Annotated in this window: 59 protein-coding genes and 1 pseudogene (1 of these 60 cut by a window edge); 30 read left to right on the forward strand and 30 right to left on the reverse strand. The window is 73.9% G+C overall.

Features of this window, described 5'->3' with window-relative positions; all coding sequences use genetic code 11:
• Positions 1–133 carry the final stretch of a S9 family peptidase gene (locus tag ACH4C6_RS10110; RefSeq protein ID WP_398108088.1) on the forward strand. The gene continues 2,225 nt to the left of window position 1, outside the view, so the window shows 133 of its 2,358 coding nt (coding positions 2,226–2,358); its start codon lies off the left edge, out of view; the stop codon is at positions 131–133.
• Between the two features lie 115 nt (positions 134–248).
• Positions 249–581: a hypothetical protein gene (locus ACH4C6_RS10115; protein WP_398108089.1), complete on the forward strand. Its 333-nt coding sequence runs from the start codon at positions 249–251 to the stop codon at positions 579–581.
• Between the two features lie 49 nt (positions 582–630).
• Here the strand turns inward: ACH4C6_RS10115 and ACH4C6_RS10120 are convergent, their stop codons facing one another.
• Positions 631–1,008 (reverse strand): nuclear transport factor 2 family protein, encoded by a 378-nt coding sequence (locus ACH4C6_RS10120; protein ID WP_398108090.1) that lies wholly within the window; start codon positions 1,006–1,008, stop codon positions 631–633.
• Positions 1,009–1,138: 130 nt separating this feature from the next.
• On the opposite strand from ACH4C6_RS10120, the gene ACH4C6_RS10125 reads away from it, so the two are divergent.
• On the forward strand, positions 1,139–1,594 hold the full coding sequence (locus tag ACH4C6_RS10125) for a tellurite resistance TerB family protein (protein WP_398108091.1): 456 nt from the start codon (positions 1,139–1,141) through the stop codon (positions 1,592–1,594).
• A gap of 135 nt (positions 1,595–1,729) precedes the next feature.
• Positions 1,730–2,236: a carboxymuconolactone decarboxylase family protein gene (locus tag ACH4C6_RS10130; protein ID WP_398108092.1), complete on the forward strand. Its 507-nt coding sequence runs from the start codon at positions 1,730–1,732 to the stop codon at positions 2,234–2,236.
• A 57-nt stretch (positions 2,237–2,293) separates the two neighbouring features.
• On the opposite strand, the gene ACH4C6_RS10135 is transcribed toward ACH4C6_RS10130, so the two are convergent.
• Positions 2,294–3,214 (reverse strand): NADP-dependent oxidoreductase, encoded by a 921-nt coding sequence (locus ACH4C6_RS10135; protein WP_398108093.1) that lies wholly within the window; start codon positions 3,212–3,214, stop codon positions 2,294–2,296.
• 43 nt (positions 3,215–3,257) lie between these two features.
• Positions 3,258–3,896: an HD domain-containing protein gene (locus ACH4C6_RS10140; protein ID WP_398108094.1), complete on the reverse strand. Its 639-nt coding sequence runs from the start codon at positions 3,894–3,896 to the stop codon at positions 3,258–3,260.
• A gap of 181 nt (positions 3,897–4,077) precedes the next feature.
• Here ACH4C6_RS10140 and ACH4C6_RS10145 point away from each other — a divergent pair, with 181 nt between their 5' ends.
• The 3 genes from ACH4C6_RS10145 to ACH4C6_RS10155 all read left to right on the forward strand — a co-directional run bounded on the left by ACH4C6_RS10145 (position 4,078) and on the right by ACH4C6_RS10155 (position 6,225).
• On the forward strand, positions 4,078–4,470 hold the full coding sequence (locus ACH4C6_RS10145; RefSeq protein ID WP_398108095.1) for a hypothetical protein: 393 nt from the start codon (positions 4,078–4,080) through the stop codon (positions 4,468–4,470).
• Positions 4,467–5,456 carry a GlxA family transcriptional regulator gene (locus tag ACH4C6_RS10150; protein ID WP_398108096.1) on the forward strand — a complete coding sequence of 330 codons (990 nt, stop codon included), beginning with the start codon at positions 4,467–4,469 and terminating at the stop codon, positions 5,454–5,456. Before ACH4C6_RS10145 ends, ACH4C6_RS10150 begins: the two co-directional genes overlap by 4 nt.
• A gap of 133 nt (positions 5,457–5,589) precedes the next feature.
• Positions 5,590–6,225 carry an HD domain-containing protein gene (locus ACH4C6_RS10155; RefSeq protein WP_398108097.1) on the forward strand — a complete coding sequence of 212 codons (636 nt, stop codon included), beginning with the start codon at positions 5,590–5,592 and terminating at the stop codon, positions 6,223–6,225.
• Between the two features lie 27 nt (positions 6,226–6,252).
• Here the strand turns inward: ACH4C6_RS10155 and ACH4C6_RS10160 are convergent, their stop codons facing one another.
• Positions 6,253–6,852 (reverse strand): TetR/AcrR family transcriptional regulator, encoded by a 600-nt coding sequence (locus ACH4C6_RS10160; RefSeq protein ID WP_398108098.1) that lies wholly within the window; start codon positions 6,850–6,852, stop codon positions 6,253–6,255.
• A gap of 154 nt (positions 6,853–7,006) precedes the next feature.
• On the opposite strand from ACH4C6_RS10160, the gene ACH4C6_RS10165 reads away from it, so the two are divergent.
• Complete coding sequence (locus ACH4C6_RS10165; RefSeq protein WP_398108099.1) at positions 7,007–7,888, forward strand: NAD(P)-dependent oxidoreductase; 882 nt, start codon at positions 7,007–7,009, stop codon at positions 7,886–7,888.
• A 708-nt stretch (positions 7,889–8,596) separates the two neighbouring features.
• Here ACH4C6_RS10165 and ACH4C6_RS10170 read toward each other — a convergent pair.
• The 3 genes from ACH4C6_RS10170 to ACH4C6_RS10180 form a co-directional block, all read right to left on the reverse strand.
• Positions 8,597–9,214: a TOPRIM nucleotidyl transferase/hydrolase domain-containing protein gene (locus ACH4C6_RS10170; RefSeq protein ID WP_398108100.1), complete on the reverse strand. Its 618-nt coding sequence runs from the start codon at positions 9,212–9,214 to the stop codon at positions 8,597–8,599.
• A gap of 89 nt (positions 9,215–9,303) precedes the next feature.
• Positions 9,304–10,158 (reverse strand): endonuclease/exonuclease/phosphatase family protein, encoded by an 855-nt coding sequence (locus ACH4C6_RS10175; protein ID WP_398108101.1) that lies wholly within the window; start codon positions 10,156–10,158, stop codon positions 9,304–9,306.
• 103 nt (positions 10,159–10,261) lie between these two features.
• Positions 10,262–10,906, reverse strand: a complete 645-nt coding sequence (locus ACH4C6_RS10180) for a TetR/AcrR family transcriptional regulator (RefSeq protein WP_398108102.1) — start codon at positions 10,904–10,906, stop codon at positions 10,262–10,264.
• 67 nt (positions 10,907–10,973) lie between these two features.
• Here ACH4C6_RS10180 and ACH4C6_RS10185 point away from each other — a divergent pair, with 67 nt between their 5' ends.
• Together ACH4C6_RS10185 and ACH4C6_RS10190 are read left to right on the forward strand one after the other, a co-directional pair.
• Positions 10,974–12,593, forward strand: coding sequence for an FAD-binding oxidoreductase (locus tag ACH4C6_RS10185; RefSeq protein WP_398108103.1), 1,620 nt, complete (start codon positions 10,974–10,976; stop codon positions 12,591–12,593).
• A 178-nt stretch (positions 12,594–12,771) separates the two neighbouring features.
• Positions 12,772–14,934: an FUSC family protein gene (locus tag ACH4C6_RS10190; protein WP_398108104.1), complete on the forward strand. Its 2,163-nt coding sequence runs from the start codon at positions 12,772–12,774 to the stop codon at positions 14,932–14,934.
• A 21-nt stretch (positions 14,935–14,955) separates the two neighbouring features.
• On the opposite strand, the gene ACH4C6_RS10195 is transcribed toward ACH4C6_RS10190, so the two are convergent.
• The 7 genes from ACH4C6_RS10195 to ACH4C6_RS10225 form a co-directional block, all read right to left on the reverse strand.
• Positions 14,956–15,612: a TetR/AcrR family transcriptional regulator C-terminal ligand-binding domain-containing protein gene (locus ACH4C6_RS10195; RefSeq protein ID WP_398108105.1), complete on the reverse strand. Its 657-nt coding sequence runs from the start codon at positions 15,610–15,612 to the stop codon at positions 14,956–14,958.
• Between the two features lie 112 nt (positions 15,613–15,724).
• On the reverse strand, positions 15,725–16,471 hold the full coding sequence (locus ACH4C6_RS10200) for an SDR family oxidoreductase (RefSeq protein ID WP_398108106.1): 747 nt from the start codon (positions 16,469–16,471) through the stop codon (positions 15,725–15,727).
• Between the two features lie 232 nt (positions 16,472–16,703).
• Positions 16,704–17,174, reverse strand: a complete 471-nt coding sequence (locus ACH4C6_RS10205) for a hypothetical protein (RefSeq protein WP_398108107.1) — start codon at positions 17,172–17,174, stop codon at positions 16,704–16,706.
• A gap of 124 nt (positions 17,175–17,298) precedes the next feature.
• Positions 17,299–19,404 (reverse strand): discoidin domain-containing protein, encoded by a 2,106-nt coding sequence (locus ACH4C6_RS10210; protein ID WP_398108108.1) that lies wholly within the window; start codon positions 19,402–19,404, stop codon positions 17,299–17,301.
• A gap of 292 nt (positions 19,405–19,696) precedes the next feature.
• A complete protein-coding gene (locus tag ACH4C6_RS10215) occupies positions 19,697–20,260 on the reverse strand; it encodes a snapalysin family zinc-dependent metalloprotease (RefSeq protein ID WP_398108109.1) in 564 nt (187 codons plus the stop codon).
• 273 nt (positions 20,261–20,533) lie between these two features.
• Positions 20,534–20,827, reverse strand: a complete 294-nt coding sequence (locus ACH4C6_RS10220; protein ID WP_398108110.1) for a hypothetical protein — start codon at positions 20,825–20,827, stop codon at positions 20,534–20,536.
• Between the two features lie 212 nt (positions 20,828–21,039).
• Positions 21,040–21,801 carry a ZIP family metal transporter gene (locus ACH4C6_RS10225; RefSeq protein WP_398108111.1) on the reverse strand — a complete coding sequence of 254 codons (762 nt, stop codon included), beginning with the start codon at positions 21,799–21,801 and terminating at the stop codon, positions 21,040–21,042.
• Positions 21,802–21,943: 142 nt separating this feature from the next.
• On the opposite strand from ACH4C6_RS10225, the gene ACH4C6_RS10230 reads away from it, so the two are divergent.
• From ACH4C6_RS10230 to ACH4C6_RS10240, 3 genes are all read left to right on the forward strand, one after another.
• Complete coding sequence (locus tag ACH4C6_RS10230; RefSeq protein WP_398108112.1) at positions 21,944–22,333, forward strand: cupin domain-containing protein; 390 nt, start codon at positions 21,944–21,946, stop codon at positions 22,331–22,333.
• A 51-nt stretch (positions 22,334–22,384) separates the two neighbouring features.
• The gene (locus ACH4C6_RS10235; RefSeq protein WP_398108113.1) at positions 22,385–22,930 is read left to right on the forward strand and encodes a DinB family protein; all 546 of its coding nucleotides are present in this window, start codon (positions 22,385–22,387) and stop codon (positions 22,928–22,930) included.
• A gap of 414 nt (positions 22,931–23,344) precedes the next feature.
• Positions 23,345–24,730 carry a hypothetical protein gene (locus ACH4C6_RS10240; RefSeq protein ID WP_398108698.1) on the forward strand — a complete coding sequence of 462 codons (1,386 nt, stop codon included), beginning with the start codon at positions 23,345–23,347 and terminating at the stop codon, positions 24,728–24,730.
• A 41-nt stretch (positions 24,731–24,771) separates the two neighbouring features.
• Here the strand turns inward: ACH4C6_RS10240 and ACH4C6_RS10245 are convergent, their stop codons facing one another.
• On the reverse strand, positions 24,772–25,140 hold the full coding sequence (locus ACH4C6_RS10245; protein ID WP_398108114.1) for an ArsR/SmtB family transcription factor: 369 nt from the start codon (positions 25,138–25,140) through the stop codon (positions 24,772–24,774).
• On the reverse strand, positions 25,137–25,583 hold the full coding sequence (locus ACH4C6_RS10250; protein ID WP_398108115.1) for an SRPBCC domain-containing protein: 447 nt from the start codon (positions 25,581–25,583) through the stop codon (positions 25,137–25,139). The genes ACH4C6_RS10245 and ACH4C6_RS10250 overlap by 4 nt, the downstream gene beginning before the upstream one ends.
• Before the next feature lie 311 nt (positions 25,584–25,894).
• Here ACH4C6_RS10250 and ACH4C6_RS10255 point away from each other — a divergent pair, with 311 nt between their 5' ends.
• The 5 genes from ACH4C6_RS10255 (at position 25,895) to ACH4C6_RS10275 (ending at position 29,998) form a co-directional block, all read left to right on the forward strand.
• A complete protein-coding gene (locus ACH4C6_RS10255; protein WP_398108116.1) occupies positions 25,895–26,422 on the forward strand; it encodes a DUF4232 domain-containing protein in 528 nt (175 codons plus the stop codon).
• A gap of 123 nt (positions 26,423–26,545) precedes the next feature.
• Entirely contained in the window at positions 26,546–27,463 is a 918-nt protein-coding gene (locus ACH4C6_RS10260; protein WP_398108117.1) for a LysR family transcriptional regulator, read from the forward strand.
• Between the two features lie 4 nt (positions 27,464–27,467).
• Positions 27,468–28,190, forward strand: a complete 723-nt coding sequence (locus tag ACH4C6_RS10265; protein ID WP_398108118.1) for an SDR family oxidoreductase — start codon at positions 27,468–27,470, stop codon at positions 28,188–28,190.
• A 54-nt stretch (positions 28,191–28,244) separates the two neighbouring features.
• Entirely contained in the window at positions 28,245–29,009 is a 765-nt protein-coding gene (locus ACH4C6_RS10270; RefSeq protein WP_398108119.1) for an alpha/beta fold hydrolase, read from the forward strand.
• A 194-nt stretch (positions 29,010–29,203) separates the two neighbouring features.
• Positions 29,204–29,998 carry a GAF and ANTAR domain-containing protein gene (locus tag ACH4C6_RS10275; protein ID WP_398108120.1) on the forward strand — a complete coding sequence of 265 codons (795 nt, stop codon included), beginning with the start codon at positions 29,204–29,206 and terminating at the stop codon, positions 29,996–29,998.
• A gap of 21 nt (positions 29,999–30,019) precedes the next feature.
• Here the strand turns inward: ACH4C6_RS10275 and ACH4C6_RS10280 are convergent, their stop codons facing one another.
• Positions 30,020–30,430 (reverse strand): STAS domain-containing protein, encoded by a 411-nt coding sequence (locus ACH4C6_RS10280; RefSeq protein ID WP_398108121.1) that lies wholly within the window; start codon positions 30,428–30,430, stop codon positions 30,020–30,022.
• A 108-nt stretch (positions 30,431–30,538) separates the two neighbouring features.
• Between ACH4C6_RS10280 and ACH4C6_RS10285 the strand changes: the two genes are divergently transcribed.
• The gene (locus tag ACH4C6_RS10285) at positions 30,539–30,886 is read left to right on the forward strand and encodes a helix-turn-helix transcriptional regulator (RefSeq protein WP_398108122.1); all 348 of its coding nucleotides are present in this window, start codon (positions 30,539–30,541) and stop codon (positions 30,884–30,886) included.
• Between the two features lie 32 nt (positions 30,887–30,918).
• Here ACH4C6_RS10285 and secD read toward each other — a convergent pair whose 3' ends face one another.
• From secD to ACH4C6_RS10305, 4 genes are all read right to left on the reverse strand, one after another.
• Positions 30,919–33,171 (reverse strand): protein translocase subunit SecD, encoded by a 2,253-nt coding sequence (gene secD, locus ACH4C6_RS10290; RefSeq protein WP_398108123.1) that lies wholly within the window; start codon positions 33,169–33,171, stop codon positions 30,919–30,921.
• A gap of 73 nt (positions 33,172–33,244) precedes the next feature.
• Positions 33,245–33,763, reverse strand: coding sequence for a hypothetical protein (locus ACH4C6_RS10295; protein WP_398108124.1), 519 nt, complete (start codon positions 33,761–33,763; stop codon positions 33,245–33,247).
• On the reverse strand, positions 33,760–34,413 hold the full coding sequence (locus tag ACH4C6_RS10300) for a response regulator (RefSeq protein ID WP_398108125.1): 654 nt from the start codon (positions 34,411–34,413) through the stop codon (positions 33,760–33,762). Before ACH4C6_RS10300 ends, ACH4C6_RS10295 begins: the two co-directional genes overlap by 4 nt.
• A complete protein-coding gene (locus ACH4C6_RS10305; protein ID WP_398108126.1) occupies positions 34,410–35,369 on the reverse strand; it encodes a HAMP domain-containing sensor histidine kinase in 960 nt (319 codons plus the stop codon). Before ACH4C6_RS10305 ends, ACH4C6_RS10300 begins: the two co-directional genes overlap by 4 nt.
• A 501-nt stretch (positions 35,370–35,870) precedes the next feature.
• On the opposite strand from ACH4C6_RS10305, the gene ACH4C6_RS10310 reads away from it, so the two are divergent.
• From ACH4C6_RS10310 to ACH4C6_RS10335, 6 genes are all read left to right on the forward strand, one after another.
• Positions 35,871–36,200, forward strand: a complete 330-nt coding sequence (locus ACH4C6_RS10310) for a TraR/DksA family transcriptional regulator (RefSeq protein ID WP_398108127.1) — start codon at positions 35,871–35,873, stop codon at positions 36,198–36,200.
• Positions 36,201–36,251: 51 nt separating this feature from the next.
• On the forward strand, positions 36,252–36,626 hold the full coding sequence (locus ACH4C6_RS10315; RefSeq protein WP_398108128.1) for a TraR/DksA family transcriptional regulator: 375 nt from the start codon (positions 36,252–36,254) through the stop codon (positions 36,624–36,626).
• Positions 36,623–37,417 (forward strand): rod shape-determining protein, encoded by a 795-nt coding sequence (locus ACH4C6_RS10320; RefSeq protein WP_398108129.1) that lies wholly within the window; start codon positions 36,623–36,625, stop codon positions 37,415–37,417. The genes ACH4C6_RS10315 and ACH4C6_RS10320 overlap by 4 nt, the downstream gene beginning before the upstream one ends.
• Positions 37,418–37,628: 211 nt before the next feature.
• Positions 37,629–38,252, forward strand: a complete 624-nt coding sequence (locus tag ACH4C6_RS10325; RefSeq protein ID WP_398108130.1) for a hypothetical protein — start codon at positions 37,629–37,631, stop codon at positions 38,250–38,252.
• Between the two features lie 189 nt (positions 38,253–38,441).
• Complete coding sequence (fxsT, locus tag ACH4C6_RS10330; protein ID WP_398108131.1) at positions 38,442–40,466, forward strand: FxSxx-COOH system tetratricopeptide repeat protein; 2,025 nt, start codon at positions 38,442–38,444, stop codon at positions 40,464–40,466.
• Positions 40,467–40,631: 165 nt separating this feature from the next.
• A complete protein-coding gene (locus ACH4C6_RS10335) occupies positions 40,632–41,597 on the forward strand; it encodes a YihY/virulence factor BrkB family protein (protein ID WP_398108132.1) in 966 nt (321 codons plus the stop codon).
• Between the two features lie 51 nt (positions 41,598–41,648).
• Here the strand turns inward: ACH4C6_RS10335 and ACH4C6_RS10340 are convergent, their stop codons facing one another.
• The 4 genes and pseudogenes from ACH4C6_RS10340 to ACH4C6_RS10355 all read right to left on the reverse strand — a co-directional run.
• Complete coding sequence (locus tag ACH4C6_RS10340; protein ID WP_398108133.1) at positions 41,649–42,074, reverse strand: DUF6003 family protein; 426 nt, start codon at positions 42,072–42,074, stop codon at positions 41,649–41,651.
• 242 nt (positions 42,075–42,316) lie between these two features.
• Entirely contained in the window at positions 42,317–43,102 is a 786-nt protein-coding gene (locus ACH4C6_RS10345; RefSeq protein ID WP_398108134.1) for an SDR family NAD(P)-dependent oxidoreductase, read from the reverse strand.
• 167 nt (positions 43,103–43,269) lie between these two features.
• Positions 43,270–44,292, reverse strand: a complete 1,023-nt coding sequence (locus tag ACH4C6_RS10350) for a trypsin-like serine peptidase (RefSeq protein WP_398108135.1) — start codon at positions 44,290–44,292, stop codon at positions 43,270–43,272.
• 412 nt (positions 44,293–44,704) lie between these two features.
• Positions 44,705–45,172 (reverse strand): annotated as a pseudogene (locus tag ACH4C6_RS10355) (SRPBCC family protein); the annotation flags it as partial.
• Between the two features lie 197 nt (positions 45,173–45,369).
• Here ACH4C6_RS10355 and ACH4C6_RS10360 point away from each other — a divergent pair.
• Entirely contained in the window at positions 45,370–45,771 is a 402-nt protein-coding gene (locus ACH4C6_RS10360) for a hypothetical protein (RefSeq protein WP_398108699.1), read from the forward strand.
• A gap of 120 nt (positions 45,772–45,891) precedes the next feature.
• Here ACH4C6_RS10360 and ACH4C6_RS10365 read toward each other — a convergent pair whose 3' ends face one another.
• Both ACH4C6_RS10365 and ACH4C6_RS10370 read right to left on the reverse strand, forming a co-directional pair.
• Positions 45,892–46,521 (reverse strand): flavin reductase family protein, encoded by a 630-nt coding sequence (locus ACH4C6_RS10365; protein ID WP_398108136.1) that lies wholly within the window; start codon positions 46,519–46,521, stop codon positions 45,892–45,894.
• Positions 46,522–46,677: 156 nt separating this feature from the next.
• Complete coding sequence (locus ACH4C6_RS10370) at positions 46,678–46,965, reverse strand: zinc-ribbon domain-containing protein (RefSeq protein ID WP_369194286.1); 288 nt, start codon at positions 46,963–46,965, stop codon at positions 46,678–46,680.
• 152 nt (positions 46,966–47,117) lie between these two features.
• Between ACH4C6_RS10370 and ACH4C6_RS10375 the strand changes: the two genes are divergently transcribed.
• Positions 47,118–47,609: a DUF5949 family protein gene (locus ACH4C6_RS10375; protein ID WP_398108137.1), complete on the forward strand. Its 492-nt coding sequence runs from the start codon at positions 47,118–47,120 to the stop codon at positions 47,607–47,609.
• Positions 47,610–47,703: 94 nt separating this feature from the next.
• Here the strand turns inward: ACH4C6_RS10375 and pgm are convergent, their stop codons facing one another.
• Positions 47,704–49,344, reverse strand: coding sequence for a phosphoglucomutase (alpha-D-glucose-1,6-bisphosphate-dependent) (gene pgm, locus ACH4C6_RS10380; protein ID WP_398108138.1), 1,641 nt, complete (start codon positions 49,342–49,344; stop codon positions 47,704–47,706).
• Between the two features lie 278 nt (positions 49,345–49,622).
• A complete protein-coding gene (locus ACH4C6_RS10385; RefSeq protein ID WP_398108139.1) occupies positions 49,623–50,051 on the reverse strand; it encodes a hypothetical protein in 429 nt (142 codons plus the stop codon).
• A gap of 191 nt (positions 50,052–50,242) precedes the next feature.
• Between ACH4C6_RS10385 and ACH4C6_RS10390 the strand changes: the two genes are divergently transcribed.
• The 3 genes from ACH4C6_RS10390 (at position 50,243) to ACH4C6_RS10400 (ending at position 51,808) form a co-directional block, all read left to right on the forward strand.
• Entirely contained in the window at positions 50,243–50,392 is a 150-nt protein-coding gene (locus ACH4C6_RS10390; RefSeq protein ID WP_398108140.1) for a hypothetical protein, read from the forward strand.
• A gap of 107 nt (positions 50,393–50,499) precedes the next feature.
• A complete protein-coding gene (locus ACH4C6_RS10395) occupies positions 50,500–51,378 on the forward strand; it encodes a hypothetical protein (protein WP_398108141.1) in 879 nt (292 codons plus the stop codon).
• Positions 51,379–51,481: 103 nt separating this feature from the next.
• Positions 51,482–51,808, forward strand: coding sequence for an antibiotic biosynthesis monooxygenase family protein (locus tag ACH4C6_RS10400; protein WP_398108142.1), 327 nt, complete (start codon positions 51,482–51,484; stop codon positions 51,806–51,808).
• A gap of 546 nt (positions 51,809–52,354) precedes the next feature.
• Here the strand turns inward: ACH4C6_RS10400 and ACH4C6_RS10405 are convergent.
• Positions 52,355–53,707: a diacylglycerol/lipid kinase family protein gene (locus ACH4C6_RS10405; protein WP_398108143.1), complete on the reverse strand. Its 1,353-nt coding sequence runs from the start codon at positions 53,705–53,707 to the stop codon at positions 52,355–52,357.
• Positions 53,708–53,750 lie beyond the last annotated feature (43 nt).

The following is a 53,750-nucleotide window of genomic DNA, read 5'->3' on the forward strand; positions in this document are numbered from 1 at the left end:
GGCCCGGGACCGCGGGGTGGAGGCGGAACTGGTCGTCCTCCAGCACGAGGGGCACGACTTCCGCCGCGCCGACAACCGCCGCCTGTTCCGCCGCACCGCGGCGGACTGGATCCAGCGCCACCTGTCGGGTTGACCGGCGGCGCCATGAACTCCTGGCGGATCTCCTGCTGGACGCCGTCCTGACCGAGGGCGCCGACGAGAGCGCCGCTCAGGCCGCGGTGCGTTCCGCCGGGCAGCGGGGGCGGCGGATGGGCGAGGCCGCCCGGGACGAGACCCGCCCGGGGCGACTGGGCCCCGAACGCGGTCTGACCGCCTGCGAAAGCCTGCTGGAGCGGTACGGCTACGAGCCCGTGCGGGAGACCCCCACGGAACTGCGGCTACGGAACTGCCCCTTCCACCCGCTGGCCGCCAAGGCGCCGGGCCTGGTGTGCGGCATGAACCACGCCTTCCTCGGCGGCTACCTCGACGGCCTGCGGGTCAGCGGTGTGCGTGCGGTCCTGGCCCCTCGGCCGGGCGAGTGCTGCGTGCGCCTGGGCCCGGACGACGGCGGGCCGGGTGACCCGACGGACCGGGACGGGTGACCCGACGGACCAGGACGGGTGACGACGGCCCGGGCGCGCCGGCGGCGGCTCAGTGCGGGGACGGCTCGATCTCGCCCGCGAAGACGATGATCTGGTCGATGAGACTTCGGCGCAGATGGACGACGTCGGTTCCCCCGAGGCGGGGGCCTCCGTCCGGCGTGGTGAACACCCACTGGTAGCGGGCCCACTCGTCGGGCATGTCGACGGCCGAGCAGCGCACCATCGTGCCGGCACCCGCCGGGTGACGCCTGATGTCCAGCACGAACCGCTCGACCGCCTCGATGCCCTCGCTGCGCCCCAGCGGCCCCCAGAAGACCACGTCCGAGGTCAGCGCCTGGGACAGCAGCCCCGTCACATAGCCGTCGTTCGAGGCGTTGAAGGCCGAGATGAACGTGTCGATCGCGGACTGCGCGGTCTCTTCATGCATGCCCCAGTAATACCAGCCGCCCCGGCCCCGGTCCCGGACGAACTCCTCCCCCCGTGGTCCCACCACGCCCCTCACCCTGGTAACTTCTACATCACTGTAGAAGTAACCGACGCGCTTACGGAGTTCACCCATGGCACTGTGGGACCGCCTCAAGGAATCCGCCTCGACGATGCAGACCCAGCTCGTCGCGAAGAAGAACGACCTCAAGAGTGGCGCGTTCCGCGACGCGAGCATGGCCATGTGCGCCCTGGTCGCCGCGGCCGACGGCTCCGTGGACCCGTCCGAGCGGCGGCGCGTGGCCCAGCTCATCGGAACCAACGAGGTGCTCCAGAACTTCTCCGCGGACGACCTGCGCCGCCGGTTCGAGGAGAACCTCGACAAGCTCGCCGCCGACTTCGACTTCGGCAAAGTGAGCGTCATGCAGGAGATCGCCAAGGCGAAGAAGAAGCCGGCCGAGGCACGGGCCGTCGTCCAGATCGGCATCGTCATCGGCGGTGCCGACGGCGACTTCGACAAGGACGAGCAGGCGGTGGTCCGCGAGGCGTGCTACGCGCTCGACCTGCCCCCGCACGAGTTCGACCTCTGACCGGCAGCCGCGCACGACACGGGCGCGGCTCCCGCCGGGTGCCGCTGCACGAGACGGGATCGTGCGCCTCGGTCACACTTCCGCGCCGCGATCCGTCACAGAGGTGACAGCGACCAGGAGACCGAGGAGACAGTGATGGAAACACGTGCGATCACGGCCGAGATCCCGATGGCCCCGCGGATGCCCGAGGACCCGGCGGAACTCGTCCCCGAACTGGCCGACGTGTCGGCGGCGTTGTTCCGGGTCACCGGAAACGGGTCGGTGCCGCGCTCCACGATCGGCCTGGTGCAGCTGCGCGCCGGGCAGATCGTCGGCAGCACCTATCTGACCGTTCTGCACACGGGCTTCCTGCGCAAGGCCGGGGAGCAGGAGGAGCGGATCACCTCGGTGGCCTCCTGGCAGGACTCGCCGTACTTCTCCGCTGCCGAGCGGGCCGCGCTGGCACTGGTGGAGGCCGTCCTGCAACCGTCCACCGACGGCGAGCGGGTGCGGGACGAGCTGTACGCGCAGGCGGCCGGGCACTACGAGGCCAAGGCGCTGGCCACGCTGATGTTCGTGATCGGCCAGGTCAACTTCTTCATCCCGGTGGCGCTGATCGCCAAGCCCGTGCCCGGGCGGGCGTTCTCGGCGCCGTGGAAGTGACGCGGTGAACCCTGCCACTGCGGCGGGCCGCCGGTTCGCCGGCCCGCCGCGTCGGCCTCAGTCCTCCGCCACCCGGATGATCGTCTTGCCCGGAGCGCGCTTGCCGGGGGCGAAGGCGTCGGGCGCCTCGGACAGGGGGCGTACGTCTCCGACGAGGGGCCGCAGCCGTCCGTCCCGTACACGCCGGACCAGGTCGGAGAGACGGGCGCGGTCGGGTTCCACGACGAAGAACACGGCTCGGCCGTTCTCCGGCCGGACGCGGGGCGGTTCGGCGATGGTGACCACGGTGCCGCCGGCGCGCACCAGCGCGGTCGAACGGTCGAGGATCTCTCCGCCGAGCACGTCGAGGACGAGGTCGACCTCGCCGATGTCCTCCAGCCGGTCGCCGTGCAGGTCCACGAAGGCGTCCGCGCCCAGCCCCAGCACCGTCTCACGGGAGTGGGCCCTGCCGGTGCCGATGACGCGGGCCCCGGCGTCGTGGGCGAGCTGCACGGCGAGCGACCCGACCCCGCCCGCGGCGCCGTGGATCAGCACGGTCCGGCCGGTGGTGAGGTGCCCGTGGTCGAACAGGCCCTGCCAGGCGGTGAGTCCGGAGATCGGCAGGGCCGCCGCGACCGTGGGGTCGACGTCCGCCGGGAGGGGGGCGAGGTTGCGCGCCTCGACCGCCGTGTACTCGGCGAGCGAGCCGTCGCGCGCCCAGTCGCCGAGGCCGAAGACCCGCTGTCCCACAGTCAGTCCGGTGGTGCCGTAGCCGAGTTGGACGACGACGCCGGACAGCTCGTGGCCGGGGACGCTCGGGGTGCGGTCCCGGCCGGCCCGGTCGGTCCAGGTCGCCGGCCAGTCCAGCTCACCGGGGGTGAAGCCGGCGGCGTGCACGCGCACGACGACGTCGTTCTCGGCGGCGTGCGGGTGCTCCAGCTCCGTCAGGGACAGTCCGGCGATCCCGGCGGAGCGGTCCCGTACGGTGACGGCTCGCATGGCGTTTCCTTTCGGTGGTCACAAGGAGTCGAAGTTGCGGTGCTCACCGCGGCCAGGCCGAGCCGGTGACGCGCTCGACCATGCTGGTGGGCCGGAAATCGGGCACGAAATGCTGGAGGACGTCGGAATTCACGGTGCCGTACGTCGTCTCCGGGCGGTTCTTGAGCCCGTCGACGAATTCCTGCAGGAACTCCTTCTTGAAGTCGCCGCGCGGATGGACGGCGGTGACGGCCTCCACCGCACCGGCGTCCAGCTCGTCCAGTCCCCAGCCGATGGCGTCGGTCAGCACACCGACGTGGGTGGCGGCGATCTCCGGACCCATCCGGCCGGGGATGCCGGGCGTCGAGTGCAGGGCCACCGCCTGCCAGACGACGTCCGCGGTACCGCTGGAGAACCCCTGGTCGAGCAGGAACTTCCGGGCGTGGTCCGCACCGTCGAGCTCGAACCGCTGGACGGTGTCGGAGAACGGCGTCAGCAGGCCCGTGTCGTGGAACATGGCGGCCAGGTAGAGCAGCTCGGGGTCCGGCCGCAGCCCGAGCGCCCGGGCGTGCAGGGAGCCGAAGAGGAACACCCGCCGGGAATGGTGGAAGACCAGTGGGCTTACCATTTCCCGGACGCGTCGGGTGGCTTCGTCGGTCGCCGCGGTCCGGGGGAATGCGATTCCAGCGACTGTGTCGGTCATGACGTCGTTCTCTTTCCATACGGGGGTCACCGGCGTTTCACCGGGTGTCACCGGCGGAGTGCTTTTGGAGTGCCTTTCCGCCGGTGCGGGTGTCCTTTCCTCCACCGTGCCGCCGCGGCTGCTCCGGCGCCGCCTCGGTCCGGCCAGGAACCACCCGAATCAGGACAGGCAGGAAGACCCCGTGCATCCCACCGCTCACCACATCGCGATCCTCGTCCACGACGGGGTGAAGCTGCTGGACCTCCCCGGTCCCACCGAGGTGTTCGAGGAGGCGAACCGGCTCGGCGCCGACTACCGGATCCGGCCGCTGTCACCCACGGGCGAGCAGGTCACCTCGCCGATCGGCATCCGGGTCGCGGTCGTGCTCGCCCCCCCGGGGCGGCACTCGCTCACCGAGCTCGCCGGGCACCTGAACACGAGACCGCGCCACCTCACCCGGCTCTTCCGCGACGAACTGTCCACCACACCCGCCCGGTACGTCGAGTCCATCCGGTTCGATCTGCCGAAGTCGCTGCTGGACCAGGGGCACACGGCGACGCGGACGGCCCGGAAGCCGAGCGGGGGACGACGATGAAGCCGAGCGAGCACAGCATCGGTGTGCTCGTGTTCGACGGTATGAAGATGCTGGACCTGTCCGGGCCCGCCGAGGTCTTCAGCGAGGCCAATCGGTTCGGGGCGCACTACCGGCTGGCCCTCGTGTCGGTCGACGGCGGCCCGGTCGCCTCCTCGATCGGCGTGCGGGTGCCGGTCGACACCGACGCCGGCGCGGCCCCCGCCTTCGACACCCTGCTGGTGGTCGGGGGCGACCGGGTGCCTCAGGGGCATGTGGAACCGGACCTCGCCGCCGCCGCGCGCGAGCTGGCCTCCCGGGCCGGTCGCGTCGCGTCGATCTGCACCGGCGCGTTCATCCTCGGCGCGGCGGGCCTGCTCGACGGCAGGCGGGCGACGACGCACTGGCAGCACACGGAGCTGCTGGCCAGGCGCTGCCCCACGGCCCGCGTCGAGCCCGACGCGCTCTTCGTCCGGGACGGGGACCTCTACACCTCGGCGGGGGTGACGGCGGGCATCGACCTGGCGCTCGCCCTGGTGGAGCAGGAGCACGGCGCGGACCTGGCCCGCAGTGTCGCGCGGTCCCTCGTGGTGTACATGCAGCGGTCGGGCGGCCAGTCCCAGTTCTCGGCGTCGCTGCGGGGGCCGGCCCCGCAGACGCCGGTGCTGCGCCGGGTCCAGGACGCCGTCCAGGCCGATCCGACCGCTGATCACAGCCTGGAGGCCCTGGCCGCGCGGGTGCGGGTCAGTCCCCGGCATCTGACGCGCATGTTCCGCTCGGAGCTGGACACCACGCCCATGAGGTACGTGGAGCTGATCCGCTTCGACATGGCGAAGGCCCTGCTGGACTCGGGGCACAACGCGACGGAGGCGGCCGCCCGTTCGGGTTTCCCCAGTTACGAGAGTCTGCGCCGGGCGTTCGCGCGCCATCTGGGCGTCTCCCCGACCAGGTATCAGCGCCGCTTCACGACGACGGGCTCGGGGTCGCGCGCCGCGCCCGGTTCCCGATGAGCCGCGGGCCCGTCGGCCGCTGTGCGGGGGTGGCCGTTCGCGAGGGGTTGTGGGCCGTCCGGGAGGGGACGCGGCACCCCCGGCGGACGGAGGGTGGAGGGACCGACCACCCCCGCACCGAGGAGAGCCCCTCATGAGTGAGAAGATCGCCGGCGTCGTCGTCCCCGACAGCGCGCTCGTCCGCGAGGCCACGGATCTCATCCGCAGCACCACCCCGCCGCTGATCTACCACCACTCCCGGCGGGTGTACCTCTTCGGCAGCCTCCAGGCGGCGCGGGGCCTCGCCCCCGATCCCGAGATGCTGTACGTGGCGGCGCTCTTCCACGACACCGGGCTGGTCGAGCCCTACCGCAGTGCGGACCAGCGCTTCGAGATGGACGGCGCCGACCAGGCCCGCGCGTTCGCGCTGGCCCACGGGATGTCCGCGGCCGACGCCGAGACCGTCTGGACGGCCGTCGCCCTGCACACCACGCCCGAGGTGCCCTACAAACTCGCGCCGGAGATCGCGGCGACCACCGCCGGGGTGGAGACGGACGTGCTCGGCCTGAACCTGGGGAATCTCACCCGGGCCCAGATCGAGGAGGTCACCGCGGCCCACCCCCGCCCGGACTTCAAGCGCCGGATCCTCCAGGCGTTCACGGACGGGTTCCGGCACCGCCCGGTGACCACCTTCGGCACGGTGAACGCGGACGTGCTGGCCCACTTCGTGCCCGGCTTCCGCCGCGTCGACTTCGTGGACGTCGTCAACGGCTCCGACTGGCCCGAGTGAGCGACGCGGCCGACCCGCCCGCGTGCGTCAGTCGCCCTTCGTCCGGGCCGCGGCGTCCAGGACGGGACCCAGCTCCCGGACCACGGTCGTGAGGGGGCGGACGTCCCGCTCGGCCCGGGCGAGGAGGATGGCCCCCTCGAGGCTGCTGATCATGAGGGTGGCGAGCGCGCCGGCCCGCTCCCCCGGCACGCCCATCCCGGTCAGGGCGTCGGCCACCGCGGAGGTCCACCTGCCGAAGGCAGCGGACGCCGCCCGGCGGGTGGAGTCGGCGGACTCCGCGCAGTCGACCGTGGCGGCGGCGACCGGGCAGCCGCCGGAGAAGCCGGCCGTCTCGTACTCGTCGGTCCACTGACGCACCATCGCGGCGAACAGCGCGCCGGGCGTCGGCTCGGGCAGGTCGGCCAGGAACCGGGCGACCCGCCGGGCCGCGTAGCCCCCCGCCCAGTCCACCGCCTCGTCGACCAGCTGCGTCTTCCCGCCGGGGAAGTAGTGCTGGAGCGAACCGCGCGGCGCGCCGGCGTCGACGGCGACCTCGCGCATGCCGGTGGAGACGACTCCCTCACGGCGGATGAGCTGGGCGGCGCTGAAGACCATCCGCTCGCGCGGTGTCCGTTCCCGCTCCGCCATCGAGCCCTCCGTCGTGCCGCACGTGATTCCGTCTGCGCTCACCCTATGACCGCTGTCATGGCGGCGGCTACTATGACGGCTGTCATAGTCGAGGGGCTCGTCGTCGGCCCGGCGATCGGGCGGGCGGAGAGGCGGGCGGAGAGGGCGGTGCGTCATGGACGTCGGTTTCATCGGCCTGGGGGTCATGGGACAGCCCATGGCACGGAACATGGCCCGCGCCGGGACGCGGCTCGTGGTGTGGAACCGCACGCCCGGGCGATGCGAGCCGCTGCGGGCCGCCGGCGCCGACGTGGCGGCGGACGCCGAGGAGGTGTTCCACCGGGCGGGCACGGTGTTCCTGATGCTGGCCGACGAGGCCGCCGTCGACACCGTGCTCGGGCGGGGCACCCCGGACTTCGGCCGGCGCGTCGCCGGCCGCACGGTCGTCCACATGGGCACGACCTCGGCGGAGTACTCCCGGGCCCTGGAGGGCGAGATCCGGGGCGCCGGCGGACGGTACGTCGAGGCCCCGGTCTCCGGGAGCCGCGTGCCCGCCGATCGGGGCGAGCTGGTGGGGATGCTGGCCGGAGACGAGGACGCGGTGGCGGCTGTGCGGCCGCTGCTCGCGCCGGTGTGCAAGGAGACTTTCGGGTGCGGGCCCGTGCCGGGGGCGCTGCTGATGAAGTTCTCCGTGAACCTGTTCCTGATCACCGTGGTCACCGGGCTCGCGGAGTCCTTCCACTTCGCCGGCCGGCACGGGCTGGACCAGGGGCTGCTGCGGAACGTCCTGGACGCGGGCCCGATGGCCAGTGCCGTCTCCCGCATGAAGGGGCCGAAGCTGCTGGAGCGCGACTTCTCGGTCCAGGCCGCGGCGGCGGACGTGCTGAAGAACAACCGCCTGATCGCGGAGGCCGCCCGCAAGGCCGACGTGGCGTCCCCGCTCCTCGACGTCTGCCACGCCCTCTACGAGGAGACGGTGCGGCGGGGCCACGGCGGCGACGACATGGTCGCGGTGCTCCGCGCGATCGAGGCCCGCACGGCGGAGGCGGGGGCGTAACCGACGGGGGCCGGCCCCGCGACGGCGGGGACGGGGACGGCGGGTCCGGCGACGGTGGGTGCGGCAACGGCCGGAGCGGGGACGGCGCGGCGACGGCCGGACGCAGGCGGCGCGACGACGGTTGGGGCGGGGATGGCGTGACGCGGCCAGGCGCGGGCGGCGCGACGGCATGTCCGACGGTGGCCGGAGCGCGGGCGGCGCGGCGACGGCCACGCGCGGGGGGCGCGACGGCGCGTCCGGCGATGGCCAGGCGCGGGAGGCGGGACGGCGGCCAGCCCGGGAACCGCGCGACGACAACCAGACGCAGGCGGCGCTACGACGACCAGGCGCGGGCGGCGCGACGGCGTGTCCAGGTGTTGCCGGGGCACGGGCGACACGGCGACGGCCGGGGCAGGAACAGGCACGGCGACGGCCAGACGCAGGCGACACGGCGACGGCCAGCTCGAGAACGACGCGGCCACAGCCGGGACGGAACGGCGCGACAACGGCCGGGGCGCGGACAGCGCGACGGCGGCCAGACGCAGGCGGCGCGACGGTGGTCGGCTGCGGGCGGCGCGACGGTGGCCAGGCACGGGCGGCGCGGCCGCAGCCGGGGCGGGAACGGCGCGGCGACGGTCAGACGCGGGCGGCACAGCGGCGGCCCGGCTCAGACGGCCCGGGGGCAGCCAAGGTGCAGGCGGCCCGGCGGCCCAGGCGCGGGCGGCGTGCTCACAGCACCGTGAACAGACCGTCCAGCGGCTGTGGCACCTGGTCCGGTGTGAGCGCCTCGACCAGGACGCGGCCGTAGTGGATTTTGCGGCCCTTCTTCGTCCCGAGGAACCGGCGCAACTGCTGCTGCGGGGCCCGGCCTTGCTGGGCGGGCTGGCGCAGGAAGGTCTGGAGGGGCCGGCCGTCCCCTTCCTCCCGGACGAGTTCCTCCACGCGCGCCACGCCCAGGGCGCGGACGAGTTCCTCCTCCAGGTCCGCCACGCAGACGAAGAAGTCGTCCCGTTCCGCACCGGCGTTCGCGAAACCCCGGGCGTAGTAGTCGCGTTCCCCCTCGTCGCACAGCCCCGTGAGGCGCAGGCCCAGCCCGGGTGGGCCCAGCAGCCGGGCGTAGCGCCCCACGCTCATCGCTCCGCCGATCGAGAGGACGCAGATCCCTTCGGCCGCCAGGTCCCGGCCCCGTCGGGCCGCCAGGGCGTCGACCGCGGCCACGTCGCTCCGCCCTTCGAGCAGGACGGCGGCCCGTACCCGCAGCAGCGACGCCAGTTCGCGCGCGGGGCCGCCGGAGCCGCCGACCGCCCACGCCGTCACCGCGTCCTCGAACGCCCCCATGTCCCTCATGGGGCACGAGTCTCTGCCCCGCGAGCCCCGGGCGCGAGCGCTTTTCCCCGAGGGGTCCGGCGCGAACCCGGCCGCCGTCCCTCACCCGTTCAGGACCGACGCGCCGGCCCGGGCATATCCAGGTCGGCGTACACCACGTGGTGGTCGGAGGCGGGGCTCGGGTGGACGCGGTGGTCGCGAGGGGCGATGCCGCGCAGGAAGACGTAGTCGAACTTGCTCTGCCAGTCGGTGGTCGGCCGGCAGGTGCCGCTGGGTGCGGGACGGCACTGGGGGTCGGTGTCCGTCGCCAGGGTCCACATCCCGGTGAGTTCGGGTGCCTCCGGCACGGCGTTGAAGTCGCCGAGGACGATCGCCCGGTCGTGCCGCGCCACTTCTTCGGTGAGGACCCCGACCTGGCCGGCGCGGACCTCCTCCTGGCGCCGCTGCGCGAGGTGCGTGTTGAAGACCCTGACCGGACGGTCGCCCACGGTGGTCGTGACCGCCATGTACCCGCGGTCCTCGGACCCGCCGTCGGGGTACTCGGCGGTGACCAGGCCGGTCATGGGGGCCGCCGAGAGGATCGCCTGGCCGAAGCCCCCCGGGTTCCACGGCAGCCCTCCGCAGCGTCCCCAACTCCGCAGGACGGAGCCGTACTCGACGTGGTAGACCAGCCCGTGCAGGTGCTCCAGGTAGTCGCGGATCCGCTCGACGTCCCGGACGCACGCCTCCTGCATGCCGACGACCTGCGGAGCGTACTCGGCGATCTCCGCCGCCCGTTCGGCGTCGCCGACCTCGCAGGGATTGCACAGGTTCCACGTCATGACCCGGTTCGGCACGACGTCCCTGGCGGCTTCGACGGGTGCGGAACCGCCGACGAGGGCGCCGCTCGGCGCACTGGGGCCGATGAGCAGCAGACAGACCGCGGCCAGGGCGCCGGCGAGCAACCGCGGGCCTCTTCCGAGCACCGGGACCTCCTTGAGGGACGTACGACCTCTCACGCACGAGGTTATGGGATGGGCGCGGGGACGGTCCGCGGCGCCCGGGCAACTCCCGGTGGCCGGGCCGCCGTCACGGGCCCGTGCCCTCCTCGTCCGCGGCGAGGATGCGACGCCCCGCCGTGAACAGGCGTGCGCAGCGTTCCGTCATGGCCTGCGCCGTCTGCTCCGGGTGCGTCACCCACCAGCGCACCAGGGCGGTGCACAGGCCGCGCCAGGCGTACGTGAGGGCGTCGGCGTCCAGCGGATCGGCGGAACCCGCGCTGCGCAGCAGGTCGGCGGTGCCGACGGCGGCCAGGTCGTCGAGGGCGTCCCGGTAGTGCGCGGCACGCAGGGCGGCGTCGCTGCCGGGCGGCAGGGTGGCGTCGTAGAGGACGGACCAGGCCGCGCGCTGCCCGTCCAGCGCGGTGAACAGGGCGCTCAGCACGCGCAGGGGCGTGGGCGGCGCGCCCGGGCCTGGTTCGGCCATGGCGCTGCGGACCGCGTCCAGCAGACGGCGGCCGACCGGGTCGAGACAGGCCAGGTAGAGGTCCTGCTTGCTGCCGAAGTACTGGTGGAGCAGGGGTTTGGTGACGCCCACCCGGGCGGCGACGGCGGCCATGGTGGTGGCCTCGTAGCCGCGGCGGCCGAACTCCTCGGTGGCGGCGGCGAGCATCTGTCGTTCGCGTGCGGCCCTGGGCACTCCCTTGGTGCCGGCCCGCGCAGGCGGCGTTGGCATGACCCCGATATTACCCTAGGGTAATTTTCCGTCGGGTAACTTCCTGCGTCTCGTCGGGAGCACACGCATGTCCTCGTCCTCCGCGCCGTCCGGCACCGGTCCGGCCCGCACCCGCTCGTGGTGGGGCTGGGGCTACACCGACGCCCAGCCCAGTGACGCCGAGTGCGTCGCCCTGGGCTCCCTCCTGCCGGGCACGCGGGCCCGCCCCCTGCCCCCGCCGCGGATCGCCGACCTGCGGATCGGCCGCCCCGGCGCGGTACCGCCCGCCGCGCTGGCCCCTCTGATCAGTGCCGAGCCCGACGTACGCGCCGCCCACGCCATGGGCAAGGCCTACCGTGACATCGCCCGGGCCCTGCACGGCCGGCCGGGCCGGATCCCCGACCTCGTCGCCCGACCGCGCCGCGACCAGGACGTGGCCGACCTGCTGGAGTGGGCCGGCGACCGGGGCGCGGCCGTCATCCCGTTCGGCGGCGGCACCTCGGTGGTGGGCGGGGTCGAGTACCGGGGGGACGCCCACCGCGCGGTGCTGTCGCTGGACCTGACCGCGATGGGCCGGGTCCTGGAGATCGACGCGGCCGGCCGCGCGGCCCGAATCCAGGCGGGCGCGCTCGGGCCCGCGCTGGAACGGCGGTTGCGGCCCCACGGACTCACCCTGCGCCACTTCCCGCAGAGCTTCGAGTTCTCCACCCTGGGCGGCTGGCTGGCCACCCGCGCCGGGGGCCACTACGCCACCGAGCGCACCCACATCGACGACTTCGTGCAGGGCATGACCGTGGTGACACCCGCGGGCTCCGGCACGTCCTGGCGTCTGCCCGCGTCCGGTGCCGGACCGTCGCCCGACCGGTTCTTCCTCGGCTCCGAGGGGGCGTTCGGCGTCATCACCGAAGCGTGGATGCGCCTGCGGGAACGTCCCCGCTTCAAGGCTTCGGCGTCCGTCGCCTTCACCGGCTTCCACCAAGGGCTCGACGCGGTGCGGGCCCTCGCCCAGTCTGACCTCGCCCCGGCCAACTGCCGCCTGCTCGACCCCGGGGAGGCGCTGCTGTCCGGGGCCGCACGGGACGGTTCCTCCGTCCTCGTGCTGGGCTTCGAGTCCGCCACCGCGCCCGTCGACGACCGCCTCGCCGCGGCTGTGGAACTGGCCCGCGCGCACGGTGGCCGGGCCGCTGCCGGCGGCGCACCGTCGGCCGGGCCGGACGCCCCGGCCGACGCGGCGGTCGGCGCGTGGCGCTCGGCGTTCCTGCGGATGCCGTACCTGCGGGACGGCCTGGCCCGGATGGGTGCCGTCGTGGAGACCTTCGAGACGGCCACCACCTGGGACCGCCTCCCCGCCCTCGTCGACACCGTACGGACCGAGGTCGGCGCCGCCGCGCGGAAGGCCACCGGGCACCCGGCCACGGTCAACTGCCGTCTGACGCACGTGTACCCGGACGGCGCGGCCCCCTACTTCACCGTCGCCGTCGCCGCGCGCCCCGGTGACGAGGTCGCCGTGTGGGACGAGGTGAAGGCCGCCGCCTGCGAGGTGCTCCACCGGCACCGCGCGACCATCACCCACCACCATGCCGTCGGCCGCGACCACCGTCCCGGCTACGACCTCCAGCGTCCGGGGCCCTTCGCGGCCGCGCTGCGCGCCGCCAAGGACGCCCTGGACCCCCGGCGCGTCCTCAACCCGGGCGTCCTGGTCGACTGAGGCGGCGGCCGCGGCGCTCGTCGGGCCCGGACGGCCGGCGGCACGGCCGTGCGACGCGTGCCGCCTCGTGCCGCCGCGTGCCGCCGTGTGCCGCCGCGTGAGCGTCGGAGCCGGGTGACACTGGTGGGACAGGAGTGTCCAGGACCGGCTCCGGACGCGGTGCGCGTGGAGGTCGCCCATGGCGAAACGGCCGTCGCTCTCCGCATCCCTCCGGGCCGGTCGGCGGGCCCTGCGCGTGACGGCCGCCTCGGCCGTCGGCTTCTACCCCGCCCTGCACCTGTGGGACCAGCCCGTCGCCGCGATCTACGCCTTGTTCGCCCCGATCGCGTTCGGTGTGCTGTCCCCGAATCCCGGGTCCGGCCGCAGACGCGCCGGCACCGTCCTGCGGGTCCTGCCGGCCGCCGCCGCTCTGGTGGCCCTGGGCACCGTCCTCGCCGTGTCGACCTGGTCGGCCGTGGCGGGCATGCTCGTCGTGGGGTTCGTGCTCACGTTCGGCACGACGTTCGGTCCCCGGCCGGCCGGAACCGCGCCCGGCCTGGAGTTGTTCTACATCCTGGCCTGCTTCCCGCCGTACGCCCCAGGCACCCTGCCGCAGCGCCTGGCCGGTCTGGCCGTCGGCATGGTGCTGCTGGCGCTGGGCGAACTGCTCCTGCTGCCGGACCCCGCGGAGACCTCGTACCGGGAGCGGGTCGCCGACGCCCTGGCCTACGCGGCCCGCACGGCCGGGCACCTCGTCGGCGGCGCCACCGAGCCCGTCGGGGCCGCGGGGTTGCGGCAGGCCGGCCGGGACCTGCGCCTGTCCCGGCTGCCGCCCGCCACCCGCCCCACCGGGTCCGCGCGCAAGGACCGTGCGCTGGCCCACGCGGGCGCCGCGACGCGCCGGTTGCTGGACCAGCTCGCCACGCTCAGCGGCCTGCCCTCCACCGGAGCCGATCCGGCCTCGGACGCCCTTCTGCGCGGTGTCGCGGCCGGCTGCCTGGAGACGGCGCAGGCCCTGCGCCGGGTCCGGCCCGCCTCCGGTCCCGAGCGGCTCGAGGAGATGATCGCCCACTTCCTGGCCGTGCGCGGCGCTCCGCCCGAGGTGCGGACCCCGTCCGCGCACGCCCTGCTGCGGCGGCAGTCGACGGTGCTGACGATCGCGGTGTCGGCCGTGACCGCGCGCACGGCGGTGGCCCTGGCGGCCGACGGCCGCACCCCGGTGCAGGGGCTGCCCCGCGAGCAGTTCTGGTACGCCCGCACGGGCGCCGTCCGGTTGTGGCTGATCCGGGCCACGGGTCATCTCACCCGGCGCTCCGTCGTCTTCCAGAACGCCTGGCGCGTCGCCCTCGGGCTCGCGCTGGCCCGGCTGGTGGCGGGCTCGCTCGACCTCCCGCACGGCTTCTGGGTGCTGCTGTCGGTGCTGACCCTGGGGCGCACCACGGCCGTGGCGACCTGGTCGGTCGCGCGGTCGGCGGCGGTGGGCACGCTGGTGGGCGCGTTCGCCGCCGGGTGGCTCGTCGTCGGAGTGGGCGGATCGGACGAGGTGTACGCGTACCTGCTGGTGCCGATGATGCTGGTGGCCTTCACGGTCGGGCCGGTGGAGGGCCCTGCCTGGGCCCAGGGACTGTTCACCCTGGTCGTCGCCACGGCGTTCGCGCAGCTCGCCCCCGTGACGTGGCGGCTCGCGGAAGCGCGTCTGGTGGACGTGCTCACCGGCAGTGCGATCGGTCTGCTGTGCGGTCTCCTCGCCTGGCCGGCCGGGGCACGCGCCGAGGTGCGGCACAGCGTCGGCGTCCTGCTGCGGACCACGGCTCCCCTGGTCGGCGCGACCGCCGGGGCGGCCACCACGGGGCCGGACCCCGGGGCGGCGCGGGAGCTCGCGGACGCGGCCCTGCGGCTGACCCGGCACCGGCTCCGCATCGCGGAGGGTGCCTACGCCCAGTACCGCACCGAGCCGCCCCCGCGCGCCCAAACCGACGGACCCGACTGGCTCGCCGCGCTCAACTACGGCGCGCGCGTCCTGGTCGGTGCCTACTGGCTGCCTCGGACGGGTGAGGGGGGCCGTCTGCCGCCCGCGGCCCGGGACTGGGTCACACGTGCGTGCGGCGAGGTGGAGGCGGCCGCCCGGCAGGTGGCGGACTTCCCACCACAGCCGGAGGAGGTCCGGTTCACCGCGCTGCCGTCCGAGGTGGCCACCGCGGTGCCGCCGCGGCTGCTGCCGCCCCTCATCGACGTGGAGGTCTGGCTGAGCGCTCTCGCCGCCGACCTCCGCGCGGCCACCGGCCACCACCGGAGCGCACCGGGCGCCCCGGACGGCCGGGCCGCGGCCGGTCCGGCCGGGCGCCGACGGTCCCACCGGTGACCAGGCCTCCGGCCCGAGGGCTCAGGAGCCGGCCGGGTGTTCCCCGGGCCGGGGAGAGACGCCGTCCAGCACATGGGCGACCAGGGCGAGCACGAAGTCCTCGGTCACGGGCTCGTCCGGGATCAGCAGACGGTGGTAGACGGCGCCCCACAACTGGTCGACGAGGACCTGGACGTCGACGTCCGCACGGATCTGCCCCTGCTCCCGGGCACGCAGCAGCCGCTCCCCCGCCAGCCGCCGGCGCCCGGAGGAGTACAGGGAGCGGAAGGCGGTGGCCAGGTCCTCGTCGGTCTGGGACTGGCCGATCAGCTCGGTCACCACCCGGCCGGCCGGGCTCCCGGTCATGATGCGGGCGAACGCGCGCAGTTGGCGGCTCAGGTCGGCGCGGATGTCGCCGGTGTCCTCGAAGGCGAGCGTCTCCTCCACGGCGTGGAAGTAGCCGTCCAGGGCGAGCGCGCCCTTGGAGGGCCACCACTTGTACAGCGTCGTCTTGCTGACACCGGACTGGCGGGCCACCCGTTCGAAGGTCAGATCGGAGATCCCCTCGGTCATAAGAATCTCCCCGACCACGCGGAAGACGTCCGCGCGCACCTCCTCGGCCGGGCGGCGTCCCCGCCCGCGGGCCGGCCGTCCCACGGCTTCCGCGGCCTCCTCGGCCTCCTCGGCCTGCTTCGTCATGTCGTCTCTCCCTCTTTCGTCCGGGACGGGTCCGTCCGGGACCGGGTTCGTCGGGACCGGGTCCGTCCGGGACGGCGTACGGGTCCAGGTCGCCCTGCGGCCTCCGGCCGGGTCAGGCCAGTCCGCCGTTGGTGTAGAGGGTCTGGCCGTTGACCCAGCGGGCGGGGCCCGCGAGGAAGGCGACCGTCTCGGCGATGTCGCGGGGTTCGCCCAGCCGCTCCAGCGGGGTGGCCTCGGCGAAGCGGGCGACCGTGCTCTCGTCCTTGCCTTCGAGGAAGAGCGGCGTGGCGACCGGGCCGGGGGCGACGGTGTTGACGGTGATGTCCTTGCCGCGCAGTTCCCTGGCGAGGATCAGCGAGATGCTCTGCACGGCGGCCTTGCTGGCCACGTAGGCGCCGTAGGTGGGCAACTGGGTGCGGGTGACGGACGTGGAGACGTTGATGATCGCGCCTCCGCGGCGGACCCGGCGGGCGGCCTGCTGGGCGACGACGAAGGTGCCGCGGATGTTCGTGCGGTGCATCCGGTCCAGATCGTCCAGGTCCAGCTCGGCGATGGGCGCGAGCACCATGATCCCGGCGGTGTTGACGACGACGTCGATCCCCCCGAAGGCGGTCTCGACGGCCTCGAACGCGGCTGCCATCGCGCGCTCGTCGGCGACGTCACCGCCGACGGCCAGGGCCCGGCCGCCCGATGCGGTGACCTCCTCGACGAGCGTGTCGGCCTTGGCCTTGTTGCCGGCGTAGTGCACCGCGACGGCGAAGCCGTCCGCGACGAGCCGTTCGACGACGGCCCTGCCGATGCCGCCGGACCCGCCGGTGACGAGGGCGACGCGGGGGGTGGTCTCGGGGGTGGCGGTCATGACCTGCCTCCAGCACTGGGAAGTGAACGCTGAGTCCATATAACCAGGAAATGAACGCGCCGTCCACTTCTCTGCCCGTGTGGGGTCCAGGAGGTCGATGAGAGGTGGGGAAGTCGTCCTGCGGCAGGCCGAGCCGGGAGTCGGCGTGGTGTACGAGCGCGAGGCCCGTCCGACGCGGTGCACGAACGCGGGGGCGCCCGTCCCCGTCGAGGAACAGCGGTGGACGGCTCGCTCAGCTGATCCAGGCATCGTCGTGGCGATGCCGGTCCAGCCCCACCGCCGAGAACTCGTCCTCGCCGGCACCGGTCACCGCGCCCAGCCGCCGCAGCGCCTGGGAGATCGGGCTGCCGGCCGGCGGGAAAGGCTCGCCCTCGTCGACATGGAGCGGCCCGAACACCAGGGCACCGCCGTCCCACACGGCGGCGCGCTGCTCCCCCAGGCCACCGAAGTACTCCGCCTCCACGTACGCCACCGGCCCCGCGGCCGACCAGCCGGCGAGCTCCCCCGCGAGTACTTCCGGCAACCGCCAGAACCCCAACGCCCTTTCCTCGTCACCCGCTTCGAACCCGTCGAGCAGCGCGTCCGTCATCAGCATCAGTGCCAGCCCTTGCCCGATCGGCGCCGACCGGGCGGCGGTGATGCCGCGGCCCGCCGCGCGCAGCACCTCTTCGCCCCCGATGACGGCATGCAGGTCGTACCCCATCAGCTCTCCCCCTCCGTTGCGGCGCACCATGGTGGACCACGGGGCGCCGGGGGGACCAGCGGAATTGAGCCGAGCGCGGGCCGGCGGGCCCCGCCGGCCCGCGCTCGGCTCAATTCCGCTCGTCTCAACTCCCGTGCACGCGCACCTCGTACAGGGAGTAGCCCCAGTCGGTGGCGCGTCGCAGGCCTTGGACGCGGACGTAGCGAGCGGGTGTGGCGGTGAAGCGCGCCGTGTCCAGGCCGCCGTCGCCCGCCGTCGTGGACCACACGGTGCGCCAGTTCGTGCCGTCGGTGGAGAGTTCGATGCGGTAGGACGCGCCGTAGGCCCGCTCCCAGTCGAGGGTGACCTGCCGGACGGACCGGGTGGAGCCCAGGTCGAGCCGGTACCACTGGTCGTCGCTCCAGTCGCTCGCCCAGCGCGTGCCGCTGTCCCCGTCCACGGCCCGTTGCGGCTTGTAGCTGGTGAACAGGCTCCATTCCGAGGAACTGGCCGATGCGGTCGCCCCCTCGGCCAGATCGGTCATCGGCCGGTGCTGCTCCGAGGCGGCCCAGGTGTCGAGGTAGGACTCGGCTCCCCGGAAGAGGTCGTCGACGACGTCCTGTCCGCCGACCCGGCGGATGTCCTCGATCCAGTCGGGCACCAGGCCGTAGTGGGCCGCTCCGTCGGTGTTCAGGTCCCAGGTCCGCTGACCGGTGGTCTGCCGGTCGATCACCGAGCCGCCGTCGACACTCCTGAACGGGTAGGTCACCTTGTCGGGGGCGTCCGCGCCGCGCGGGGCCGGCCAGCCGCCGACGCCGTTCATGTCGGTGCCGTAGCCGTAGCCCACGCGGTACTTGTCGCGCAGCGCCTCCGTGCGCTCGGCCTCGGCGACGAACCCCTCGGAGCCGTGCATGTACTGGGCGATGAACCCGCCCAGTCCGTAGACCCGTTCGGTCCAGTCCATGTCCATCCAGCTGTGCGAGGACAGCACGCCGGGGTAGGAAGCGGCCTCGAAGATGTCCAGGACCCGGCCGGTGGCCTTGACGCTCATGTGGTCGACCTCGAGCATCATCCCGCGTTGCATCATGCCGCGCACGGCGTACTCGCCGAGGCCGGTGAGCCCGCGGACGTTGCACTGGGCGTCGGCGGCGTAGGACGGGACGGCCACACCCGCCGGGAGCTTCTTCTCGGCCCCGGCCGCCGTGGCGTTGCCGATGGGGTTGTCGTGCTGCGGGCCGGTGCACTTCTCGGTCTTCCAGAAGGTGCCGGTCGACAGGAACTGGCCGACGTTGATGGCCGTGCCGAGCGTGCCGGAGTCGAAGCGGACCCCGCACAGCGCGTTGTCGAACTTGTGGCACAGGAACATGCTGCGCACGCCCAGGGCGTGCAGTTCGTCGAGGCCCTTGTCGATGTCGGCCCTGCTGCACTGGGCGATGTCCAGGACCTGCTTGCACCCGAACGGCTCGGAGGTCTCCACGCCGAGGACGACCGCGAGTTTGCCCTGCTCGATGACGTCTCGGGCCTGGGCGCTGTCGGTGACGATGCGGAAGAAGCCCTTGCCGGGCCCGCCGTAGATCCTGTCGATGTAGGACTGCATGTCGTACGACAGCTTGGCCTGGAGGCGGATGGAGGTCATCTCGTCGCAGCTGCGGTCCTTGAAGAAGTAGACGGAGCAGATGACGCCGTTGGTGACCAGGTCGTTGACCAGCACCCGCTGCCCGCCCCGCCATGCGCGCTCGACCCACGCGTAGTAGTTCTGCTGGTGGGTCAGGGAGTCGTGGGCGGGCCAGTCCTTGAAGGTGGGCCAGCCGACCGGGTCGTGCTTGCCGTCACCGCCCTTGGTGATGAAGTCGAAGACGGCGAGGGAACCGTCGGGGTAGTGCTCGGGGCAGTCCTTGAGCGCCTCGGCGATGCCCTGTTCGGAGAACGGCTTGCCGCAGATCAGGCGCCCCCCGAAGGCCTCGTTGGCGAAGATGTGGTCGTGCGCGTCGACGAAGCCGCGCACCTCGCCGCCGGCGGCCGTGCCGGTGAAGGGCTCCCCGGTGACGCCGATGCCCGAGTCCGGGGCTGGACGTGCGGTCGGGTTCCACCAGTCGCCGCCCGCCGCCGAGCTCGGCGTGGGCCCCAGTACGACGGCCAGTACGAGCAGCAGCAATGACGTCACGGTGATGTGCCTAAGCCGGCGGTACGAGCGCTTCGTACAGGTCACAGCCCACGTCCCTCGGTCAACGGGAAGGCGCGGCCGACACATCGGGCCGCTCTCCGGACCGCGGGGAGCCCGGACGACCCGTTTGTCATGACCACACTCAGGATGGGTCGAGGATGGCCACTGCCGGGCAGTGAGTCAAGTCACATGTCAGCGCTACTTACTGACGGGTCATCATAAGCAAGTCCGCCGGGCGGCGACCGCCGCCCGCCGCCCGCTTCCGCCGCACTCGACGCCCCGGTGGCCGGTGCGCCGGGGCCACCACGGCCACCACGGCCACCACGGCCACCACGGCCACCGGGACGGGAACCGGCCGCATCGGGCCGGTCCGGGCGGCTCAGTCCACGATCACCCCCGTGCGGACCGCCGCCTTCCGTCCGGCGAGTGCGCCACCGAAGTTGCCTTCGACCTCCGCCTTCTCGGCCGCGTTCGGGTACGGGTTCGTGCACGCGGTGCCCGCGCTGGAACCGGACATCAGACTGGAACACGGTCCGGGCTTGCGGTCCGGGAGGCCCAGGATGTGCCCGAGTTCGTGCGAGGAGATGCGGACGGTGTTGTAGCCCTGGGCGACGGCCTGGCGCCCGATGTAGACGGTGCCGCTGCCCAGGCCGGAGGGCAGGGCGCGCGGCCAGCCGTTGTCGGCCAGGACCCGGATGTTGGCACGCTGTCCCGAGGCCACGGGACGCAGTTCGACGGCGTCGACGCTCTCGTTCCAGATCGCCGCACCCCGGTCGACGGCGCTCTTGAACTCCGCGGAACCGCTGGCATCGTAGGTCAGGACCCGGGCGGCCAGAGGGGCGTCGTTCGCCGCCGGGGCTGCGGCGACGGCGGGTCCGCCCGTCAGGGACAGGGCCACCAGACAGGCGGCGGCGACACCGCCGGTCAGCGTACGGACGTGCATGATCGACCTCCTTGTGGGGGAAGGGCAGTCGTGCTCATGACATTCTCGGGCTGTCCCTGCCCGGTCGTACGGCTCGTCAATCCGTCAATCAGCGGGACCCTCGGGGCCGGTGGTGCACGACGAGCGGCGCCGCACCCGAAGGGCGGTCGACCGCCCGGCAGCTTCGGAGAGAAGAACGGCACACCGATCGGCGGCCGGTCCGCTCCTCAGTGCCGTCCCTGCGGTACCGGGAAGCGGATCGACCGCCGATTCCGTACAACGAGCGTGTGGCCGTCAGGCGTTGGCGTGCCGGCCCAGAGCCGCCCGCCGCGGGGCGGCGTGGTGAACGGCCTCGCCGGAACCGTCGGCCTGCCGCCGCCGCAACCAGACGGACGACATGACCAGCAGGGCGGCGAAGACCACCAGGAACACCAGCGACACCCACATCTGGCGGCCTCCCGGCTCGTCCCATGCCGACGAGGCGGCCGACACGGCCCACAGGGCCGCGCCCGCGGCGTAGAACATGCGGATCTTGCGCAGCTGCCGCAGGGCTCGTACGGACTCAGCGTGATCAGTTTCCGGTGCCATGCCGACGCTGGTACCCCGAATCGCGCGCTCCAACGTCCCCGAGCCAACTCGTGACACACGGGCCCGCCGGTACGCCCCGCGTGTCCGGGCGACAGCGGCCCGGCATCCCGGAGCCGGACGCACCGGTCGGGCGCGGGGCCGGCGCCGGCACACCGGTCGGGCCGGGCGGAGCCGGCGCCGGGCACACCGGCCGGGCAGGGCGGAGCCGGGGGTCAGGCGTGGGACAGCGCGAAGGAGACGAGGAAGCCGGCGACCGTGACCAGCCCGATCGCCAGGTGGGCCTCCTCGAACGCCTCGGGGATCATCGTGTCGGCGATCATCGCGAGGATCGCCCCGGCGGCCACCGCGGTGACCCCGGCGATCACCGTGGCCGAGAAGCCCCCCAGCACGACGTAGCCGAGGATCGCGGCGACGGTGCTCGCGGCGGCGATCGCACCCCACACGGCGAAGACGTACCCCTTGCCGCGCCCGGCCTTCTTCATCCCCGCCGAGCTGGACAGGCCCTCGGGGACGTTGCTGATGAACACGGCCGCGACGGTCACGAGACTGACCGCGCCACCGTCGAGCAGGCTGACCCCGATCACGGCCGACTCGGGCACGCCGTCCAGCAGCGCGCCCAGGGCGAGGGCGAGACCGGAACCACTCTGCTGCTGCTCGGTCGGCTGTGCCTGCCCGGTGTGGTGGCCCGATCGCTTGCGGTGGCGGGCCCCGCGGCGCGCGAGCCACAGATTGCCCACCGTGTACGCCGCGGCCCCGCCCAGCGTCCCGACCACGGCGGGGGCCAGGCCGCCCTGTTCGTACGCCTCACCGACCAGCTCGAACGAGACGGCCGAGAGCAGCACGCCCGCCCCGAAGGCCATGACCAGCGCGATGACCTGCTGCGGCACGCGCAGGCCGTAACCGATCACCGCTCCCAACAGCAGCGCGCTGCCCGCGAGCAGTCCCCAGCCGCCTGCCTGTATCGCTTCGGACATGAGGGACCGTGTACCCCGGGGAGCGTGATCGGCACGCGAGGGCGGGCGGGAGCCGGGGATGTGGCAGGTCACGCACCGGCGGCCCGATGCTAGATTGCTGCATTCGTCCAGGACAGGCGCGCAACGGGCAAGGGGTCGATCCATGACTGACTCGGAGGGGCGTCCCGGTACCGACGACGCCCCCCTTCCGCGGATCCTGGGCAACACGGCGTCGATCGCCGAGGCCGGCGCGGAGTCGACCGGGGCGCTGTGGCGGCTGGCGGAACCGGGACGGCAGCTGGACGCCAACCTCGTGCGCATCCCCGCCCACGGGCACATCGACGCCCACGCCGAGCCGGACCTCGACGTCCTGCTGCTCGTCGTGACGGGTGGGGGCACGCTCGGCCGGGCCGAGCAGCCGCAGACGCTGGAACCCGGCACCCTGGTCTGGCTCCCCCACGGCAGCGTGCGCAGCCTGACGGCGGGTGAGAACGGCATGGCCTACGTGACCGTGCACCGACGGCGTCCCGGGATGCGGATCGGCCGGCGGTGACTCGTCGACCGACCGGGACCAGGTGCGAGGTGGACGCGGAAGGGGGACGGCATGAGCGGCCGCACCAGGAGAGGTCAGCTGTTCGCCGGCGACGAGAGCCGGTTCACGGGTCCGACGACGGGTGACGAGCGGCGCATGCTCGTCGACGTGCTGGCTGCTCAACGGGCGACCCTGGAGATCAAGTGCTCCGGCCTGGCGGCGGAGTTGGCCGTGCGTTCCGTGCAGCCGTCGGCCCTCTCGCTCCTCGGTCTGATCCGGCACCTGGCCGATGTCGAGCGCCGCTGGTTCCGTCAGGTCCTGGCCGGGCAGGACGCGCCCCCGCTCTTCTCGTGCGCGGCGGACCCCGACGGGGACTTCGACGGCGCGACGGCCGACCCGCAGGTGATCGAGGCGGCGTGGGCGGCCTGGCGGACCGAGGTCGCCTTCGCCGAGCGGTTCACCGACGGGGCGCCGCACCTCGACGTGGAGGGCGAGGACGACTGGCGCGGAACGGTGTCGCTGCGGTGGGTCCTGCTCCACATGATCGAGGAGTACGCCCGGCACAACGGCCACGCGGACCTGCTGCGCGAACGCATCGACGGGTCCATCGGCGTCTGAGCCTCGGTCCCGAGTCTCGGTCCCCGGGCCCGAGCGCGCTTGGCGCTGCCGGACACCTACGACATCGTGCTGCTGCAGGATGCCGAGGACGGTGCGCGCATGGCGGGGCGAACGGGAACTGCCGGCAGGGTCATCACGCGCGACGGGGCCTGGATCGAATAGCGCGCGCTGCCCGCGGGACGGCTTCTTGACGGCTCCGGCCGCCGGCGCGCCCCGACCATTATGAATTCAATTCGGTGAGGCGTTCAGTTGCTTGTCCGGCACACCTAGCATCAGGCCCGCCGCGCGAGGGTCGCGTCCGGCGATATGAGGGAGCGCCTGATGGGCATGCCGCCGAAAAGGTCGTGGGCCGGACGCGTTCGGGCGGTTCTGCCCGCCCGCCGTCGAGGGACGGCCGTGAGCGGGACGTTGGGCATGGCCCTGGTCGCCGCGCTCGCCGTTCCCGTGCTGTCCACGCCCGCCGCCGCATCCGGCGACCCGACGGCCACGGCATGTCCCGCCGGCCTGGCCGCCGAGGCGACCTGCTACACCGGGCAGAGCGCGGACGGCGCCTTCTACGCGATCGCCGTGCCCGAGAAGTGGAACGGCTCGCTGGTCCTGCACGCCCACGGCGGGCCCGACCTGGGCGAGGGCTCCGACCCCGAGCGCAGCGTCGGCGACCTGGAGCGCTGGTCGGTCATGGTGGAGCAGGGGTACGCCTGGGCCGGTTCCTCGTACCGTCGTGGTGGTTACGGAACACGCATGGCGGCCGCCGACACGGAAAGTCTGCGCCGGCTGTTCGTCGCGAAGTTCCGCAAGCCCGAACGGACCTATCTCCACGGACAGTCGTGGGGCGGAAATGTCGCCGCGAAGACCATCGAGATCTACGGTGCGAAGAAACACGGGCCCTATGACGGCGCGTTGCTCACCAACGGTGTCCTCGGCGGGGGCTCTCGCGGATACGACTACCGCGTGGACCTGCGTGTGGTCTACCAGTACTACTGCCGTAACCATCCGCGGCCGGACGAAGTGCAGTATCCGTTGTGGAAGGGCTTGCGCGCCGGTTCGACGATGACGTCTTCCGGTCTGCGCGCACGGCTCCAGGAGTGCACCGGGTTCTCCTCCGCGCCCGAGGACCGCACCGCGCTGCAGCAACGCAACCTCGACGACATCCTCGCGGTCACCGGTATCCCCGAGCGGACGCTGGACTCGCATCTGCGGTTCGCCACGTTCACGTTCCGGGACATCGTGCACAACCGGCTGGGCGACCGGAACCCGTTCTCCAACCAGGGAGTCGTCTACTCCGGCTCCCATGACGACGCGGCCCTCAACGCCGGTGTCGAGCGCTTCTCGGCGGACCCGACCGCGGTGCGGGACCTCTCCTACGACAGCGACCTCACCGGGAAGGTCTCGATCCCCGTCCTCACGCTGCACGCGATCGACGACCCGACGGCGTTCGTCGAGCACGAAGCCGCCTACCGGGCCAGTCTGCGGGGCGCCGGGCGGGACCGGCACCTCGTGCAGACCTTCACCGACGAGCACGAGCACAGCGGCCTCAGCCCGTCCGAGTACGCCACCTCCATCGCCGCACTGGACACCTGGGTCCGCAGCGGCAGGAAGCCCACGCCGGCCTCGATCGCGGCCGCGTGCCCCGGGTACGACGCCCGCTACGGCACCGGCTGCCTCTACGAGCCGTCCTTCACTCCTCGGCCCTACGCCTCCCGCGTCAACCCCCGCCCCGGCGGCCTGACCTGGCCGGCCCTCACGGCCTCGCAGGAGAAGAAGTGGAGCCGACTGCCCTCGGTGGGCATCGCGCCCTGAACCGGGCCCGACGGCACACACCGGCCCGCGGCGCCCCGGCATCAGCCGGGGCGCCGCGTGTCGTCTGCCGCCTCCGCGGCCTCCGCGAGGCGCTTGATGCGCGCCAGGCGCCTGTCCCACTCCGCGGCCAGTGAGGCCATCCACCGGGCCGTGGTGTCCAGCGCGTCCGGCCGCACCGCGTAGCGCACCTCGCGTCCCACGCGGCTGCCCGTGACCAGCCCCGCGGCGTCCAGTACCGCGAGGTGCTTGACCACCGCCTGCCGGGAGACGGGGAGTTGCTGCGCGAGCGTCGTGGCGGTGGCCTGTCCCCGCGCGGCCAGGACGTCCAGCAGCCGGCGCCGCGTCGGGTCGGCGAGTGCGCCTATGACGCTGTCGACGACATCGGCGGCGCCGGGACGTTCCTCGCTCACGCGACAGGCTGCTCGGCGCGGCTCTTGAGCGCGCCGAGTTCGACGGGCCAGCCCTGGGTGTGGTCCTTCAGGTTCTGGCTGCGCAGCTCCTCGGAACCGGCGAGCGCCGTGAAGCCGCTCTCGACGACACGGAGCCGGGTGCCGCTCCCCTCCGCGGTCAGCGTGAACTCGACCAGGGTGCTGTTGTCCTCACGCAGTTCCTCACCCGGGAACGCGCTGGTCCAGCGGTAGGCCAGATAGGCCGGCGGGTCGATCTTCTCCACCCGTACCGGGAAGTCGCCGTGTTCGGAGTTCCTCACCAGGAGCACGTCGCCCTCCCTGGCCACCGTGCCGGGCAGGCTCTCCTTGTCCGCGACCCAGAACCCGGGCTGGGCCACCAGCGACCAGACCCGCTCCAGCGGCGCCTCGATCAGGGTTTCGCGTTCGATCCTGTCCTCGTTCATGACGGTCCCTCCGTGTCCGGCGTCCGAATCTGCAACTTCAGAGTTGCACGTTGCGGACCATCGCGCAACCTTACGGTTGCACCTGAGTGCCCCGGGGAGCCGCAAGCATCGGGTGCGCGAGGGCTTCGGTCCCGGGGGGCGTCCCGTTCGTCCGTTCCAGGCCGCCCGCATCATCGCTGTTCAGGCGGCGTTCCACCGTTCCGGCATCCCGAAGTGACCGCAGTCCGTGGCCTGTGGGACGGATGCCGTTCCACTCTGCGGTGGTCCGAGCAGTCCGCCGGACGTCCACTTCCGCAGCTGGAGTTCCCGACATGCGTTCACGTCTCGCTTCTTCGTCCGCTCGCCTCGCCCTGGCCGCCGTGGCGGCCACCGCCCTGACCGCCACCGCCACGGCGACGGCTCACGCCGCGGCCGACAGCCGTGGCCAGGTCACGCGGGCCTGCGTCACCGGCGACCTGTCCTTCACCGTCACGTCCGAGACGCAGGCGGGTGGCTACCTCCTCGTCACCGCCAAGGCCAAGCCCGGCGTCACCTGCCACCTGCGGGGCGTCTTCCCGTCCGCCTCCTTCGGCTCGTCCGCCGACAGCGAGGTGGGGCCGGCGGAGCAGGCCGTCGGCGACGGCGTGACCCTGTCCGGGGCCAAGGCCGCCTACGCCGGTATCAACCCCAAGACCACCCCGGGCGACCACGGCAGGCAGTTCGACCGCCTGCACCTCTCCGTCATGGGCGACGAACCGCACTCCGTCACGCTCCGACTGCCGGAGACCGTGACGGTCGACCGCCCCGAGGCGACCAACTGGCACGCCGACCCGGCCGACGCCGTGCCCTTCTCCGCCTGACGGGCTCACGCGCCGGGCACCCCCGCGGTGCCCGGCGTCCCGGCGTCCCGACGTCCGCCCCGACTGGCGCGCCTTCCCGTCCTCGCCGCGCCCGAGGCGCTCCCCGCGCCGTAGGATTCCCGCATGTCAGAGCTCAATCTGCGGCGTCTGCGGTACTTCCTGGCCGTCGCCGACACGCTGAGCTTCGGCCGGGCCGCGCAGGAGCTGCACATCGCCCAGCCCGTCCTCAGCCGGCAGGTCGCGGTGCTGGAACGAGAGCTCGGCGTCGTCCTGTTCGAACGCTCGGCACGCGGCACCGCTCTCACCGACGCGGGCCGGCTCATCGCGGAGGACGGACGCCAGCTGCTGCGGTCGGCCGGTGCCCTGGAACGGCGCGCCCGTCAGGCCGCCGAGGGGATCGAGCGGCTGGCCATCGGCTTCATGCCCGGCCTCCTGGTCACGCCGATCGTGCAAGGCCTGCGGCAGTCGTTCCCCGACATCCGGATCGAGCTGGTCCGCACCGGCTGGGACGACCAGGTGGAGACGATCCTCGACGGCCGCGTCGACCTCGGCCTGGTGCGCCTGCCGGTCCCCCGCCGCGGACTCCAGGTGGAGGTGCTGTTCCACGAGGAGCGGGTCGTCGTCCTGTCGGCGTCACACCCCCTCGCCACCGCCGAGGAGTTGAGCCCGCACACCCTCGCCGAGTATGAGCTGATCCAGAACCCGGACGCGGCTCCCGAGTGGCGTGCGGCCCGCCTCGCGCGTGGCCTGCCCGTGCCGGCCGGAGGCGACCATCCGCACGAGGTGGAGATCAAGCTCGAACGCGTGGCCGCCTCGTCCGGAGTGGCGTTCCTGCCGGCCTCCACGGCCCGGTTCTACACCCGGCCCGACGTCGTCGTGCGCCCGGTGCCCGGGCTGGCGCCCGGACCGGTCGGCGTGGCCTGGGCCGCGGGCCGCGAATCGACGCTGCTGAACCGCGCCATCACGCTCACTCATACCCTGCGGGCATCACTGACGACGGAAAGGGTCTTGGACGCGGGGACGGCCCCGGCCGGACCCTGAATCCATGACCATCACCTCTTCCTCCCGCATCGTCGTCCTCGGTGGAACCAGCGGCATCGGCCTCGCCGTCGCCCGGCGCGCCGCCGGCACCGGGGCGTCGGTCACCATCGCCTCGAGCCGGGCCGCGTCGGTCGAGCGCGCGCTCGGGCAACTGCCGGCCGGAGTCGTGGGACGGGCCGTGGACGCGAGCTCCGGCGACGCGGTCGCTGCCCTGTTCGACGAGATCGGCACGTTCGACCACCTCGCCTACACCGCCGGGGAGAACCTCAGCGGCCTTCCGCTCACCGACTACACGGTCGACCGTGCGAGCGAGTTCTTCGGCCTCCGTCTGTTCCACGCGCTCGACGCCGTCCGGCTCGCCGTGCCGCACCTGGCACCCGGCGGTTCCGTCACCCTCGTCAGCGGCACCGCGGCGTTCAAGGGCGGGCCGGGCTGGACGCTGGGGGCGGCCGTCTCCGGCGCGGTACTGTCCGCCGGGCGCAGCCTCGCGGTCGAACTGGCGCCCGTCCGGGTGAACGTCGTGGCGCCCGGTGTCGTGCGCTCGCCGCTGTGGTCCGGGATGAGCGAGGCCGACCGCGAGGGCATGTACGCCGGTCTCGCCGCGTCCCTGCCCCTGGGCCGCGTGGCCGATCCGGACGACGCGGCCAAGGCGTTCCTCGCGCTCATGGACCAGGACTACGTGACCGGCACGGTCTCGGTCGTCGACGGCGGCACGCTCGCCGCCTGAGCGGGTGGAACGCCTCACGGGCGACTCCGTCCCGGTGCCGGGTACCCGTCGATCATGACGCACCACGGGAAGTCGCTTCTGCACGTCACGCACGACCGGGCCGGGGCGTCCGCGGTACGCAGCATGGGCACGCCGCCGCTCGAGCCGGGAGGCGTGCCCGTGGTGCTGGTGCCGGGACTGGGGGCGCCCGAATATCTGCTGCGGACGCTGGAGCGCTGTGCCCGGTCCGGTCCGGCACGCCTGCTGGACGTGCCCGGGTACCGGGATCCCGCCGGGCCCGTCTGCGGGGAGACCCTGGGGGCGCTCGCGGACACGGTCGCCCGGTGGCTGACGGACGTGCCCGGCCGGCCCGTGGTGCTGGCCGGGCATTCCACCGGCGCCCAGGTGGCGCTGCACGCCGCCGTGCGCAGACCCGAGCGCGTACGGGCCCTGGTGCTGCTGGCGCCGACGTTCCCGCCCCGGCTGCGCCGATGGGGGCCGCTGCTCGGCGCGGGGCTCCGCACGGCGGTGCAGGAGTCGCCGGGTCTCGTACCGGCCGTGCTGCCGTCCTACCTGGCGGCCGGGCCCCGGCGGCTGCTGACCTGTACGCGCTCGTGCCGGATGGACGCCCCCGAGGAGGTGCTGCCGTCGGTGACCTGCCCGGTGACCCTCGTCGGGGCCGAGGACGACGTCCTCAGCCCACCGGGGTGGGTGCGGTACCTGGCCGGGCGGGCCGCCCGGGGCCGGGCCGTGGTGGTGCGGGGGGCGCACGCGTTCCCGCACCGCTTCCCGGACGTCACGGCCGGGGTGCTGGACGGGGCGCGGCACGACGCGCCGTGACGCCCCGCCCGGGCCGGCCGTCGGCGGCGGCGCGCCGGACGCGTCCGACCGCCGCCCCGCGCCTCGCGTCGCACAGCGGGAGGCACCCGGGGTGCCCCGCACGTTCGGCGGCATCTTCGCGTCCGGGCCGGGTACTTCCGGGCCATGGCTCTTCCTCGACACGTGCCGCAGCCGTCTCCCCGCGGGGAGACGTGGTGGGACGCCGTCCGTCCGTGCGTGCCCATGCCTTCCTGCTCGTCCACGGCCGCCCGCACGCCCGCACGCGGGGCGGCGCGATGACGGCCGAGGCGGTGAAGGCGGCGCGGATGGTCGCGGAAGCCGCGGCGCGCGCGTCGCTCGAGGACGTTCCCCGGCGGGTGTGCGAGGCGGTGCGCGACGGGCTCGGCGTGGACGGCGCCACCCTCTCCCTGCTCACCGACACCCCGTCCCGGCAGCTGCTCGCCGCGTCGGACGACGCCGCCCTGCAACTGGAGGAGATCCAGTTCACGCTGCTGGAGGGCCCCTGCATCGCCGCGGCGCAGACCGGGGAACCCGTCGCCGTGCACGACCTGCGCCACGACGTCACCCCGTGGCCCCTGTTCGGGGCGCTGATGCGGGAGAAGCTGCCGCAGATGACGTCGGTGTACGCGCTCCCCCTGTTCTTCGGCGACTACGTCCTGGGCACGGTCGATCTGCTGGCCCTGCGGCCGCACGCCCTCGACGAGGAGGACCTGGCGCAGGCGTCGGACGTGGCAGACGCGGTGACCGCCGCGCTCATGAGGACCCGGGAGATGATCATCACCGGTTCGCGGGCACCGGACTGGGAGCCGAGGGCGCTCGTGCGGGCCCACTGGTTCGACACCGCGCGGGCCGTCGCGACGCTGGTGACCCGGCGAGGGCTCAGCCAGGAGGACGCGCTGGCCCTGATGCGCGCCGAGGCGTTCCGCAGCGGCAGGTCGCTGGCGGACATCACCGCGGACGTCCTGCGCGACGCGCCTGGAGCGGCCTAGGCGCGGCCCAGGGGCCGTCGTTCATGACGGGCCGGTGGCGGCGTCCAGCGTCTCGCGGATGTCCAGCACGCCGTCGACCCCGGTGATCTCGCAGAGCCGCCGGAGGTGGGACGAGGGAGCGACCAGGCGCAGCTTGCCGCTCTGGTGCGTGAGGATCAGCAGGTTCAGCAGCGTCGAATCCGCGAACGTCACACCGGAGGCGTCCAGGACCACGACCGGGTGGTCGCGGACCGCGCTCGCCAGCGCGTCCGTCAGCGGCTGGATCGAGTTCAGGTCGTAGGCGCCGCGCGCGGCCACGACCCAGGTCCCGCGCCATGCGTACTGATGCACCGAGGCCGCCTCCACGGCGGGCCCGGTCGTCTCTCGCCGCAACAGCGGCGTTCCGCCGGCGTTGCTCGTGAGCGCCGTCTCGGCGGCCTCTTCCCAGGGCACCTTCGGGCTCCTTCTGTGGTTCTCCCCTGCGGGAGCACGTCATCGGTTGCCGGAAAAGTATGTCATGTATCCGGGTTCAGGCAACCACGGGCGTCTAAGATGCAGGTCATGGTCGCAGTACCCCGGTCCCACAGCGGATGGACGTTCATCACCAGCCACGCGCGCGTGCTCGCCGCCGTCGCCGACAACCCGAACGCCCGCATCCGCGACATCGCCGCCCGCTGCCACCTCACCGAACGCGCCGTCTCCCGGATCATCGCCGACCTCGAACACGACGGGTACCTCTCCCACACCCGCGACGGACGCAGCAACACCTACCGCGTCCAGCCCGGCAAAGTCCTGCGCCACCCCGCCGAAGCAGGACTCCCCGTCGCCTCCCTGCTCTCCCTCCTCGTCCAGGACGAGACCGACCGCCACACCGAATCCGACCACCCCACCGACCCGCTCGCCCCCTGAGCCGACGGACGAGGAGCCCGCCCCGCGTCTGGTCACTGGTGGCGTCTTCGGGAGCGGGACGTGTGCCGGTCAAGTTCGATCGCCAGCGGGGTGGCCGTGAAGACCGACGAGTACGTGCCGATCACCAGGCCGATGAGCAGGGCCAGGGCGAAGTCCCTGAGGGAGTCCCCGCCGAGCACGGCCAGGGCGGTGAGGATCAGGGCGGCGCCCATGCCGGTGTTGACGGTGCGGGGCAGGGTCTGGACGATCGCCCGGTCGGTCAGGGCGGGCAGCGGGGTGGCACGGTCGTGTCGCCACAGCTCCCTGACGCGGTCGAACACCACCACCGAGTCGTTCACCGAGTAGCCGATCACGGTGAGCAGCGCGGCGAGGAACACCCCGTCCAGGGGCTTGCCGAGCCAGGCGAAGACGCCGACCAGGATGACGACGTCGTGGGCGAGGGCGGCGACCGCCGCGGTGCCGAACAGCCAGCGGAAGCGGGCCGTCAGGTAGAGCAGTTGGGCGGCGAGCGCCACACCCAGGGCGACGAGGGCGTTGCGGCGCAGTTCCTCGCCGAGGCTGGGTCCGATCAGCTCGTCGCGGACCTTCTCCGTGGCGCCGCCGAGCGTGCCGACGGTACGGGTCACCGTCTCGGCCTGCGCGTTGCTCAGCTCGCCGGTGCGCACGGACAGGGCGCTGTCGCCGGAGGACTGGACGACGGCGCGCGGGAGTCCGGCGTCCGCGAGCGCGGTGCGTGCGCGCTCCGGGTCGACGGGGCGCGCGGTGGTGTACTCGATCAGCCGTCCGCCGGTGAATTCGACGCCCAGGTCGAGACCGCGGACGGCGATACCGGAGGCGGCGACGGCCAGCACGGCGGCGGACAGGGCCAGCCAGCGCCGCGGGCGGCGCATCAGTTCCGGCCCGGAGCGTGCCAGGCGGCTCCTGACCCGTCCGGCGGTGGCCAGACCAGTGACGCTCGGCCGGCGGCGCACCCATGGGCGAGACGCCGCGTGCTCGGCGAGGACCCGCGTGACGACCAGGGCGCTGATCATCGACGCGAGGACGCCGATGCCGAGGGTGACGCCGAAGCCGCGCACGGGCCCGGAGGCGAGGAAGAACAGCAGTCCGGCGGCGATGAGGGTGGTGATGTTGGAGTCGGCGATGGCGCTGAGGGCCTTGCGGAAGCCGGTGGTGAGGGCGGAGCGCGGACTGGCCCGGCGGCGTTTCGTGTGCTCCTCGCGGGCGCGTTCGAAGACCAGCACGTTGGCGTCGACGGCCATGCCGATGGCCAGGACGAAACCGGCCAGGCCCGGCAGCGTGAGGGTGGCGCCCAGTGCGGCCAGGGCGGCGTAGGAGATGAGCCCGTACGCGGCCAGGGCCAGTACCGCGAGGGCGCCCATGAGCCGGTAGACGGCGATGATGAACAGTGCGGTCAGGGCGGTGCCGATGACCGCGGCCCAGGCGCTGGCGGTGATGGCCTCGGCGCCCAGCGTGGGGCCGACGGTGCGCTGTTCGACGGTCTCCACGGGGACGGGCAGGGCGCCGCCGCTGATGAGCAGGGCCAGTTCACGCGCCTCGTCGTCGGTGAAGGACCCGGTGATCTGCGTGGCGCCGCCGGTGATGCCCGCCCCGCACGCGACCGACGGGTCGACCTGCGGCGAGGAGATGATCTTCTTGTCGAGGACGATGGCGATGCGGCGCTCGGGGTTCCCCGCGGGACGGCAGGCGGCCGCGCCGGTCAGCCGGCCCCACGCGTCGCGGCCGGAGTCGTCGAAGTCGACGGTCACGTGCCACCCGGCGCCGCTCTGCTGGTCGAACCGGGCGTCCGCGCCTTCGACGTCCCGTCCGGTCAGTGCCGCGGGCCCCAGGTGCAGCGGCCGGCCGGACTCGTCGGGCAGGACACGCTCCCCCGCCCGCTCGGTTGCGGATCCCCCGCGGGCGTCCGTGCCGTCGGCGGAACCGGTCACGGGGTGGACGGTGAGCTGGGCGGTGCGGCCCAGGACGTCGGCCGCCTTCCTCGGGTCCTGGACGCCGGGCAGTTCGACGATGATCCGGCGGTCGCCGGAGCGCTGCAGGGTGGGTTCGGATACGCCGAGGGCGTCGATGCGGCCGCGCAGCACCTCCAGTGTGCGGTCGGTGGCCTCGGGACCGGCCTCGGCGGTGTCGGTGGAGCGGGTCTCCAGGACGATCTGGGTGCCGCCGCGCAGATCCAGTCCGAGACGGACCGGCACGGTGACGGTGATGTACAGGGACAGGGCGATCACGGTGAGGGCGAGCAGGGCTCTCACCCGGGACGAGCGGGTCAACGCGGCCTCCGGCGGGCACACCGCGGCGGCGGCCGGCGCGGCCGCGGTGAAGGACGGTGAGGGAAGGGCGGGTTCAGGTGCCGGAGGACACCGGGGGTGACCGGCCCCGGTCGGTGGACGCGTGGTCGGCGCGCGGCTGCCCCTGCGGTGTCGTTGCCGCCGCCGGCGGACCGGTGGCGGCGACGGCGGGGGCCTCGCGGCCCGCGACGGCGGCGGGGTGGCCGGGCGGCGGCGTGCGTTCGCCGAGCGGTTCGAGCCGGAACACCGCGTGCACGGCGCACGCCGTGGCACAGCCGTCAGGGGCGTACGGCCGGGCCGCGTGAGCGGCGCCCGGCCCCTCCACGGCGGATCCGCCCGCCGGGCCGGGCCGCTCCTCGGCGGGCGGTGGGGCCTGCACCCCCGCGGACGGTACGAGCCGCACCCCCGTGGGCTGCGCGGCCGGGGCCGGGGACGCGGCACCGGGCACCACGGCCAGGAAGAGCGCCAGCAGCGCCGCGGCCCACAGGGCGGCGGGACGGGTCGCGGCGGGGGTGGCCCGGGGGCCCGGCCGGGGAGTGGGCAGCCGGGCCCCCGGACGGTCGGGGTGGCTCACGGTTCGATCAGGCCCGCGCGGATGGCGTAGCGGGTCAGCTCCAGGCGGTCGCGCAGGCCGAGCTTGTGCAGCAGGTTGGCGCGGTGGCGCTGGACCGTCTTGATGCTGATGTGGAGCAGGTCGGCGATCGACTGCGAGGAGTGGCCCTCGGCCACCAGCTTCAGGACCTCCTCCTCGCGCGGGGTGAGGACCTGGTCGGGGGTCTCCTCGCCGTGCCCGGCCCGGTCGAGGTAGTTGCGGATCAGGGCGGTCACCGCACCGGGGTACAGGAAGGGCTCGTCGCGCATCGCGGCGCGGCAGGCGGCGACCAGGTCCCGGTCGGCGACGGACTTCAGCACGTACCCGCTCGCGCCGGCCTTGAGGGCCTGGAAGAAGTACTGCTCGTTGTCGTGCATGGTGAGGATCAGGACGCGCAGCCCCGGCTTGAGGCCGGCCAGTTCGCGGGCGGCCTGCAGACCGGTCATGCGGGGCATGGCGATGTCCAGCACGGCCAGGTCGACGTCATGGCTGCGGGCCTGCTCGATGGCGTCGGCCCCGTCGCCCGCCTCGGCGACCACCTGCAGCTCCGGTTCCTGGTCGAGGATGAGCCGGACGCCGCGGCGCACCAGCGCGTGGTCGTCGGCCAGCAGGATGCGGATGGTCCGGGTCATGAGGAGATCTGCTTCCTGGGCACGGGCACGGTCAGCCTGACCTGGGTCCCGGCGCGCGGCGCGGGGGTGATGTCCAGGGCGGCGCCGACGAGCAGGGCGCGTTCGCGCATGCCGAGGATGCCGGCGCCTTCCCGCGGGGCCTTGATGCCGCAGCCGTCGTCGGTCACGGCCAGGACCACGCCCGCCCCGCCGGGGTGCAGCGACACGACGGCCCCCCGGGCGCCGGCGTGGCGGGCGACGTTGGTGAGGGACTCCTGGGCGACGCGGTAGAGGACCAGTTCCGTCTCCGGCTCCAGCGGGGGCAGATCGGCGGCGAAGCGGCGGGTGACCTGCAACCCGGTGTGGGTGGCGAAGTCCTCGGTGAGCGAGGTCAGGGCGCTGACCAGGCCCAGGTCGTCCAGCACGCCGGGGCGCAGGCGGCGCACCAGGCGGCGGACCTCGTCCAGGCTCCCCCGGGTGATCTCCTGCACCTCGTGCAGGTCCTTGCGCAGCGGGTCCGGGGCCGCGTCCGCGGCCCGCTTGAGCCCGAGCAGGATCGCGGTCATGCTCTGCCCGACCTCGTCGTGCAGTTCCTGGGCGATGCGGCGGCGTTCGGCCTCCTGGGCGAGCAGGACCCGGCCGCTGCTGGCGGCGCGTTCGTGCTCCAGCCGCTCCAGCATGGCGTTGAAGGTGCGGATCAGCTCGGCGACCTCGCCGCCGCGTGGCGCGGACAGCCGCTGCCCGGGGCGCAGCAGGTCGACGGTGGTCATCAGGCCGGTCAGCCGGTCCAGCGGGGCCAGTCCCCAGCGCAGCAGGGCGGCGTTGGCCACCAGCATCACCGCCAGGCCGCCCAGCAGGATGACCGCCTCGGTGAGCAGCACCGGCACCGACACGGTCACCGGCGCCCAGAGCAGCAGGCCCGTGGCGGTGCCCAGGACGACGGCGTTCAGGGCGAAGATCCGCCAGAACAGCGACACCGGTCGTCAACCTCCTTCTGCGCTACGGCGTGCCTCGGCCGCCGGATGCCGTATGGCCCCCGGACCGACCCGCTGCCGTGCCCGGCCGTCGGCCGGGACTCGGGGCGTGTCCCCCGAGCCGGGCGCCCGGGCCGGGCCTGGGGGCCAGGCCTCGGTGACCAGGCCTTGGGGCCGGACCTCGGGGGCCAGGCCTCGAGGACCAGGCCTCGGGGCCAGGCCATGAGGACCAGGTCTTGGGGCCAGCCTGCCCGCTCCCGCCTCACGGGGATATGGGGCCCGGCCCCCATTTCCCGGTGCGCGGCCTACCCAGGGCCCTGGGGTCTGCATCCCGCGCGCTGCCGGAAATGGGTGCCGCGCCCGATGGGTATTCGCCCCGCCCCGGACCAGGCTGGGGGCAGGACCGGGCGCCCCGGTGCGGTGACCGCCGGACCGGGCACCGCCCGGTGCCCGACCGCCCGTCCGGGCGCACCGCCGCCCGGCCAACGGAAAGGGAAGAGCCCAGTGACCGTCGACGCCCCCCGCACCGACCCCCGCCCCGAGCGCATGACCGCCCAGGAGGTGCGCCGGCGCCTGGAGCACGCCCGCAGCACCCGGCTGACGCAGTTGCGGGCGCTCGAGGAGACCGGGCACAGCGTGGACGACCATCTGACGTCGATGCAGCGGGACGCCATCCGGCGGGTGCTCGAGGAGATCGACGGCGCCTTCGCCCGGGTCGAGGACGGCAGGTACGGCATCTGCCTGGGCTGCGGCGACCCCGTCCCGGCCGAGCGGCTGGAGATCCTGCCCTACACGCCCTGCTGCGTCGCCTGCCAGCGCCGTGCCGCCTCCTGACCGGGCGGTCCGTCCCCACCGTTCTTCTCCATCGCTCTGCCCGAGGGGTGTGTGGTGAACCACCAGCTCATCGCCGACCGTACGACGCATCTGACGCCCGAGGAGCTCGCCGCCCTGCGGGAGAACCTCGTGGAGCAGCGCCTGTTCCGCCGGGAGCAGTTGCAGCAGCTCGCCGTCGCGGTCCCGTCCCGCGCGGACGGGCCGCGGCCCGCTGACGCCGCCTCCCAGGTCGAGGTCCACGTCAAGCTCGCCGCCTGCGCCCGCATGGTCCTCACCGACGTGGAGGCGGCCCTGCGGCGCATGGACGAGGGCCGCTACGGCGTCTGCGGGCTGTGCCGGGGGCCCGTCGCGGCCGAGCGGCTGGCGATCGTTCCGCAGGCGCGCTACTGCGGGCGCTGCCAGCAGGTGAGGGAGGCCGGCCGGTGACCGCGCTCCCCGTGCGCTCCGCCGCACGGCACCGCTTCGGACGCCACTCGGGCATCGCCCTGGAGATGGGCAGTGCCCGCACGCGCGTGTGGCTTCTCGGCCGCGGGCTGATCAGCGACGTCCCGACGGTCACGTTCGGCACGGACACGCGGTGTCCGGTCCAGCGCGGCACGATCATCGACCCCGCCGGCTGCGCCCGGATGCTGGAGCGTCTGCTCGGCCACCGCCTGCCTCGCTTCACCGCCCCGCACGTCGTCGTGACCACCCCCGTCCTGGGCGGCCCGGCCTACCGCGACGCGGCCCGCGCGGCGGTGGAGGTGCTGCGGCCGCGCACGGTGCTGACCGTCCCCACCGCCCGGGCCATCGCCCTCGCGGCCGGAGCCGGGCGGACGCGGCCGCTGCTCGTCGTCGACGTCGGCGCCCATCTCAGCGAGGTGGTGCTGCTGGCCGACACGGGCGTCGTCGACGCGCGCCGCACCGCCCTGGGCACCAGCGACCTCGACGCCACCCCGCCGGAGCGGGTCGGCGACGCCGTCGCGGACATGGTGTCCGCCATGCTCCGCCAGGACGGCGGCTCCCTCACCGCTGACGCCCTGAGCCGTGGGGTGCTCCTGGCGGGCGGCGGCGCCCTGCGCCCCGACATCACGTACCACCTCACAGCCCGGCTGCAGACGGCCGTGCGCGTCGTGCCGGCGCCGCACACCGCCGCCGTGCGGGGCGCGGCCCAGCACCTCCTGGCGGCGCGCTCCCGGCCGCGCGCAGCCGACGCCGCCCCTCCCGGTCCCGACTAGGCGGCCCGACCGGACCGGTCCCGACCAGACCGGTCCCGACCAGACCGCGCCCGACCGGACCGGTCCCGACCAGACCGCGCCCGACCGGACCGGTCCCGACCGGACCGGTCCCGACCAGACCGGTCCCGACCAGACCGGTCCCGACCGGACGGTCCCGGTCACCCCGGCCCGCCGACCACCCGTCACCCCTGCCCCACGACGGAGGGACACCATGGACCGCCCCATACCCCCCGCGCAGCCTCCGCCGGAGGACCTGCCCCGGCTGATGCTGTGGCGCTGGCGGCGCAACCCGCTGCGCCGCCGCACCGACCTGATCCAGGCGTGGATCGGCCTGGGCCTGCTGCTCGCCGTGCTCGCGGCCACCCCCGCGGTGGTGACGCTGGCTCGTGACCTCGCCCACCGCCACTACTCCCGTACCGCGCAGCAGCAGGCCGCCACCCGGCAGGAGACCACCGCGGTGCTCCTCCACGACGCCCCGCGCCATCCCGAGCCGGGCTCGCCCGAGGCGCGGAAGACCCTGTACCCGGTCACCGTCCGCTTCACCGACCCCCTCGGGCGCACCCGCACGGCGGAGACCGACGTCCAGCCGCAGTTGCCCGCGGGCACGACCCTGCGCGTCTGGGCCGGCACCGACGGCCGGCTCACCGACCCGCCCCTGACCGCCGAGCAGATCCGCAGCCGCAGCGTCGGCAGCGCGGTCATCGCCACCCTGGCGTTCTACGCGACCGGCACCCTGGCCTACGGCGTGGCCCACCGCACCCTCCAGCGCCGCAACCTCGCCGCCTGGGACACGGCCTGGGCCCGCACCGCACCCCGCTGGACGATCTCGCCCTAGCCGGCGCGAGTGCGGGACGCTCCGCCGCAGGGCCGGGCAGAGCCGCCGCCCGGTCGCCCCCCGGTCTGTCGCGTGTACGCGAAGCCGTCGGGTGGGTACGGCGGGCGGTCGCCTCGAACACCCCCTCCCCCGGGCCGACTTCTCGGATACGATCACGTCGGCCGTCGTCGCGACCGGAGAGGGATCCTCATGTGGCGCAGACTGGTCGGCACCGTGGCCGGTCTGCTGGTGCTGTTCGTCGGCAGTCTGGCCTTCAACGCGGCGTCCGGGCAGAGCCGCTGGCCCGGTCCGCTCGACTTCGTGCGCCTGCACCCCTGGATCGTGCTCCTGCTGCTGGTTCCCCTCGCCTGGGCCGGACTGCGCCAGGAGGCGCGCGAACAACCGCCCCCGCCGCGTCCGTCCGCACCCGCGACCTACCGGCTGCCGCCCCGCAACGCCCACTTCACCGGTCGGGACGACGCCCTGCGGGAACTGCGGCGGCGCCTCACCTCGGCGCAGGACATGGCGACACAGGTCGTTCACGGCCTGGGCGGGGTGGGCAAGACACAGCTGGCGGTCGAATACGCCTACCGCCACCTGTCGAAGTACCGGTTCGTCGCTTTCGTCGACGCCGAGGACCCCGACCTCATCGCCACCCAGTTCGCTTCGCTGGCCAGGGAGTTGGGGCTGCGGGAGGTGGGATCCGAGCAGGCCGTGCCCGGGGTGTGGTCCTCGCTTCGCGACCGTCGGCCCTGGCTGGTCGTCTTCGACAACGCCGAGAAGCCCGGCACGCTGCTGCACGCGCTGCCCTCGGGCGACCTGGCGCACAACGGCCACATCGTCGTCACCACCCGGGTGAGCGGCTGGTCGGCCACCGCCGGAGTGCTGGACCTGCCGGAGTTCAGCAGGCGGGAGTCGGTGGATCTCCTGGTCCGGCGGGTGCCCGGGACGAGCGCCTCGACCGCGGACCGGATCGCCGAGCAACTCGGCGACCTGCCGCTCGCGTTGGAGCAGGCCGCGGGATACATGGGCTACAACCACACCGCACCGGAGGAGTACCTGGCCCTGCTGGGCACGCGGCTGGACGAGATGATCGCCCGGGGCGAGCTGGCCGACCGGCCGTCGGTGGTGGTCGCGACGCTGTGGCAGCTCGGCGTGGATCGGCTCCGGCGGGAACAGCCGCACGCCGTAAGGCTGCTGGAGCTGTGCGCCCTGCTGGCCCCGGAGCCCATCGCGCTGGACCTGTTCACCGCCGCGCCGGAGCCGCTGGTGCCGTCGGCCGCCGATCCGCTGGCCTGGGACACGACCGTGGGCGCCCTGGCCGGACTCGGTCTGGCCAGGCGTGAGGGCTCCTCCCTGGTGCTGCACCGGCTGGTCCAGGCGGCCGTCCGCGCCTCCATGACCGGTGACCACCGGGCGGCGTCGCGGGCGCAGTTGTGCCGTGCGCTCCTCGCGGCCGTGCCGCACGACGTCCACGGCGATCCCGAGGCCCGGCCGCGCTGGCACCGGCTGCTCCCCCACGTGCTGGCCGTGACCCGCGGCGAGCCGCCCGCCGGCGCGGCGGCGGAGACGGCGGTGCTGCTGCGGCTGGCAGCGGAGTTCCTTCTCGCGATCGGTGACCGCACGTTGGCGCTGCCCCTGTGCGAACGTGCCCTCGCGCTCGACGAAGCGCTGCTGGGCCGGGACGCGGAGATCGGGTTCGACCTGATCACGCTGGCCCAGATCCACCGGGACCTGGGCGCCCCGCAGACGGCACGCCCCCTCGCCGAGCGGGCGCTGCGGCTGCACGAGGCCGCTCTGCCGGCCGGGGACCCCGCCGTCGCCACGGACCTGGCGACCCTGGCGCGGACGCTGTGCATGCTCGGCGAGCACCGGGCGGCGCTGCCGCTGGCCGAGCGGGCGCTGCGCATCGACGAAACCGCCCACGGACCGGACGACCCCTATGTGAGCTTCGATCTGATCGCCCTCGCGACGGTCCACTTCGACCTGGGCGACCCCGAGGCCGCCCTGCCGCGCATCGAGCGGGCGCTGCGGATCCGCGAGGCCCGCTACCCGTCCGACCACCTCTACATCGGCTATGCCCTGCTGTTCCGGGCACGGGTGCTGGAGGCCCTGGGCGAGCCGTCCTCGGCCGAGAGCGCCCGCCGGGGCGAGCGGATCCTGCACTCCCAGCTCGGCGCCGATCACCCCAAGACGGAGGAGGCCCGGGCCCTGGCGGACCGGCTGACGGCGTAACAGGTGACCCGCGCCGCGCGTCCGGGGCCCGGAGCGGCCGTGGGGTGCCGAGCGGGTGAGCACCCGTGGCGGCTCTGTGGGTCGGGGAACCGCGAACAGGTCGGGCGGTCAGGATTACGGGGCATCCGGGCAGGGAGCCGTCGTGCGACAAGGAGAGTCCACACCATGGGAACCGCCGTGCACGTCCCGCAGACCCGGGACATGATCGGAGAAGAACTCTCCGGCGACGAGGCCTTCGCCGCCCTGCGCCACTACGGGGGCTGGCGGTTCCTGATGGACTCCTTCGCACGGTTCCGTTACGCGGACGGCTTCACCAACGCCCGGGCGCTGGCCTTCCAGGTGGTGGTCGGGCTGGTGCCGTGCACCGTGGCGCTGGTCGGACTGGCCACCTCGGTGCACACCGAGGCCGTGGGCCGGGTCATCGAGCTGACGCTGGGGCGGATCGTGCCGGGGGCGAGCGCGGAGATCGTGAAGGACGCCTTCGAGGGGACGCGGCGCACGGCCCACGGCGACGTATGGAGCACGGTGGCCCTCTGGCTCGGTCTCGGCTTCGCGCTGCTCAACCTGTCGTCGGCGATGGGGCAGATCGAGCGCGGCGCCAACCGCATCTACGGGATCGAGCGGGACCGCCCCCTGCCGCGCAAGTACGCCCGGTCGTTCGTGCTCGCCCTGGCCGCGGGCCTGCCCCTGGTCCTGGGGTTCGTCGTCCTGGTGGCGGGCCGGGCGGTGGGGGACGCCGTGGCCGAGACCGCGGGCTGGGAGGGCGGCTTCGGACGGTGGTGGGGCGTGGTCGAGATCCCGGTGGGGCTGGTCCTCGCCTGGGTGGCCTCCGCGGTGATCTTCCGCTGGTCCCCGCGGCGCGTGCAGCCCGGCTACACCTGGCTGGCCTTCGGGTCGGCGGTGCATCTGCTGCTGTGGGTGGCGGCCACCTGGCTGCTCGCCCTGTACGTCGAGGAGAGCGGTGCCTTCGGCGCCGTGTACGGACCGCTGACCGCGTTCATCGCGCTGCTGCTGTGGGCGAACCTGACGGCGGTCGCGCTGTTCCTCGGCATCGCGTTCGCCGCCCAACTGGAAGCGGCCCGGGCCGGGATCGCCTCGGCCGTCGAGCCGGACCCCGGCCCGGGCGCGTGAGACCGGGCGGGTCGGGGGCGGCTGCGGGTCCGGCAGCCGCCCGCCGCGTCGTCAGCCGCTCGCCGCGGCGGTCACCGTCGCGGGGTCCACGCCGGTCAGTTCGACGATGCGGTGGGGTGGCACGCCGGCGGCCAGGGCGCGTCCGATCAGGCCGTCCCGGCCGTCGGAGCAGTCGCGGTAGGCGAGCAGTTCCTCCTCGAGGCGGGCGAGGGACTCCGGCGTCATGCTGTGCCGCAGCCGGCTGAGTTCCTCGTCGCCGAGCGGGACCGGCACGCTCTCGGCGTCCGCCGGGATGGCCCCGGTCTCCTCCGGCGGCAGCAGCCGCAGGTACGGGGAGGTGGGCGTGGCGTCGTGGGCGTGCAGCCAGGCGCGGACCGCGGGCGTCTCCATGAAGGCGAGCTCGCCGACGGCGGCCGGGGGGACGCCGAGCGGCGCGGACGGGTCGTCCAGCAGGAACAGGTAGGCGTCGTCGGTCAAGACCGGCTCCTTCTCACAGTGGGGGGCTGTTGGACCTCCCTTTACCCCGCCGTGCCCGGATTAGCGCCGCCGGACCGGGCCGATGGGCCCGTACGGCACAGGGGCGGGCCGTTGTCACCCCGCGGTGTGGGCCGATCGGGCGCCGCTCGGAGCCGCGGGGCGCCCTGCGGCCGCGACCGGGCGAGCCCCCGGGCAGCGGCTCGGGCTCGAGCTCGGGCTCGGGCTCGGGCGACCGACGTTCCTCACTCGTGCAGCGCCTGATGGAAACCGGTGTTGACCGCGGTGAGGCCGCCGTCGACGACCAGGGCCGTGCCGGTGATCCAGGACGCGTCGCGTGACGCCAGGAAGGCCACGGCGGCGGCGATGTCCTCCGGCTCCCCCACCCGGCCCAGCGGGTACAGCCGCCGCACGGCTTCGAGGTCCGCGTCGCGGCCTTCCCACGCGCTGGTGCGCACGGTGCCCGGCACCACGAGGTTGACGCGTACGCCGCGCGCGGCCGCGTGCCCCGCGAGCGTGCGGGTCAGGGAGGCCAGGCCGGCCTTGGCGGCGCTGTAGGCGTGGTTGCCGAAATCCTGGAGGCCGTTGACCGAGCCGATGGACACGATCGCACCGCGTCCGGAGTCCGCCAGGTGCGGCAGGGCGGCCCGGCAGCAGCGGTACGTGCCGGTCAGCGTGACGTCCAGGTCCCGCGCCCAGGACTCGTCCGGCTGGGCCTCGAAGCGGGGCAGGTCGGGCGAGCAGTGGGCGGCGCAGTTCACCAGGACGTCGAGCGAGCCGAAGGTGTCCGCGGCGTGGGCAACGGCGGCGTCCACCGCCTGCTGGTCGGTCACGTCGCAGGCGCACGCCTCGACCGTGAACCCCTGCGCCGACAGGTCCCGCGCCGTCCGCCGCGCCGCGTCCGGGTCCTGGTCGGCGACCAGGACCCGGGCCCCCTCCCCTGCGAGTCGGCGGGCGGTGGCGGCGCCGATGCCGCGCCCCCCACCGGTGATGAGAACGCCGTGGCCCGCGAAGCGTGTCGTGTCCGTCATGGGCCGACCGTACTGCCTGTCATGGCCGTGGCGGGCTGCCGCGGGAGGAGAACTCCGGGCGGCCCGCCACGCGGTGATGTGCAGCAACTCCGCCGCCTCGCGGCGCCGATGCCGGGTCCCTGCGCCGCGGCTCGGCGCGGGGACCCGGCTGCTGGTGGAGCGGCGGGTCAGGAGGACTGGGCGCTCTGGTACAGGTTCTGTGCGTCCGCGCCGAAGTACGGACCGTACATGGCGTTGGGCAGGAAGTTGTACTTGAAGCTGTTCACCGACGACTGGAGCCCGGTTCCCGTGGCCTCGTCGAACTGCGTGAACCAGGGCCCGCCGCTGGAGCCGCCGGTCATGTTGCAGGTCAGCCCGTGGTCGCCGGAGAGCAGGAAGTCGCGGAAGGTGGTGCCGCTGCAGTAGATGAACTTCTCACCGTCGTAGGGCGCCGCGGCCGGGAACCCGAAGGAGTACATGGCCTTGCTGTAGCCGGTGTTGAAGGCCACGCCCTGGCCGCCGACGGCGTCGGTGAGCCGCGTGCCGTCGAGCGGGGCGACGACGGCGGCGCCGATGTCGTAGTTGATGTCCTCATTGGCCGTCCACTGCGGCGTCGACAGGAGCCTGGCCGCGGTCCAGGTGCCGTACGGGCGCTGACCGTCGTGGTAGCCGGGCACGAACACCCAGTTGGTGTGCCAGGCGCCCTCCAGCTTCACGCAGTGGCCGGCCGTCAGCACCGTGGACTTGTTGGCGCTGGTGACGGCGTTGCCGGAGCAGGAGGCGGTGCGCCCCTGGTAGGTGAAGAAGACGCGGCCCGCGGTCCTGGTGACCGCTCCCCCGCCGGACCACGGCCCGCCGGAGTGCGGGAACGCCAGGGGGCCGACGGCCGCGGCGGGCGCGCTGGGCGGCACGACGGTCGCCCTCCCCTGGCGCGGGGCCGCTCGGCGTACGTCGGTGGGGTCGACGCTCAGGACGTCGAGCGGGGTGGCCTCGCGCATCCGCTGCGCCGTCCAGAAGGACAGGGCGTCCTGCTGTGCCGAGGGCGTCCTGAGGCCGGGGTCCGGCGCTGCGCCGGCCGGTGCGGCGGTGACACCGGTCGCCAGCAGGGCGGCGATGCCGGCGAGCGCGCCGAGAAGGGCGCGGCGGGTGCCGGCGCGGCGAACCGGGGTGCTGTCGCCGGCGGGGCGAGGGCTGCGGGGTCTGCCTATCACGCGGTCTCCTTCTGCTGTGGGGGCCGGGCGGCGGGATGCCGGTCCGCCCGGTCAGGCAGGGGTCTCACTGCGGACAGTCAGAGGGCAGCGTGCCACTGGACGGCCTGGATGGACAGGTGCATGTCATAACGATGGCCGAAACACCCCTCGGTACGGGACGCGCCGGTGCCGCGGGAGGCGCAGGGCAGGACCGCGGCGGCACAGGGACGGGCCCGGCCTCCGTACGGAGACCGGGCCCTGTCGCAGCCGTGGGTGAGTGTCAGAAGGTGGAGCCGGGACCGCCCGTACCGCTGGTACCACCCATGCCGCCGCTGGTGCCACCCATGCCGCCGCTGGTGCCACCGGTGCCGCGCAGCGGGTCGGTGCCGCCCAGCGGCCCCGTACCGCCCGTCGGTCCGGTGCCGCCGGTGGGGCCGGTGTCGCCGCCCGGCTGGATCCGTCCGCGCCAGGCGCCGGACTCGGCGCCGCGCTCCTCGATGTACTCCTTGAAGCGCTTCATGTCGCCCTTGACCCGGCGGTCGATCGTGCCCATCATGTCGGCGACCTTGTCCATCGCCCCGCTGGGCTCGACCTCCATCACCAGCTCCACCCGGGTGTGGGTGTCGTCCACGCGCTCGAAGCGCACAGAGCCCCTCTGGTTGGTGTCGCCGCTGGTCGTGCGCCAGGTGACGCGCTCGTCGGGCAGCTGGTCGACGATCTCCGTGTCGAACTCGCGGCGCACGCCGCCGATCTTCGTCGTCCAGTGGTTGTGGCGGTCGTCCACCTGCCTGACCTCTTCGACGCCCTCCATGAAGTGCGGGAACTCCTCGAACTGCGTCCACTGGTTGTAGGCGGTGTGTACGGGGACGCCGACTTCCACGGTTTCCTTGACGGTGCTCATGCCCATGCCTCCGTATTCACTGATCGACTGCGGGAGGCCCATCGGCCCACTGAGGTCCGGGCCCGTGGTCGTCGGGTACCCGGGCTGCGGCGATTGCCACCTCCCGTGTACCGGGACCTTGCGACCCCCTCACCCCCACGACCGAACGTGGATACGATCCCGGCGTGCGCCTTCCCCGTTCCGCCCCGGGCTGGACCATGGCCGTCTTCGGCGTGCTCGCCGCCGCCCTCGGTGCCGTCGGGCTGGTCGCGCCCGACGTGCAGTTGGCACTGCTGGGACTCCCCTCCCCCCGTGACCGCGCCGCCGGGGACCTCACCCCCGCGTTCCTGACGGCGTCGTCCATGGCGGCGCTGAACATGGGGGTGTACTACGTCCTCGCGGCGCTCGCCGACTGGCGGGCCTTCTTCCGCTGGACGGTGCCCTTCCGGCTGCTCACCTGCGCGGTCTTCGCGGTCGCCGCGCTCACGGGCCGGGCCCCCGGCGCCTTCATCGGCGTGGGGCTGTGGGAGGGGGCCGGGGCCCTGGCGACGGCGGTGGCCCTGCGCCACGACCGCCGCGGCGCCGAGGCGGCGACTCCCGAGACGCGCCCGGCGAGCTGACCGGCCCCCCCCGGCACAGGGCGGGGGCCGCGGTCGCCGAGCAGGAAACCGGGGGCGGCGGAAGGCAAGAGCCGGATGGTGGGTGGCGGATGGCGGATGGCGGATGCGGATCGCCGGCGTTCAGGCCGCGGGAGCCCCGGTCCTCGGCGTCTCCGAGCGGAAGCCGTGGCCGAGTTCCGGACCGAGGCCGTGATAGTGCCGGAAGTTGTACACCAGCGGGCTCCAGACGGCCGGGTCGACATGGTCGGTGCCGGGGACGACGACGCGTTCGGCGGCGTGCACCCGCAGCACCTCGCACTCCACGGCGAAGAACGTACCGGCCCCGCCCGGGGTCAGGGCACGGGCCCTCGCCTCCAACTGCAAGGCGCACTCGGCGACGCGCGGCGGCCGCACCAGACGGGCGGGCGCCGGGGTGAGTCCGGCCGCGGCGAACTTGTCCCGCTCGTGCCGGTACACCGCCCGCTTCACCTCCGGCACCGGGTCGGCCCCGGTCAGCGGCGCCAGCCGTTCCACGTGCTCCCACAGCTCCGGTCCGGGCACATTGATCACGAGGTCCGGGCGCTCGGCCAGGTTGCGCACGGTGTGGCTGTCGCCGCCCAGGCCCAGCACCACGTACCGGCCGAGGGCCCACGCGGAGGAGATCGGGGCGAGGTTGGCCGTCCCGTCGGCGTTCTCGGTGCTCAGCAGGACCACGGGCGTGCCGAAGTAGAGGATGCTGGGGCTGATCACGAGATGGCTGTCGTTCTTCATGGCCCCGACGCTAGGAGCGGGACGCTTCGGCCGGCGCCGAAGTACCGGCCTGCGAGGATCGACGGTCGCCGGCCGCACGCGGGCGTCCGGCACCGGGCGGGCCCGGCCCGGGACGGTTCGCTCACCGGAACCCGGGAGGGGGGCGGGCGCCGTGGGTCAGAAGCGGTGCTGCTGCTGCGGCTGCCCGTACGCCTGACCGCCGGGGCCGGACGCGTCCTGCGCCTGGAGCTGCTCGGCCTGCTCCTTGGTCAGTTTCTGTTCCGCGCCGCAGAAGGTGCACTGCGTCTGGTACTTCGTCGAGATCGGGAACAGCGGGACGAAGAACAGGGTGAACTTCGTGACGCGCTTCCTGAGCGTGTGCGCGGCGGGGTTGCCGCACCGGCCGCACACCAGCGTCAGTATCGCCAGCTGGTACAGGTAGCCCTTGGTGCCGAAGATGATCACGTGTGGTCCTTCCCGGGTCGGATCTTCCTCCAGTGTCCTGTATCCCGGGTTCGAGGTGCGCACCCCTCGATCGTGTGGAGAGCCCGGCGCCGACTGGTCCAGTCGGGTGACGGCGGGCCGGACGGGGCGCGGTGCGCCGATACCGTGCCGCGGTGACCTCGATCTCACCCGAAACGCAGTCCGCACCCACCGACGACCTGGGTTCGCTCGTCGTCCAGTCCTGGCGGGGCACGACCCCCGACGGGGACGTCCCCTACCTCCTGGCCTGCTCCCTCGGAGACGGTCAGGGCGGCCCGGAGGCCACCTCGAAGGCGGTCGAGCGGCTGCTGACGAGCGCCGGGCTGCCCCCGGGCGAGGGGCTCGTGCACGCCACCCAGCGGCCCAGCCTGCCGGTGAGCCTGCTCGTCGTGCCCGGGTCGGCCGTCCTGACCGTGCAGCACCTCACGTCGCAGTTCGTCCCGCCGGAGAGCTGGCTGGAGGCCGTGGCCGAACTCGGCTTCGCCTACCTCATCTTCGCCACCCGCCCCTGGCCGGCCGGCGCCGAGCCCGGTGACGTGGAGACCCTCGCCGCGTTCACCTCGGACGAGGCGGCCATGGCCGCGTCGGCGCACGTCGTCCTGCCCGCCCGCAGCCTGCGCACCTGAGCCACCCCCCGACCCGGACGCGCGGCGGCGGCCGCGTCCGGGACACCGCAGCCCGGGCCGCGTGGAGGCGGCCCGGGCTGCGGTGTGCCGTCGTTCAGGCGGACAGGGCGGCCAGCACCACGGCCTTGGCCTCCTCCTGGACCTGTGCCAGGTGGTCGGGGCCGAGGAACGACTCGGCGTACACCTTGTAGACGTCCTCGGTGCCCGAGGGGCGAGCAGCGAACCAGGCGTTGTCCGTGGTGACCTTGATCCCGCCGATCGCCGCGCCGTTCCCGGGCGCCTCGGTCAGGACAGCCGTGACGGCGTCGCCGGCCAGGGTGTCCGCGGTGACCTGCGCCGGCGACAGCTTCGCGAGCAGGGCCTTCTCCTCACGGGTCGCGGGCGCGTCGATGCGCGCGTAGGCCGGCTCGCCGAAGCGGGCGGTCAGCGCCGCGTAGTGCTCGGACGGGGTCCTGCCGGTGACGGCGGTGATCTCCGCGGCGAGCAGCGCCAGGAGGATGCCGTCCTTGTCGGTGGTCCACACGGAACCGTCCCGCCTCAGGAACGACGCACCGGCCGACTCCTCGCCGCCGAAGCCGATGGTGCCGCCGATCAGCCCGTCGACGAACCACTTGAACCCGACCGGCACCTCGACCAGTTCGCGGCCCAGGTCGGCGGCGACGCGGTCGATCATCGCGGAGGACACCAGGGTCTTGCCGACGCCGGTGCCGGCCGGCCAGCGGTCGCGGTGCGCGTAGAGGTAGGAGATCGCGACGGCCAGGTAGTGGTTGGGGTTCATCAGGCCCGCGTCCGGCGTGACGATGCCGTGCCGGTCGGCGTCGGCGTCGTTGCCGGTGGCGACCTGGAAGCGGTCCCGCTGCTCGATGAGCGAGGCCATCGCGTACGGGGAGGAGCAGTCCATGCGGATCTTGCCGTCCCAGTCCAGCGTCATGAAGCGCCAGGTGGGATCGGTGTGCGGGTTGACCACGGTCAGGTCGAGCCCGTGCTGCTCGGCGATGCGGCCCCAGTAGGCGACCGACGCGCCCCCGAGGGGGTCGGCGCCGATGCGCACCCCGGCCGAGCGGATCGCGTCCAGGTCGAGCACGCCGGGCAGGTCGGCGACGTAGGCGCCCAGGAAGTCGTAGCGGCCGGTGCCCGGGGCGGACAGGGCCCGGGCGTAGGGGATGCGGCGTACGTCCTTCAGGCCGCCGCGGATGATCTCGTTGGCGCGGTCCTGGATCCAGGACGTCGCGTCGGAGGCGGCCGGGCCGCCGCTGGGCGGGTTGTACTTGAAGCCCCCGTCGCCGGGCGGGTTGTGGGAGGGCGTGACCACGACGCCATCGGCGAGGCCGGTGGTGCGGCCGCGGTTGTGGGTGAGGATGGCGAGCGAGACGGCCGGCGTCGGCGTGTAGCCGTCCGCCTGGTCGATCAGCACGGTCACCTCGTTGGCGGCGAAGACCTCCAGGGCCGTGACGCGCGCCGGCTCCGACAGGGCGTGCGTGTCGGCGCCCAGGAAGAGGGGGCCGTCGACGCCCTGCTCGGCGCGGTACTCGCAGATGGCCTGGCTCGTCGCGGCGATGTGGTCGTCATTGAACGCGCTCGCCAGGGACGAGCCGCGGTGCCCGGAGGTTCCGAACGCGACGCGCTGCCCCGGGTCGTCGAGGTCCGGGTGGAGCGCGTAGTAGGCGGTGACCAGCCTGGCGACGTCGACGAGATCCTCGGGTCCGGCCGGACTGCCCGCTCGCTGGTGCTGCATGGCCCGCTCCTCCGCATGGGTTGTTCGTTCGCTTGCGTCACATCCTTCCCCGTCGCGGCCGCGCCGCGCGAGAGGGGCACCCCGGCGGCGGCCGGATGTGAGTGCCGCCCCGGACCGGGCCGCGGGACGCCGGCGGCTTGCCGCGCCCCGGGGATGTCAGCGCTTCCGGCCGCGTCCGCGCACACGAGAGGGCGGCGCTACGGGTCCCCGGTTCGCCCGGTGACGCGCCGCGCCGCCTGTGTCCCTCGTGGCCGGCACGCCGTACGTGCCGGCCACGCTCAGATCCGCCCGCCGGTGAGCCGGGTGAGCGGCCCGTGCGCACCGCGCTCCGCGCGGCGGCCCACGGCGTAGGAGGCGGCGCTCAGCACGGTGAGGCCGGCTCCGACGCCCGCGGCGACGAGCTTGCGGTGGGCGATGACCGTCCAGGCCGTCTTCGCCGTGGCGGCGACATGACCGGAGGCCGTCACGACCGCCTGACGCCCGGCCTCGACAGACTTGGCCGCGGTCTGCGCCGCCGACTTCGTCGTCTCGGCCGTGCGCTCGGCGCCCGCCTTGGCCGCTGACGTGGCGTCACCGGCCTTACCAGCCGCACGCTTCGCGGCCTGGGACGCCGGCGCGGTCGCCTTGTCCGTGGCGCGTCGGGCCTTGGACTCGGCCGTCTGCGTCGTGGTCGCCTTCTGATTCGTGCGCTTGTTCTCTTCAGTCATGTGACACCGCCTTGCCTCTGTCTCCCGGCGCAAACCCGTTCGGTCGCGCGCCGGGCGGGCCAACGGGTGCCTGAGCTCCGCGAGACGGGGGTAGTCGGGCTACGGACCGACAAACGAACACCGACGACCCGAAGACCTGAACACCGAAGACCCGAACACCCGAACACCCGAACGCCGAGGAAGGTGCCGTCATGGCCGGAATGCTCAACCGCATCAAGGACTTCGCCCGCAGCCCGCAGGGCCGCAGGGCCGTGGAGCAGGCGCGGCGGGCCGCCGCCGACCCCCGCAAGCGGGCGCAGGCCCAGCGTCTGCTCGGCAAGCTGCGCAGCCGCGGGCACTGACCCGGACGTCACGTTCGTCCCGACGAGCAACTCTTCGCACTCGTAGGTGTGTTGGCGCCCGGCTTGGGCACTTGGGTGGCGTCACACACCTGAGAGGAGCTGGTTCCATGGTCGGGGCAGGCAACGGCAGGAGGCTCTGCGCCTTAGGGATCGCCGGTGTCCTGGCGGGCACGTTGCTGGTCGGCTGCGGCGACGACGGCGACGCGAAGGACGAGGCGGGGGCCTCCTCGGCGAAGTCGAGCGCCGGGGCCGAGGAGCAGGGCACGCGGGCGGTGCGTTCGGCCTACGACAGGACCGCCGAGGAGGACACCGCCAAGGTCAGGCTGCGCGTGCAGACCTCCGCGGAGGGCCGCTCGGAGACCGCGAACGGGCAGGGCGCCGTCGACCTGGAGGACGGCGACAGCGTCATGACGGTCACCGTGCAGGGGCAGCGGATCGAGCAGCGGGTGATCGACCGGATCCTGTACCAGAAGATGCCGAAGGGCCAGGCGCCCGGCGGCAAGCCCTGGGTCAAGATCGACATCGGGAAGGTCGCCGCACAGCAGGGCGCCGGCGACGGCTCCGTGAGCGATCCCGCGCAGTCGGCGGCGTACGCCAAGGCGATCACCGACAAGGACGTGACCAGGAAGGGCACGGAGACGATCGACGGTGTGCGCACGACCCGCTACCGCGTCTCCGTCGACGTCGCCGAGCTGCCCAACGGCGAGACGCTGCGCAAGCAGGTCGGCCCCACCCTGCCGATGGACGTGTGGCTCGACGACGAGGGCCGGATGCGGCGGCAGCAGATCGAGATGACCGTCAAGGCGCCGGCGCAGTCGCAGGAGCGCTCGTCCTCGGAGTCCTCGTCCGCTCCGCAGCGGTTCACCGTGCGCACGGTCATGGACTTCACCGACTTCGGCACGGAGGTGGAGGCGGACGCGCCGCCGGCCGGGCAGGTCACCGATGTGACCGGCAAGATCCTGAAGCAGGGCGGGAAGCAGAGCTGATCCGGGCGTCCAGGCCCCGCCCGCACGCCGTCCGGGGTGGACCGGGGCGGGCGTGAGCGCATCCGTCGACCGCCGCGGACGGCTCATGGGGCAGGATGGGGCCATGAGCGTAGTCAAGATCAACGTGCTGACCGTGCCGGCCGAGCAGCGGGAGACGCTGGAGAAGCGCTTCGCCTCCCGCGCGCACGCCGTGGAGAACTCCGACGGGTTCGAGTGGTTCGAACTGCTCCGGCCCGTGGAGGGCACCGACACCTACCTCGTCTACACGCGGTGGCGGGACGAGGCGTCCTTCCAGGCGTGGATGGAGGGGCCCATGAAGTCGGCGCACCAGGGCGGCGGTGAGGGCGGCGAGCGCCCCAGGCCGGCCGCGAGCGGCTCGACCCTGTGGTCCTTCGAGGTCGTGCAGCAGGCGGCCCCGAAGAGCGCCTGAGCCCCGCCGGCGGCTCCCTGTCCCTGAGGTCCCCCGTGCCGGACGGCACGGGGGACCTCGTGCGTGCCGGGACGGCAGCGCCTGTGCGTGGCGGCGGGGCTCCGCTGCCAGTGACGGTGTGGCAACGCCGGTGCTGGACGGTGGTGGGGCGCTTGCGACCCCCCGGGCAGGCCGGCGAGGGGCCCTCGTGCGCAACGGGCAGGGCAGTTCACGGGCGTGACAGCGGGGCCCTCGCGGGTACGGGTCCGGCAGCCCTCGCGCATGACAGCGCGGAACCGTCGTGCATGACAGCGCGCAACGCCCTGCCGAGCGACCGGCGCGGCGTCAGGCGCCACGGGCGCCGGAGCAGTCACAGCGGACGCAGCGCCAGGCGCCTCCGGCGCGGGAGCAGCCCCGGACCCGGAAGGCGCGGGAGCAGCCCTGGCGAGCCCGGCGTCAGGCACCACCGGCGCGGGTCAGACGCCACCGGCGTGGGAGCAGTTCCGGGCCCGGACGGCGTGGGGAGAGGTCCCGGAGGGCGCTGACCCAGCCACGGAAGGCGCTGGGTCAGGGGCGGTGGGAGCGGCTGGGGGCTGCCGTGCGGCCGACGGCCGCCGCGAGTTTGCGCAGCCGCCGCCAGTCCAGACGCGGCGGCGCCTCCGGCACCCCGGGCCGGTCGCGGGGCACGCGCACGCGCAGGGCACGGCGGGCGATACGGCAGTGGACGGGTGAGGGCAAGGTGAGCGCCTCGCCGTCGAGGCCGACCTCCAGGTGCGGTTCGTCGGCCTCCACCAGGACGTGCTGGGCGGTCAGCACCGTCAGCCCCTCCGGCCGCGGGGAGAGCAGCAGTTCGGCCGCCTCCACGGCGCTGTCCACGCGGACGGCCAGCACGCCGAGCCGCCCGGAGTTGAGCCGTTCGCGGCGGCCGAAGCCGAAGGGGTCGTCCATGCGGTAGGCGTTGTTGCTCACCAGGACGGCCTGCGGGTCGGCGATGGTCGTGCCGTCGGCCCGGGCGGTCAGGCGGGGTCCGCTCTGCCGGGTGAGCAGGTCGGGCAGCCGCTCCAGTGCGGCGCCCACCTTGTCCTCGCGGTAGCCGGGGCTCTGCACGACGGCCCCGTACACGCCGAAGGACGCGTTGTTGACGAACGGCCGGTCCTCGGCGAAGCCGAGGTCGACGCGGAGTTCCACCCCGTCGGTGAGGGCGTCCAGACAGGTGGCGGGGTCGTCGCGGTCCAGGCCGAGGTCCATGGCGAAGTGGTTGCGGGTGCCGGCCGCGATGACGAGGAAGGGCAGGCCGTGCTCCGCCGCGACGGCGGCGACCAGGGCCTGGGTGCCGTCGCCGCCCGCGACGCCCAGCAGGTCGGCTCCGTCGGCCACGGCGGCGCGGGCCAGGGCGGTGACGTCCTGCTGCCGGTCCGGGTCGAGCAGGACGACCCGGGCGCCCAGTGCCTCGGCCTTCTCCTTGATCTGGAACCGCTCCACCTTGCCGCCGCCGGAGCGCGGGTTGAGCAGCAGGAAGGGCCGCTCGGGCGGAGGTGTCCGGTACTCCTTGACGCGCACCGCCCGCAGACCGGTGCTGCGCAGCGCGTAGCGGCCGCTCCACACCGCGCCGGACCACAGCAGCAGGGACACGAACACCACCCACAGCAGGTTCGCCGCGGCGAAGAGGGTGAGCAGGGCGACCGGGGCGACGACGGCCAGCGCGCCGGCCGCCATGCGGACCACGCCGCGCCGGGACAGCACCCACCAGAGCGCGGCGGCGGTCAGGCCCAGCCCCGCCACGCCGGCCGCGAGCAGCAGCAGTCCGCCCAGCCCGCCCGCAACGAGGGGCAGCAGCACCGCGAGGGCGGCCGCGGCCAGGGCCGCCCTCGCGGCCCATCGCTGCCGGCGGTGCTGCCGCTCGCTCATCGCCGATCCCATCTCGTCCTCCGCTCGAAGGCCGGGCGCGGGCGGACCGGCGGAT

Origin of the sequence: Streptomyces sp. NPDC017943 (genome assembly GCF_044328425.1) — a bacterium.
Taxonomy (GTDB): domain Bacteria; phylum Actinomycetota; class Actinomycetes; order Streptomycetales; family Streptomycetaceae; genus Streptomyces; species Streptomyces djakartensis_A.

Coding starts and splice junctions, on each gene's coding strand:
- ACH4C6_RS10285 (WP_398108122.1), top strand. CDS start 30,539: ATGGTCGCAGTACCCCGGTCCCACAGCGGATGGACGTTCATCACCAGC.
- ACH4C6_RS10205 (WP_398108107.1), bottom strand. CDS start 17,174: ATGGGGTACGACCTGCATGCCGTCATCGGGGGCGAAGAGGTGCTGCGC.
- ACH4C6_RS10180 (WP_398108102.1), bottom strand. CDS start 10,906: ATGCCAACGCCGCCTGCGCGGGCCGGCACCAAGGGAGTGCCCAGGGCC.
- ACH4C6_RS10140 (WP_398108094.1), bottom strand. CDS start 3,896: ATGACCGACACAGTCGCTGGAATCGCATTCCCCCGGACCGCGGCGACC.
- ACH4C6_RS10250 (WP_398108115.1), bottom strand. CDS start 25,583: ATGAACGAGGACAGGATCGAACGCGAAACCCTGATCGAGGCGCCGCTG.
- ACH4C6_RS10345 (WP_398108134.1), bottom strand. CDS start 43,102: ATGACGGACACGACACGCTTCGCGGGCCACGGCGTTCTCATCACCGGT.
- pgm (WP_398108138.1), bottom strand. CDS start 49,344: ATGCAGCACCAGCGAGCGGGCAGTCCGGCCGGACCCGAGGATCTCGTC.
- ACH4C6_RS10115 (WP_398108089.1), top strand. CDS start 249: ATGGGCGAGGCCGCCCGGGACGAGACCCGCCCGGGGCGACTGGGCCCC.
- ACH4C6_RS10155 (WP_398108097.1), top strand. CDS start 5,590: ATGAGTGAGAAGATCGCCGGCGTCGTCGTCCCCGACAGCGCGCTCGTC.
- ACH4C6_RS10325 (WP_398108130.1), top strand. CDS start 37,629: ATGGACCGCCCCATACCCCCCGCGCAGCCTCCGCCGGAGGACCTGCCC.
- ACH4C6_RS10220 (WP_398108110.1), bottom strand. CDS start 20,827: ATGGCACCGGAAACTGATCACGCTGAGTCCGTACGAGCCCTGCGGCAG.
- ACH4C6_RS10360 (WP_398108699.1), top strand. CDS start 45,370: ATGGCCGTCTTCGGCGTGCTCGCCGCCGCCCTCGGTGCCGTCGGGCTG.
- ACH4C6_RS10405 (WP_398108143.1), bottom strand. CDS start 53,707: ATGGGATCGGCGATGAGCGAGCGGCAGCACCGCCGGCAGCGATGGGCC.
- ACH4C6_RS10200 (WP_398108106.1), bottom strand. CDS start 16,471: ATGACCGCCACCCCCGAGACCACCCCCCGCGTCGCCCTCGTCACCGGC.
- ACH4C6_RS10395 (WP_398108141.1), top strand. CDS start 50,500: ATGGTCGGGGCAGGCAACGGCAGGAGGCTCTGCGCCTTAGGGATCGCC.
- ACH4C6_RS10265 (WP_398108118.1), top strand. CDS start 27,468: ATGACCATCACCTCTTCCTCCCGCATCGTCGTCCTCGGTGGAACCAGC.
- ACH4C6_RS10120 (WP_398108090.1), bottom strand. CDS start 1,008: ATGCATGAAGAGACCGCGCAGTCCGCGATCGACACGTTCATCTCGGCC.
- ACH4C6_RS10385 (WP_398108139.1), bottom strand. CDS start 50,051: ATGACTGAAGAGAACAAGCGCACGAATCAGAAGGCGACCACGACGCAG.
- ACH4C6_RS10130 (WP_398108092.1), top strand. CDS start 1,730: ATGGAAACACGTGCGATCACGGCCGAGATCCCGATGGCCCCGCGGATG.
- ACH4C6_RS10190 (WP_398108104.1), top strand. CDS start 12,772: ATGGCGAAACGGCCGTCGCTCTCCGCATCCCTCCGGGCCGGTCGGCGG.
- ACH4C6_RS10210 (WP_398108108.1), bottom strand. CDS start 19,404: ATGTGTCGGCCGCGCCTTCCCGTTGACCGAGGGACGTGGGCTGTGACC.
- ACH4C6_RS10125 (WP_398108091.1), top strand. CDS start 1,139: ATGGCACTGTGGGACCGCCTCAAGGAATCCGCCTCGACGATGCAGACC.
- fxsT (WP_398108131.1), top strand. CDS start 38,442: ATGTGGCGCAGACTGGTCGGCACCGTGGCCGGTCTGCTGGTGCTGTTC.
- ACH4C6_RS10270 (WP_398108119.1), top strand. CDS start 28,245: ATGACGCACCACGGGAAGTCGCTTCTGCACGTCACGCACGACCGGGCC.
- ACH4C6_RS10165 (WP_398108099.1), top strand. CDS start 7,007: ATGGACGTCGGTTTCATCGGCCTGGGGGTCATGGGACAGCCCATGGCA.
- ACH4C6_RS10235 (WP_398108113.1), top strand. CDS start 22,385: ATGAGCGGCCGCACCAGGAGAGGTCAGCTGTTCGCCGGCGACGAGAGC.
- ACH4C6_RS10255 (WP_398108116.1), top strand. CDS start 25,895: ATGCGTTCACGTCTCGCTTCTTCGTCCGCTCGCCTCGCCCTGGCCGCC.
- ACH4C6_RS10400 (WP_398108142.1), top strand. CDS start 51,482: ATGAGCGTAGTCAAGATCAACGTGCTGACCGTGCCGGCCGAGCAGCGG.
- ACH4C6_RS10135 (WP_398108093.1), bottom strand. CDS start 3,214: ATGCGAGCCGTCACCGTACGGGACCGCTCCGCCGGGATCGCCGGACTG.
- ACH4C6_RS10185 (WP_398108103.1), top strand. CDS start 10,974: ATGTCCTCGTCCTCCGCGCCGTCCGGCACCGGTCCGGCCCGCACCCGC.
- ACH4C6_RS10300 (WP_398108125.1), bottom strand. CDS start 34,413: ATGACCCGGACCATCCGCATCCTGCTGGCCGACGACCACGCGCTGGTG.
- ACH4C6_RS10365 (WP_398108136.1), bottom strand. CDS start 46,521: ATGAAGAACGACAGCCATCTCGTGATCAGCCCCAGCATCCTCTACTTC.
- ACH4C6_RS10225 (WP_398108111.1), bottom strand. CDS start 21,801: ATGTCCGAAGCGATACAGGCAGGCGGCTGGGGACTGCTCGCGGGCAGC.
- ACH4C6_RS10150 (WP_398108096.1), top strand. CDS start 4,467: ATGAAGCCGAGCGAGCACAGCATCGGTGTGCTCGTGTTCGACGGTATG.
- ACH4C6_RS10335 (WP_398108132.1), top strand. CDS start 40,632: ATGGGAACCGCCGTGCACGTCCCGCAGACCCGGGACATGATCGGAGAA.
- ACH4C6_RS10230 (WP_398108112.1), top strand. CDS start 21,944: ATGACTGACTCGGAGGGGCGTCCCGGTACCGACGACGCCCCCCTTCCG.
- ACH4C6_RS10195 (WP_398108105.1), bottom strand. CDS start 15,612: ATGACGAAGCAGGCCGAGGAGGCCGAGGAGGCCGCGGAAGCCGTGGGA.
- ACH4C6_RS10240 (WP_398108698.1), top strand. CDS start 23,345: ATGGCCCTGGTCGCCGCGCTCGCCGTTCCCGTGCTGTCCACGCCCGCC.
- ACH4C6_RS10390 (WP_398108140.1), top strand. CDS start 50,243: ATGGCCGGAATGCTCAACCGCATCAAGGACTTCGCCCGCAGCCCGCAG.
- ACH4C6_RS10260 (WP_398108117.1), top strand. CDS start 26,546: ATGTCAGAGCTCAATCTGCGGCGTCTGCGGTACTTCCTGGCCGTCGCC.
- ACH4C6_RS10215 (WP_398108109.1), bottom strand. CDS start 20,260: ATGCACGTCCGTACGCTGACCGGCGGTGTCGCCGCCGCCTGTCTGGTG.
- ACH4C6_RS10160 (WP_398108098.1), bottom strand. CDS start 6,852: ATGGCGGAGCGGGAACGGACACCGCGCGAGCGGATGGTCTTCAGCGCC.
- ACH4C6_RS10170 (WP_398108100.1), bottom strand. CDS start 9,214: ATGAGGGACATGGGGGCGTTCGAGGACGCGGTGACGGCGTGGGCGGTC.